Origin of the sequence: Microlunatus parietis, from assembly GCF_013407955.1 — a bacterium.
Classification (GTDB): domain Bacteria; phylum Actinomycetota; class Actinomycetes; order Propionibacteriales; family Propionibacteriaceae; genus Microlunatus; species Microlunatus parietis.
This window is the reverse complement of record NZ_JACCBU010000001.1, coordinates 336,085-393,755: the sequence shown is the minus strand read 5'-3', so window position 1 is coordinate 393,755 and position 57,671 is coordinate 336,085. Positions and strand designations below refer to the sequence as shown.

Below are 57,671 nucleotides of genomic sequence, written 5' to 3'. Positions count from 1 at the left end.
GCCGGCGGCAGTCGGGAGAAGTCCAGGGTCAGGTTGGCGCCGCCGCCCGGCACCTGGATGCCGTGGCTGGCCAGGCCCGCGGTGACGTCGTCCTTCACCTGCGCGGCGAGTACGGCACCCAGAACCGACACGCCGATCGCGCCGCCGAGGGTCCGGAAGAAGGCGAGCGTGGCCGAGGCGGCCCCGATGTCGCGGACGTCGATGGTGTTCTGCACCGCGAGCACGATGTTCTGCATCATCGCGCCCATGCCGAGCCCCATCAGCGCCATGTAGACCCAGGTCTGCCAGTCCGGCGTCGTGTGGGTGATCGTGCCGAAGCCGGCCAGGCCGGCGACCAGCAGGACGCCGCCGCCGATCAGGAGACCCTTCCAGCGTCCGGTCCGGGTGATGATCTGGCCGGAGATCGTCGAGGAGATCAGCATCGCCACCATCAGCGGGATGATCATCAACCCGGCGTGCGTCGGCGTGTAGCCCTTGGCCAGCTGGAAATACTGGCCGAGGAAGGTGGCGCCGCCGAACATCCCGATACCGACCGCAGCACTGGCGATGATCATCAACGCAGCGGTCCGGTTGCTGAGCACCCGCAGCGGCACCAGCGGCTCCTTGACCCGCAGCTCGACGATGATCGCGACGGTGATCAGGATCGCGGTCCCGCCGAGGAAGGCCAGCGTCTCCCAGGACCACCAGGCGTACTCGGTGCCGGCGAACGTCACCCAGAGCAGCGGCAGGCTGGCCCCGACGGAGATCAACAGTGCGCCGGCGTAGTCGATCTTGACCGGCCGCCGCAGCGTCGGCACCCGCAGCGTCCGCTGCAGCACGATCAGGGAGATGATCGCCAGCGGTACGCAGACGAAGAAGCACCAGCGCCAGCCGAGCGCGCTGTCCACGATGAAGCCGCCGAGCAGCGGGCCGGAGACGGTGCTGACCGCCATCACGGCACCCATGTAGCCGGCGTAGCGACCGCGTTCCCGCGGCGCGATGATCGAGGCCATGATCGCCTGCACCAGCGCGGTCAGGCCGCCCATGCCGAGGCCCTGCAGGATCCGGAACCCGATCAGCCACGGCACCGTCGTCGCGAAGCCGGCGGCCACCGAGCCGATCACGAAGATCCCGATCGACAGCTGGATCAGCAGCTTCTTGTTGAACAGGTCGGACAGCTTGCCCCAGATCGGCGTACTCACCGTGGTCGCCAGCAGCGACGCGGTGATCACCCAGGTGTACTGGCGTTGGGTGCCGTTGAGATCACCGATGATCACCGGCAGTGCGGTCGCGACGATGTTGGAGGAGATCATCGCGGTGAACAGTGCGGCCAGCATCCCGGTCAGCGATTCCAGGATCCGGCGGTGGCTCATCGCCTGCGGCTGCGGCGTCCGTTGCTCGGCAACGGCGGTGGAGGACATGGGTGGAGAAGTTCCGTTCTGGTGAGGAGTTCGTCGGCCGGACGATCAGGCCGGCACGGTCTGGGCAGTGACGGGCGTCGGTGGCGCCGGGGCCGGGGGCGGCGGCTCGGCGCGTTCGGCCGGCGGTTGCAGGAGTTCGTCGGCGTGGGCCTGGATGGTGGCCTCGAGCCTTCGCATCAGCGTGGTCATGGTGGCGATGTCCTCCGCGGGCCAGTCCTCGAGCAGCCGCTCGATCCTGGCCTGGATCAGCTCGCGGCGGCGGGCCAGTCGGGCCCGGCCGGCCTCGGTCAGCGCCAGCCGGAACGAGCGGGCGTCGGCCGGGTCGAGGCGGCGCTCGATCTGGCCGTCGCGCTCCAGCGGCACCAGGGCCCGGGACACCACCGACGGCGCGATCTGAAGTTCCGCGGCCAGGTCGCCCGGCCGCCGATCACCGTCGGCGAGCAGCTTGATGATGCCGAACGGGGTGCCGCTGAAGCCCATCTCCTCGGTCTGCCGGTGGTTCAGCGCCCGCGCGGTGCGGATCAGTTGGCCGAGCGTCTCGAGCAGTTCGACGATCGGGGTCCGGTCCGGGACGGCCCGCTCCGGCGCTCCGGAGTCGGGCACGTCCGCCTCGGGGCGGGAAGGAGAACTGGACACGATGGCGGCTCCCGACAGGATCGTTACTTAGCGTATGAAACTATATCCAGATTGTTTTCATAGGGCAACTATCACTTCCGGATACGGGCTCGTGCGTGACGCAGGACACTGGTGTGCCACTGATACGCTGCTACGGATCTCGCCAACCTTTAAGACCTGTCCCGTGAGGCAGGAAAGGACGGTCATGCCCGAATCGCCTTCGCGCGCGCCCGCAGACCCACAGTCCGGAGCCGACACTCCGGCCCTCCTCGTGCTCGAGGACGGCACCACCTTCCGCGGCCGGGCCTTCGGTGCGGTGGGGGAGACCTTCGGCGAGGCGGTGTTCTCGACCGGGATGTCCGGCTACCAGGAGACACTGACCGACCCGAGCTACCACCGTCAGGTTGTGATCGCGACCGCGCCGCACATCGGCAACACCGGCTGGAACGACGAGGACGACGAATCCGGCAAGATCTGGGTCGCCGGGTACGTGGTCCGCGACCCGGCCCGGGTGCCCTCGAACTGGCGCTCCCGGCGCAGCCTCACCGACGAACTCCGGGCCCAGGGCGTCGTCGGCGTCAGCGGCATCGACACCCGCGCGCTGACCCGTCACCTGCGCGAGCGCGGAGCCATGCGGGTCGGCATCTCGAGCACCGGTACCACGCCGGACGAGCTGCTGGAACGGGTCAAGGCGTCGCCATCGATGCACGGCGCGCACCTGGCCGACGAGGTGACCGCGACCGAGCCGTACCTGGTCAAGGCCAAGGGCGAGGCCCGGTTCCGGGTCGCCGCCGTCGATCTTGGCATCAAGGCGATGACGCCGCAGCGGATGGCCGAACGCGGCATCGACGTGCACGTGGTCCCGTCCACGATCACGTACGACGAACTGCTGGCGCTCCAGCCCGACGGCGTCTTCTTCTCCAACGGTCCCGGCGACCCCTCCGCGGCGACCGGGCCGATCGCACTGCTGCGCCGGGCGCTGGCCGACAAGCTGCCGTACTTCGGCATCTGCTTCGGCCACCAGGTGTTCGGCCGGGCGCTGGGCTACGGCACCTACAAGCTCGGGTACGGGCACCGCGGGATCAACCAGCCGGTGATGGACCTGACCACCCGGCGGGTCGAGATCACCGCGCACAACCACGGGTTCGCCGTCGAGGCGGACCCGGACGAGGTCCGCGAGACTCCGTACGGCATGGCGTCGGTGAGCCACCTCTGCCTGAACGACCAGGTCGTCGAGGGCGTCCAGCTGACCGACGCGGACGGCAACCTGATCGCCTTCTCGGTGCAGTACCACCCGGAGGCGGCGGCCGGCCCGCACGACGCCGACTACCTGTTCGACCGGTTCATCGAAGTGATGGAACGCAAGGCTGGAGGTGATCACTGATGCCGCGGCGGAACGACATCTCGTCGATCCTGGTGATCGGCTCCGGCCCGATCGTGATCGGCCAGGCCTGCGAGTTCGACTACTCCGGCACCCAGGCCTGCCGGGTGCTCCAGGCCGAGGGCTTCCGGGTGATCTTGGTCAACTCGAACCCGGCGACGATCATGACCGACCCGGAGTTCGCCGACGCGACCTACGTCGAGCCGATCACGCCCGAGTACGTGGAGCAGGTGATCGCCAAGGAGCGGCCGGACGCACTGCTGGCCACGCTGGGCGGCCAGACCGCGCTGAACACGGCGATCGCCCTGCACGAGCGCGGGGTGCTCAAGCAGTACGGCGTCGAGCTGATCGGCGCCTCGGTCGAGGCGATCCAGCGCGGCGAGAACCGGGAGACGTTCAAGACGATCGTCGAGGGCCTGACCGGGATCGCCGGCGGGCCGGGCGAGGTGGCCCGCAGCATCATCTGCCACTCGATGGACGACGTGCTGGCGGCCGCGGATGATCTTGGTTACCCGCTGGTGGTGCGGCCCAGCTTCACCATGGGCGGCGTCGGCTCCGGCTTCGCCCACGACGAGCATGATCTTCGCCGGATCGCCGGCGCCGGCCTGTCCGCCAGCCCGACCACCGAGGTGCTGATCGAGGAATCGATCCTGGGTTGGAAGGAGTACGAGCTGGAGGTGATGCGGGACTCCAGCGACAACGTGGTGATCGTCTGCTCGATCGAGAACCTCGACCCGATGGGCGTGCACACCGGCGATTCGATCACCGTCGCGCCGGCGATGACGCTGACCGACCGCGAGTACCAGCGGATGCGCGACGTCGCGATCGGGATCATCCGCGACGTCGGCGTCGACACCGGCGGCTGCAACATCCAGTTCGCGATCAACCCGGAGGACGGCCGGATGATCGTGATCGAGATGAACCCGCGGGTGTCGAGGTCCAGTGCGCTGGCGTCCAAGGCGACCGGGTTCCCGATCGCCAAGATCGCCGCCAAGCTGGCCATCGGCTACACGCTGGACGAGATCCCCAACGACATCACCCAGGAGACGCCTGCCTCGTTCGAGCCGACCCTGGACTACGTCGTGGTCAAGATCCCGCGGTTCGCGTTCGAGAAGTTCCCGTCCGCCGACTCCACCCTGACCACGCACATGAAGAGCGTCGGCGAGGCGATGGCGATCGGCCGGAACTTCACCGAGGCGCTCGGCAAGGCGCTGCGCAGCCTGGAAGACACCCGGGCGCCGTTCGACTTCGCCAACCCGGTGACCGAGCCGGTCGATGACCTGCTGGAGCGCGCCGCCCGGCCGCACGACGGCCGGCTCGGCCTGGTGATCAAGGCCCTTCGGGCCGGCGCGACGCTGGAACAGGTGCACGAGTCGACCAAGATCGATCCCTGGTTCATCGACCAGTTGATCTTGCTCACCGAGCTCGCCGAGACGATCAAGAACGCGCCCGAGCTGACGCCGGAGTTGATCCTGCTGGCCAAGCGACACGGCTTCTCCGACGCCCAGCTGGCGGCGCTGCGCCGGCTCAGCGAGGACGTGGTCCGCGGGGTCCGCTGGGCGCTCGGGGTCCGGCCGGTCTACAAGACCGTCGACACCTGTGCCGCCGAGTTCGCCGCCCGGACGCCGTACCACTACAGCTCGTACGACTTCGAGAACGAGGTCGCACCGCGGACCAAGCCGGCGGTGTTGATCTTGGGCAGCGGGCCGAACCGGATCGGGCAGGGGATCGAGTTCGACTACTCCTGCGTGCACGCGTCGATGGCGCTGTCCGAGGCCGGCTACGAGACGATCATGGTCAACTGCAACCCGGAGACCGTGTCGACCGACTACGACACCTCGGACCGGCTCTACTTCGAGCCGCTCACCTGCGAGGACGTCCTCGAGGTCGTCCACGCCGAGGCGCTGGCCGGCCCGATCGCCGGCGTGATCGTCCAGCTCGGCGGCCAGACCCCGCTCCGGCTGGCCCAGGCGCTCAAGGACGCCGGGGTGCCGATCGTCGGGACCAGCCCGGAGGCGATCCACCTGGCCGAGGAACGCGGCGCGTTCGGCGAGGTGCTCGCAGCGGCCGACCTGCCGGCGCCGAAGCACGGCCTGGCCCGTTCCTTCACCGAGGCGAAACGGGTCGCCGACGAGATCGGCTACCCGGTGCTGGTGCGTCCCTCGTACGTGCTCGGCGGCCGGGGCATGGAGATCGTCTACGACGAGGCCTCGCTCGGCTCCTACATCGCCCGGGCGACCGAGGTGTCGCCGGCCCACCCGGTGCTGGTCGACCGGTTCCTCGACGACGCGGTGGAGATCGACGTCGACGCCCTCTACGACGGCACTGATCTCTATCTGGGCGGCGTGATGGAGCACATCGAGGAGGCCGGCGTGCACTCCGGCGACTCGGCCTGCGCGCTGCCGCCGATCACCCTCGGCGCGGCCGTGATGGAACGGATCCGGACCTCGACCGAGGCGATCGCCCGCGGCGTCGGGGTGCGTGGCCTGATCAACATCCAGTACGCCCTCGCCGGCGACACGCTCTACGTCCTGGAGGCGAACCCGCGGGCGTCCCGGACGGTCCCGTTCGTGTCCAAGGCGACCGGCACCCAGCTGGCCAAGGCGGCGGCCCGGATCATGCTCGGCGCCACCGTCGCCGACCTGCGCGGTGAGGGCCTGCTCCGGCGCGAGGGTGACGGCAGCGTGGACCGGCCGGGCGGGGCGATCGCGGTCAAGGAAGCGGTGATGCCGTTCAACCGCTTCCGTACCGTCGAAGGGATCTCAGTCGACACCATCCTCGGCCCGGAGATGAAGTCCACCGGCGAGGTGATGGGCCTCGACCACGACTTCGGCACCGCGTTCGCGAAGAGCCAGGTGGCCGCGTTCGGGCCGCTGCCGACCAAGGGCACCGTGTTCGTCTCGGTGGCCAACCGGGACAAACGGCACGTGATCTTCCCGGTGAAGCGGCTGGCCGACCTGGGCTTTCACATTCTGGCCACGACCGGCACCGCGTCCATGCTGAGCCGGCACGGCGTCGCCGTCACCTCGGTCCGCAAGCACACCCAGGGCCCCGGTCCGAACGGCGAGAAGACGATCGTCCAGGCGATCCTGGACGGCGAGGTCGACCTGATCTTCAACACGCCGCACGGGCTGAGCGAGGACGGCCGGCCGCGCTACGACGGGTACGAGATCCGCACCGCGGCCGTGCTCCGCAACATCCCGTGCGTGACCACGGTGCAGGGCCTGGCCGCGGCGGTGCAGGGGATCGAGTCGGTCCGCACCGGCATCCTCTCGGTGCGCTCGCTGCAGTCCTGGTCGGCCGAGCTGGATCGGTGAGCATGCTCTACCGGCGGCTGGTGCGGCCGGTGCTGTTCTCGATGGCGGGCGGCGACGCCGAGGCTGTGCACGAGCGCACCCTGGCCATGATCGAACGCGTCGGCGCCTCACCGGTGCTGCGCCGCCTGGTCCGGCTGGCGCTGGACCGCCGCGGCGAGCCGGTCCGGGTCGCCGGGATCGACTTCCCGGGCCGGGTCGGGCTCGCCGCCGGGATGGACAAGGACGGCCGGGCCGTGCTGGCCTGGTCGGCCCTCGGCTTCTCGCACGCCGAACTCGGCACGGTCACCGCCGGCGCCCAGCCGGGCAACGACCGGCCCCGGCTGTTCCGGCTGCCGGCGAGCGAAGCGATCATCAACCGGATGGGCTTCAACAACGCCGGTGCCGAGGTGCTCGCCCGGCGGCTGGTGACGGCGGGCGTCTGGCGGGGCAACGGCGTGGCCGGGATGCCGATCGGGATCTCGCTCGGCAAGACCAAGATCACGCCGCTGGAGCGGGCGACCGAGGACTACCTGATCTCCTACCGGCTGCTGGCGCCGCACGCCGACTACGTCGCGATCAACGTGTCCAGCCCGAACACACCGGGCCTGCGCACGCTGCAGGAGGCCGGCGCACTGCGGGACCTGCTCAGCGCGATCCGGTCCGCCGGTCATTTCCGCCCGGTGCCCGTGTTCGTCAAGGTCGCGCCCGACCTCACCGAGGACGCGCTGGAGGAACTGCTCGGCGTCTGCACCGAATGCGGCGTCAGCGGCCTGATCGCGACCAACACGACGCTGGCCCGGGACGGGATCCGCTACGCCGACCTCGGGCTGGCCGCCGAGACGGGCGGGCTGTCCGGCGCTCCGCTGACCCGCCGGGCGCGCGCGGTCGTCGCGTTCCTGACCGAACGCACGACGCTGCCCGTGATCGGCGTCGGCGGCATCATGACCGCGGACGACGCGCGGGCGATGTTCGACGCCGGGGCCGCGCTGGTGCAGCTCTACACCGGCTTCATCTATGCCGGCCCGGGGCTGATCCGGGCGATCGACAAGCGGCGCAGCGGGACCCTGGTGGGGCGCGGCCGGCGCACCATCGCGACCGGCTCTCGGAGAGAGGAATCGTCATGACGGCACCGTACGGGGAGCGACTGACAGCCGCGGTCGGCGAACGGGGCGCGCTGTGCGTCGGCGTCGATCCGCACCCCGGCCTGCTGGACCGCTGGGACCTGCCGCGCGACGCCGCCGGCCTGGAGCGGTTCGCCCGCGGCGTGGTCGAGGCGCTCGGCGAGACGGTGGCGGTGTTCAAGCCGCAGTCGGCCTTCTTCGAGGCGTACGGCTCCGCCGGGATCGCCGTCCTGGAACTGGTGCTGGCCGACATCGCCCAGGCCGGCGCGATCTCGCTGCTGGACGTGAAGCGCGGCGACATCGGCTCCACCATGGACGCCTACGCCGCCGCCTACCTGGCCGACGGCTCGCCCCTGGCGGCGGACGCCATCACCGTCAGCCCGTACCTCGGCGTGGAGACGTTCGCGGCGACCGCCGACCTGGCCGACCAGCACGGCCGCGGCCTCTACGTGCTGGCGTTGACCAGCAACCCGGAGGCCCCGGCCCAGCAGCGGGCCCGGACCGCCGCCGGGTTCAGCGTCGCCGAGACGGTGCTCGACTGGGCCGCCGCGCGCAACGCCGGCGCCACCCCGCTCGGCTCGGTCGGCCTCGTCGTCGGCGCCACCATCGAGCCGCCGGGCCTCGACTTCACCCGGCTGAACGGATCGATCCTGGCGCCCGGCGTCGGTGCCCAGGGCGGCGAGCCGGAACACCTGCCGGCGATCTTCGGCGCCGCGACTCCATTGGTGCTGCCCTCGGCCAGCCGCGAGGTCCTCTCCGCCGGCCCCGACCCGGACGCCCTGCGCCGCGTCGCCACGTCCCTCGCCAACCGCTCCACCGCAGCCCTGACCCCCTAACAACCCCGCCGACCGGTCACAAAAGCAGGCGTTTTTGCGGCGTGTCGCTGCAGAAGTGACCAGTCGATCACCGGGTCGGGACCGCAGGGGCGACCTTCTCCTCCGGTTGTCGATCATGAGGTCCGGGCCAGTCGCGGTCGAGTTCGATGGGTGACTTCTGGCCGCACGGCCGGCCGGCGATGGGGGTGCCTGCCCGCCGGTTGGTGAGCCTGTCGCGGAGTGGAGCCCCGAGGGCGGTGGCGGTTCCGGGATCGTGACCGGACCGATCCGGCGGGCGATCCGCAGGGCAGGGGCAGACCGCAAGTCCTGGCGCCGTCCGTGATCCAGCCGCAAGAGCCGCGCCGCGGTCTCATCGGCTGCCGGCCCGGACCGCAGTGATCATCGGTGTGAACCCCGCCGCCCGAGATTCCGGACCCGATCGGGCCGGGCTGGTCAACCCGGGATTGCGCTACCCGGCTGGCCGACACTGCCTGCACAAGCGAGCGGATGCATTGACCTCGATGTCGCGGCGGTTTGCCGGTCAACGCGTCCGTTCGGCGACATGATCAACGGGCGCTCGGGGTCGGCGCCGGCCGAGCGCGAACGACGGTCGGGGAGCGGCGGTTTCCGGCCGCCGCGAGAGGTTCGTCGCGGCCCCGTTCCGGCCCGGTCAGGAGCGATGACACAAGGGTGTTACAGGTCTGGTGGGTCGGGTGAACTCGGCGGGCGGCTTGCTATAGGTTTCCCCCTGACCCACCGCAGTGCCCGCCGCACCGATCTTGATCACGCCGCAGCGATGTTGATCATGCCGGGACGGGCCCGTTGCGACGGCGCTGCCGTACCGACGAACGAACCTGGAGACGAGGGGGATTGTGACCATTCCGCCGCTGAGTGACGCCCAGCGCGAGCAGGCCAGGCACGCCGCCACCGAAGCACGGCGCCGCCGGGCCGAGGTGAAACGCGCCCTGCGGGCCGGCGAGCAGACCCTGGCCGAGGTGTTGAGCCTGGCCGAGAGCGATGACGTGATCGCACAGATCAAGGTGGTCGACATCGTGAAATGTGTGCCGCGGGTGGGCGACGTCCGCGCCGCGCAAGTCATGGATCGACTGGAGATCGCGCCGAACCGCCGGTTACGCGGGCTCGGCCGACATCAGGCGACCGGACTGCTGGCCGAGTTCGAGGCTCGGACCAGCCGCTCCAGCCGCAACGGATCGTGACCGGGTCAGCTGCGGGACCCGGGAACGACGGCCGGCGGCCGCGTCTCACCGTGCTGTCCGGACCGACCGCGGTCGGCAAGGGCACCGTGGTGGGCCGGCTGCGCGAGACCCGGCCGGAGGTCTTCGTGTCGGTGTCGGCGACCACCCGGCCGGCTCGGCCGGGTGAGGTCGACGGGGTCCACTATCTCTTCGTCGATGACGCCGAGTTCGACCGGCTGATCGCCGACGGCGCCTTGCTGGAGTGGGCCGTCGTGCACAACTCCTATCGGTACGGCACGCCGCGGGAGCCGGTCCGGGCCGCGCTCGCGGCGGGCCGGCCGGCCATCCTGGAGATCGACCTTCAGGGCGCCCGCCAGGTGAAGCAGGCCTGCGGCCGAACGGCCGGGGGGATCGAGCCCGCCGACGTCCAGTACGTGTTCCTGATGCCGCCGTCCTGGGACGAGATGGTGCGCCGGCTGGTCGGCCGGGGCACCGAGTCCGCTGCGGAACGGGAGCGGCGGCTGACCACGGCCCGGGCCGAGATGCTGGCCGTGGACGAGTTCGACCACGTCGTCGTCAACACCGAAATCGACCAGGCCGTGGCCGAGTTGGTAGTGTTGTTGGGTCTGTCCGCGCAGGCGGACCGATAACTCCCGTCCGAAGACCAATCGAGGGACCACCTTGTCCAACACCGCCACGCCCGAAGGCATCACCAACCCGCCGATCGACGAGCTGCTCGAGCACACCGACTCGAAGTACAAGCTGGTGCTCTACGCCGCCAAGCGGGCCCGCCAGATCAACGCCTACTACTCGCAGCTGGGCGAGGGTCTGCTGGACAACGTCGGACCGCTGGTGGAGACCTCGGTCCAGGAGAAGCCGCTGTCCATCGCGCTGCGCGAGGTCAACGCCGGCGTACTGACCTGCACCGACATCGACGGCGAGGGCGACGCGCCGGTCGAGGTGACCGACGAGCCGTTCGGCGACGGCCCCGCCTCCGCCTGATCCGACGACACCCAGAGGTGCCGAGATGAGCCGGATCCTTTTGGGTGTGGCCGGCGGCATCGCCGCCTACAAGGCGTGCGAACTGTTGCGCCGGCTCAAGGCCGACGGGCACGAGGTGACGGTCGTGCCCACCGAGTCGGCGCTGCGGTTCGTCGGTGAGGCCACCTGGGCCGCCCTGTCCGGGCGGCCGGTCAGCACCGAGGTCTGGCAGGACGCGCACCGGGTGCCGCACGTGGCGCTCGGTCAGCAGGCCGACCTGGTCCTGATCGCTCCGGCCACCGCCGACCTGCTGGCGCGGGCCGCGACCGGCCGGGCCGATGATCTGCTCACCAACATCATGCTCACCGCCCGCTGCCCGGTCGTCTTCGCGCCGGCGATGCACACGGAGATGTGGCTGCACCCGGCGACCCAGCACAACGTGGCGACGCTGCGCGAGCGCGGCTCGGTGGTCGTCGACCCGGACAGCGGCCGGCTCACCGGCGCCGACTCCGGGCCCGGCCGACTGCCCGATCCCGAAGAACTGGCCTCGATCGCGTTCGGCATCCTGGCCGATCCCGACCTCGCCGTACGGGCAGCGCGGCGCGATCTGGCCGGCCTGCGGGTCGCGGTCAGCGCCGGCGGCACCCGGGAACACCTGGACCCGGTCCGCTTCCTCGGCAACGCCTCGTCCGGCCGGATGGGCTGGTCGCTGGCCCGGGCCGCGGTGCTCCGCGGCGCTGAGGTCCGGCTGGTCGCGGCCAACGTGGACCTGCCGCCGCCGCCCGGCATCGACCTGGACCGGATCGGCTCGACCGGCGACCTGGCCCAGGCGATGACCCGGGCCGCCAAGGACGCCGACATCGTGATCATGGCCGCCGCGCCGGCCGACTTCCGGCCCGCCGAGGCGAGCCAGACCAAGATCAAGAAGTCCGGCGACGACGGCCTCCGACTCGAGTTGCGGCAGACCACCGACGTGCTGGCCGGGCTGGTCCGGGACCGGACCGACCCGGACCAGGTGATCATCGGGTTCGCCGCCGAGACGCCGACCGAGACCGCCACGCTGGCCGAGCTCGGCGCCGCGAAGCTGGCCCGCAAGGGCTGCGACGCGCTGGTGATCAACGACGTCAGCGGCGGGAAGGTGTTCGGGAGTTCGACGAGCGAGATCTCGGTGTTCACCTCGGACCAGTACGGTGGCGGCCGGCACGGCCCCTGGGCCGGGACCAAGGACACGTTGGCGCACCGAGTTCTGGACATCGCCGTGGAGCTTCGTACACGACGATAGGGTGCGGGGCGAACCCACCGATACGAGACACACGCTAGGGAGATGACATGGCTGGACGGCTCTTCACATCGGAGTCGGTGACCGAAGGGCATCCGGACAAGATCGCCGACCAGATCAGCGACTCGGTGCTGGACGCGATGCTCGCCGAGGACCCGCACAGCCGGGTCGCGGTGGAGACCCTGGTGACCACCGGGCTGGTCGTGGTGGCCGGCGAGGTCACCACGGAGGCCTACGTCGAGATCCCCAAGATCGTCCGCGACCGGGTGCTCAGCATCGGCTACGACTCCTCGGCCAAGGGCTTCGACGGCGCCTCCTGCGGCGTTCAGATCGCGATCGGTCAGCAGTCCCCGGACATCGCGCAGGGCGTCGACACGGCGTTCGAGAAGCGGACCGGCAGCTCCGTCGACGAGCTCGACCTGCAGGGCGCCGGCGACCAGGGCCTGATGTTCGGGTACGCCTGCGACGAGACCCCGAGCCTGATGCCGCTGCCGATCGACCTGGCCCACCGGCTGGCCGAGCGGCTGTCCGCCGTCCGCAAGGAGGGCACGATGCCGTACCTGCGGCCGGACGGGAAGACCCAGGTCACCATCGAGTACGACGGCGACCGCCCGACCCGGCTGGAGACCGTCGTCGTGTCCAGCCAGCACGCCGCCGACATCGACCTGGACCGGCTGCTCACCCCGGACGTCCGCAAGCACGTCGTCGAGGCCGTCCTGGACGACTACGCGATCGACTCGAGCGACTTCCGGCTGCTGGTCAACCCGACCGGCCGGTTCGAGATCGGCGGCCCGATGGGCGACGCCGGCCTGACCGGCCGCAAGATCATCGTCGACACCTACGGCGGCATGGCCCGGCACGGTGGCGGCGCGTTCTCCGGCAAGGACCCGTCGAAGGTGGACCGGTCCGCCGCGTACGCGATGCGCTGGGTGGCCAAGAACGTCGTGGCCGCCGGCCTCGCGAAGCGGTGCGAGGTGCAGGTCGCGTACGCGATCGGCAAGGCGCAGCCGGTCGGCTTCTATGTGGAGACCTTCGGCACCGAGGCGGTCCCGACGGAGCAGATCCAGCAGGCCGTGCTGGCCACGTTCGACCTGCGCCCGGCCGCGATCATCCGCGATCTGGAGTTGAAGAACCCGGTCTACGCCCAGGTCGCCGCGTACGGCCACTTCGGTCGCGACCTGCCCGGCGTCACCTGGGAGCGCACCGACCGCGCCGAGGCGCTGGCCAAGGCCGTCAAGGGCTGAGCCCGCCTCAGTTCCCTGAACCGGTCGAAGGGCCGAGCCAGATCCGGCCTGCCCTTCGACAAGCTCAGGGAGCGTTCTGGCCTTCTGTCAGCGGTCGCCCCCTATCATCCGGGTGTGTCCGACGCCCAGCAACCGGCCCTCGATGTGGCCGCCCCCGCCCCGGCGAAGCCGGCCCGCGGCGGCGCGACGGGTGAACGGCCGGCCCAGGCGGCGGAGCGGCCGGTCGCGCGGGTCGCGGTCGACGTCTCGCTGAGCCATCTCGATCGGCCGTTCGACTACCGGGTGCTGCCGGCCCAGCACGAGGACGCGGTGCCGGGGGCGCGGGTCCGGGTCCGGTTCGCGGGGAAGCTGCGGGACGGCTTCATCCTGGAGCGGCTGGACGCGTCCGAGCACGACGGCACCCTGGCGCCGCTGCACAAGATCATCTCCGCCGAGCCGGTGCTGACGCCGGCGGTGGCCCGGCTGATCCGCCGGGTGGCCGACCACTATGCCGGCTGCTTCGCCGATGTGCTGCGGCTCGCCGTACCGCCGAGGCATGCGGCGACCGAGGCCGAACCGCGCCGCTCAGCGGCCACCGAGCCTGTCGAGGGGCAGACCGGGGCACCCCAGCCCGATCCGATCTGGGCCACGTTCCCGGACGGGCCCGGGCTGCTGGCCGCGCTCCGCGACGGCCGGAACCCGCGCGCGGTGTGGCGGCCGACGCCGAGCACCGATCCGAGCGGGGACTGGGCGACCGGGTTCGCCGAGGCGGCCGCGGCCACGGTGGCCGGCGGTCGCGGCGCCATCCTGATCGTGCCGGACCGGCGCGACCTGGATCGGCTGGCCGCCGCTTGCGCCGAGCGGCTCGGCGAGCGGTCGTTCGTCCAGTTGACCGCGGAACTCGGCCCGTCGGCGCGCTACCGCTCCTTCCTGGCCGCGCTGCGCGGCGACGTCCCGGTGGTGATCGGCACTCGCGCCGCCGCCTTCGCTCCGGTACGGGACCTCGGCCTGGTCGGGGTCTGGGACGACGGCGACGACCTGCTGTCCGAGCAGCGCGCGCCGTACCCGCACACCCGAGATGTGCTCGCCCTGCGGGCCGTGACGGAGCCGTGTGCCGTCCTGGTCGCCTCGTACGGGCGCAGCGTCGAGGTGCAGTCCTGGCTGGAGTCCGGCTGGGCGCACGAGGTGGCGTTGGAGCGTACGTCGCTGCGCCGGCTGGCGCCGCGGGTCAAGGTCACCGCGGACAGCGACTCCCGGCTGGAACGCGACCCGCTGGCCCGGGCTCTGCGGCTGCCGCGGGAGGCGTTCGAGGTGATCCGGACCGGGCTCACCCAGGGACCGGTGCTGGTCCAGGTGCCGCGGGCCGGCTATCTGCTGGCCCTGATCTGCCAGACCTGCCGGGAACCGGTCCGGTGCCAGTTCTGCGGTGGGCCGACCCGGCAGGGGCCGGGCGATCAGCCGGCGTCCTGCACCTGGTGCGGCCGTCTGCAGGCCGACTGGGCCTGCCCGATCTGCGGCGGTCGGCGGCTCCGGGCCCCGGTCGTCGGCGCTGAACGTACCGCCGAGGAATTGGGCCGGGCGTTCAGCCAGACCCCGGTCCGGCGGTCCGCCGGCGGGTCCGTGCTGAGCGAGGTCGGGCCGGACTCGGCGATCGTCGTCACCACTCCGGGCGCGGAGCCGTACGCCAGCGACGGGTACGCGGCGGCCCTGCTGCTGGACACCTCGATCCTGCTGCTGCGGCCGGACCTGCGCGCGGCGGAGGAGGCGCTGCGCCGCTGGTTCAACGCGACCGCGCTGGTCCGGCCCGGCGGTGACGGCGGCACCGTGCTCGCCGTGGGGGAGAGCTCCGGCCGGGCGCTGCAGGCGCTGGTCCGGCTGGACGCGGCCGGGTTCGCCGCCCGCGAGCTGGCCGAACGCGGCGAGGCGCACTTCCCGCCCGCGGTGAAGTTGATCACCGCCGAGGGACGGCGGGAGGCGCTGGACGAGTTCGTCGCGCTGGCCCAGCTGCCGGACGGCACCGAGCTGCTCGGCCCGGTCGAGCTGCCTGAGCAGTCCCGGCTGGCCGACGCCGACGAACCGGTCTGGCGGCTCACCCTGCGCGGCCCGCGCGCGTTCGGCGACCGGCTGGCCCGAGCCGCGAAGGAGGTCGCCGCGATCAGGAGTGCCCGCAAGAGCGAGGGTGGGCTCCGGCTTCGGGTCGACCCTCAGATCATCGACTGACCCCTCGGCCCGAGGCGGGGAGCAGGTCCGCGAAGTCTGCCGGCGTCGAGGCCATCAGCCCGGCCGCGCCGCGGCCCAGGGCGACCTCGCCCTGCTGCCGGGAGGCGACGATGTGGCCGATCACCGGCCGGCCGAGGGCGGTGATCGCCCGCCAGGCCGGTTCCGGCGCGTCCCACTCCAACCCGAGCAGATCGAACCGCTTGGCGTCCCGGATGTGCTGGTCCAGGGTCGCCGAGTAGTGGATGCCCCAGGACGGGTAGCCGCGCTCGGCGGCCCGCCGCCGGGACTCCTCGGCGGGGGCGAACACCTTCCAGACGACTCGCTCGGCCAGGCCTGGGATGCTGTCGAGGAAGTCGAGCAGTCTTTGCTCGCGGCCCACCGCCTCCTGGTCGGTCTCTCCGCGCCCGCCCGAGGTCTCCTTGTGATCGAGGAACAGGAGCTGGTTCGGCGGACAGGCCTCGATCAGGTCGGTCAGCAACAGCAGCGGCGTCGGGTCCTGGCCCGGATCGGAGGTGTGGTCGGCCCGGCTGCGCAGGCGCCGCAGCTCGGCCCACGGCGTGGTCGGGATGTCGAGGTCGACCCCGGTGGCGCGCACCGTCGACCGATCGTGGGAGCACACCCATTCGCCGGTGGCGGCGGTGTAGACGCTGACCTCGAGGGCCCGGACGCCGAGGTCGACGGACCCGCGGACGCCCCGTACCGAGAACTCGGGCCAACGGCCGCCGCCGCACCGGTGGGCGACGACGAACGGCTGCCGCGCGATGAACTCGCTGATGTCAGTCATGGCAAGCGGGCAGCTTATACACTCTCCGCTTGTGCGTCTCGTCTTCGCCGGAACCCCGGAAGTGGCCCTCCCCGCCCTGAACGCCCTGGTCGAATCCGATCACGAGGTGGTGGCGGTGATCACCCGGCCGGATGCGCCGAGCGGTCGGGGCCGGACGCTGCACCCGAGCCCGGTCGCCGCCCGCGCCGCTGAGCTCGGGCTGGAGACGCTGAAGCCGGAGCGGGCGAAGGACCCGGCGCTGGTGCAGCGGCTGACAGAGCTGGCGCCGGACTGCTGCCCGGTCGTCGCGTACGGGGCGCTGCTGCCGCAACGGCTGCTCGACATCCCGCCGCACGGCTGGGTCAACCTGCACTTCTCGCTGCTGCCGGCGTGGCGCGGCGCCGCCCCGGTGCAGCATGCGGTGCTGGCCGGCGACCAGGAGACCGGGGCGTGCACGTTCCGGATCGTCAAGGAGCTCGACGCCGGGCCGGTGTTCGACGCGATCACCGAACCGATCGGGCCGACCGACACCGCCGGCGACCTGCTCGGGCGGCTGGCCGAGCGCGGCGCCGGGCTGCTCGTCGCCACCATGGATGCGCTCGCCGCCGGCACCGCCGTCGCGACGCCGCAGCCGGAGACCGGCGAGAGCTACGCCGCCAAGCTCACCGTCGAGGACGGGCAGCTGGACTGGCAGCGGACCGCCGTCGAACTGGACCGGCAGGTGCGCGGCTGCCAGCCCGCGCCGGGGGCCTGGACCACGTTCCGCGGGGACCGGTTCAAGATCAACTCCGCGACCCCGGTGGACGAGGACAGGCTGGCCCCGGGCGAGTTGCGGGTGACCAAGAAGGCGGTCGTCGTCGGCACCGGCGCCGGTGCGCTCGACCTCGGCCAGGTGCAGGCGCAGGGCAAGAAGCCGATGCGGGCCGCCGACTGGGCCCGCGGTGTCACGTTCGCCGCCGACGACAAGCTCGGCTGATCATGGCCGGCGGCCGGCCCAGCAAGCCGCCGCGCGATCCGGCGCGCCGGGCCGCGTTCGACGCGCTGCTGGCCGTGGAGACCGAGGGCGCGTACGCGAACTTGATCATGAACCGGCTGTTCGCCGAACGTGCGCTGGACCAGCGCGACGCGGCGTTCGCCACCGAGCTGGTCGCGGGCACCAGCCGGCTCGCCGGCACCTACGACCTGATCCTCGCGTCCGCGTCCGGTCGTGATCTTGACCGGCTGGACCGGCCGGTGCTGGTGCTGCTCCGGCTGGGAGCCCACCAGCTCCTGTCCATGCGGGTGCCCAGGCACGCCGCCGTCGGTACCACGGTCGAACTGGCCCGGGAGGTGGCCGGGCCCAAGATCACCGGACTGGTCAACGCCGTGCTGCGCAAGGTCGCCGTGGATACCTATGCCGGCTGGACCAACTGGCTCGGCCGGGACCTGTCGCCGCGGGAGGCGCTGGCGGTCCGCACCGCCCACCCGCCGTGGATCGTCGACGCGTATGCCGAGGTTCTGGACGAGGACGAGCTGGAGCCGGCCCTGTTGGCGAACAACGATCCGGCGGCCGTGACCCTCGCCGTACGGCCGGGGCTGGCGGACCTGTCGGAGCTGCTCGACGCCGGCGCCGGACCGGGCCGTTGGTCGCCTTTTGCCGCGACCTGGCACGGCTCGCCATCCGACCTCGCTGCCGTACGACAGGGGAGGGCGGGCGTCCAGGACGAAGGCTCGCAACTCGTCGCGGCGGCCCTGGGCCAGTGGAGCCCAACGCGCACTGAGCTTGTCGAAACGCGCCCTGAGCCTGTCGAAGGGCCAGGCCCGATCCTGCCTCGCCCTTCGACAGGCTCAGAGGACGTGTCGGGTCCCTGGCTCGACCTGTGCGCCGGGCCGGGCGGGAAGTCGGCCCTGCTGGCCGGGCTGGCCAAGGCCGTGGGCGCCCGGCTGCTCGCGGTCGAACTGAGCCGGCACCGGGCCGACCTGGTCCGCTCGGCGGTCCGGGCCTTCGACTCGGTCGACGTGATCGTCGCCGACGGCACCACGCCACCTTGGCCCAACGGGCGGTTCGAGCGGGTGCTCGCCGACGTCCCGTGCACCGGCCTCGGCTCCCTGCGCCGCCGGCCCGAATCGCGCTGGCGGCGGGACCCGGCGGCGCTGGACCAGCTGGTGCCGCTGCAGCGCGCCCTGCTCGGCTCGGCCCTGGATGCGGCCCGGCCGGGCGGCCTGGTCGGCTACGTGACCTGCTCGCCGCACCGGCGCGAGACCGTCGAGGTGGTCGAGGCCGTACTTGCGCAACGGCGCGGGGTGACGGTCGTCGACGCGGCGACGGTCCTGTCCGGCGCCGGGCTGCCGGTGCTGCCGGACTCCGCCGTCGGTCCGTACCTCCAACTCTGGCCGCACCGGCACCAGACGGATGCGATGTTCGCGGCCTATCTGCGGGTCGGCTGACCGAAATCCAGCGCACTCGGCGAGAAATCGGCCCGAACCGGGCCTGGGCCGGAAAGTCCGCTGGATTTCGGTCAGTAGAGTGCGGGCCGTGGGAATCAAGATCATGCCGAGCCTGCTGTCGGCCGACTTCGCTAACCTGCAGTCCGAGATCGCGGCGGTGGGCAGCGCGGACGGCATCCATGTCGACGTGATGGACTACCGGTTCGTACCGAATCTCACGCTCGGGCTGCCGGTGGTCGAGTCGCTGCGCAAGGCGACCGACAAGCTGCTCGACATCCATCTGATGATCGAGGAACCGGACCGCTGGGCACCGTCCTACGCCGAGGCCGGAGCGGAGTCGGTCACGTTCCACGTCGAGGCATCCTCGGCCCCGGTCCGCTTGGCCCGCGAACTGCGCGCCCGTGGCGCCCGGGCCGGGATGGCACTGCGGCCGGCCACCCCGATCGAGCCGTACGCCGACCTGCTCGGCGAACTGGACCTGATCTTGATCATGACCGTCGAGCCCGGCTTCGGCGGCCAGAAGTTCCTCGACGTGATGCTGCCGAAGCTGCGCCGGACCCGCGAACTCCTGGACGCCACCGGCGCCGACATCTGGCTCGAGGTCGACGGCGGCATCTCGGCGGACACGATCGCCCGCTGCGCCGAGGCCGGCGCCGACACCTTCGTCGCGGGCTCCGCCGTCTTCGGCGCCGACGACCCGGACGCGATGGTCAACACGCTGCGCAGCGAGGCTTCCGCTCACGCCGCGCACTCCCGGTGATCATCACCCTGCCGGTTTTCACGTAACGTGAAAAACTGGCAGCCCCCTGTGACGCCTGTGACTCGCACGACTGCGTACGGGCCGGGCCTACGACTCGCGGCGGCGGAGGTAGCGCTCGAACTCGGCGGCGATCGCCTCGCCGGAGGCTTCGGGCAGTTCGGTTTCGTCGCGCTGCTGCTCCAGCGTCTGGACGTATTCGGCGATCTCGTCGTCGGACTCGGCGAGTTGGTCGACGCCTCGTTCCCAGGCCCGGGACAGCTCGGGCAGGTCGCCATGATCAAGTGGTACGTCGAGCGTCGACTCCAGCTTCGACAGCAGCGCCAGCGTCGCCTTGGGGCAGGGCGTCCGGGACACGTAGTGCGGCACCGCCGCCCACAGCGTGACCACCTCGGTGCCGGCCCGGGTCAGCGCGTCGCCGAGCACGCCGACGATGCCGGTCGGACCCTCGTACGTCGACATCTCCAGGCCTAGCCGCTCCGCCGTCGCCGGGTCGTTCGCGGTCTGCCCCACCGGGATGGGCCGGGTGTGCGGCGTGTCGGCGAGCAGCGCGCCGAGCAGGAAGACGCGGCGCACGCCGGCCGATTCCAGGGCCGACGTGATCAGCGTGCAGAACTGACGCCAGCGCATGTTCGGCTCGTAGCCGTCGATCAGCACCACGTCCCGCCCGTCGGACAGCCGGCCCGCCTTGACCTGGGTGACCGGCCAGGTCAGCCGGCGGACACCGTCGTCGTCGAGGTGCACCTCCGGCCGGTTCACCTGGAAGTCGTAGAAGTCCTCGCCGTCGATCTCGTACCCGAGCTTGGCGTCGGTGATCTCGGCGAGCCGCTGCACGGTGTCCGAGGCGGCGTTGCCCGCGTCGTTCCAGCCCTGGAACGCGATCACCGCGAAGGGCTCGTTCAGCCCGCGCAGGTCGACGGTCGCGGCGGCTGATTCGGGGGAGGGATCCGGCACAGGGACAACCCTACGTCTCTCGACTGGTGACCGGGTCCCCCGACTGTTCATCGGTCGTCGCTATCCTCGGTCGGTGAGTTCGTACAGCGCAGCCAACCCGGACCTTCGAACCGCGCTCGCCGAGCGGGTCGTGATCGCCGACGGCGCGATGGGCACGATGTTGCAGGCGTACGACCTGTCGCTCGACGATTTCGACCAGCTCGAGGGCTGCAACGAGATCCTCAACGTGACCCGGCCGGACGTCGTCGAGGCGATCCACGCGGCCTACTTCGAGGTCGGCGTGGACGCGGTCGAGACGAACACGTTCGGCACCAACCTCTCCGCCCTCGGCGAGTACGACATCCCGGAGCGGATCGAGGAGCTGGCCGAGGCCGGCGCCCGGATCGCCCGCCGCGCCGCCGACCGGTACGCCACCCCCGACCGCCCCCGGTACGTCCTCGGCAGCGTCGGCCCCGGCACCAAGCTGCCGACCCTCGGCCACGTCACGTACGCGAAGCTGCGGGACGCCTACCAGCGGCAGGTCGAGGCGATGCTGGCCGGCGGGATCGACGGCGTGCTGATCGAGACGTCGCAGGACCTGCTGCAGACCAAGGCCGCGACCGTCGCGGCGAAGCGGGCCCGGGAGGTGGCCGGGCGGGACGTTCCGATCATCGTCAACGTCACCGTCGAGACCACCGGGACGATGCTGCTCGGGACCGAGATCGGTGCCGCCCTGACCTCGCTGGAGCCGCTCGGGATCGACCTGATCGGGCTCAACTGCGCGACCGGCCCGGCCGAGATGAGCGAGCACCTGCGGCACCTGTCCCGGCACGCCCGGATCGGCGTGGCCTGCATGCCCAACGCCGGCCTGCCGGAGCTGACCGCCGACGGTGCCCGCTACCCGCTGACGCCGGTCGAGCTGGCCGACGCGCTGGAACAGTTCGCCGGCGAGTTCGGTTTGGGGCTGATCGGCGGCTGTTGCGGCACGACGCCGGAGCACCTGCGGCACGTCGTGGATCGGCTCCATTCCAGGCCGGTCCAGGAGCGGACCCCGCAGCCGGTCGCCGCGTCCGCGTCGTTGTACGCCGAGGTGCCGTTCCGGCAGGACACCAGTTATCTGTCGATCGGCGAGCGGACCAACGCCAACGGCTCGAAGGCGTTCCGCGAGGCCCTGCTCGAGGAGCGCTGGGACGACTGCGTCGAGATCGCCCGGTCCCAGATCCGCGACGGCGCGCACCTGCTGGACCTCAACGTCGACTACGTCGGCCGGGACGGCGCCGCCGACATGCGCGAGCTCGCGTTCCGGGTGGCCACCGCCTCGACCCTGCCGATCGTGATCGACTCCACCGAGCCGGCGGTGCTGCAGGCCGGGCTGGAGTGCCTGGCCGGCCGCGCGGTGATCAACTCGGTGAACTACGAGGACGGCGACGGGCCGGACTCCCGGTTCACCAAGATCATGGAACTCGTGGTCGAGCACGGCGCCGCGGTGATGGCGCTGACCATCGACGAGGAGGGCCAGGCTCGGACCCGGGAGTGGAAGGTACGGGTCGCGAAGCGGCTGATCGAGGACCTGACCGGCAACTGGGGCCTGAAGACCTCCGACATCGTGATCGACTGCCTGACCTTCCCGATCGCCACCGGCCAGGAGGAGACCCGGCGGGACGGGATCGAGACGATTGAGGCGATCCGGGAGGTGAAGCGGCTCTACCCGGAGGTGCAGACCACGCTCGGCCTGTCCAACATCTCGTTCGGGCTCAGCCCGGCCGCCCGGGTGGTGCTCAACTCCGTCTTCCTGCACGAGTGCGTCGAGGCCGGTCTGGACTCGGCGATCGTGCATGCGGCCAAGATCATGCCGATGGCCCGGATCCCTGACGAACAACGGGAAGTCGCTCTTGATCTTGTGTACGACCGGCGCCGGGAGGACTACGATCCGCTGCAGCGCTACCTGGAGATCTTCTCCGGCGTGAAGATGGCCGACACCCGGGCCGAGCGGGCGGCCGAGCTGGCCAAGCTGCCGGTCACCGAGCGGCTGAAGCGGCGGATCATCGACGGCGAGGGCAAGGGCCTGGCCGATGATCTTGATCTTGCCCTGGCCGAGAAGCCCGGCCTGGCGATCATCAACGACGACCTGCTGGCCGGCATGAAGGTGGTCGGCGAACTGTTCGGCTCCGGCGAGATGCAGCTGCCGTTCGTCCTGCAGTCGGCCGAGGTGATGAAGACCGCCGTGGCCTACCTGGAGCCGCACCTGGACAAGACCGACGACGCCGGCAAGGGCACCATCGTGCTGGCCACGGTCAAGGGCGACGTGCACGACATCGGCAAGAACCTGGTCGACATCATCCTCACCAACAACGGCTACACCGTGGTCAACCTCGGCATCAAGCAACCGATCACCACGATCATCGAGGCTGCCGAGCAGCACAAGGCGGACGCGATCGGCATGTCCGGGCTGCTGGTGAAGTCGACTGTGATCATGAAGGAGAACCTCGAGGAGCTGAACAACCGCGGCATGGCGAAGGACTTCCCGGTGCTGCTGGGCGGTGCGGCGCTGACCCGGTCCTACGTCGAGGAGGACCTGCGGCAGGTGTTCGACGGCGAGGTCCGCTACGCCCGGGACGCGTTCGAGGGGCTGCGGCTGATGGACGCCGTGATGGCGGTGAAGCGGGGCGAGGAGGGCGCCGCACTGCCGGCCCCGAGGGAGCGACGGGTCAAGGCCAAGGCCGCGTCCGCGGTCGCGGTGGAGGAGCGGGTCGAGCTGCCCGCCCGCTCCGATGTGGCCCGCGACGTGGACGTACCCACGCCGCCGTTCTGGGGCGAGCGGATCGTCAAGGGGATCGCGCTGGCCGAGGTGGCCGGCTACCTGGACGAGCGGGCGACGTTCATGGGCCAGTGGGGCCTGAAGGGCTCCCGCGACGGCGAGTCGTACGAGGAGCTGGTGGAGCGCGAGGGCCGGCCGCGGCTGCGGATGTGGCTGGACCGCATCCAGACCGACTCGATCGCCGAGTTCGCGGTGACGTACGGCTACTGGCCCTGCTACAGCGACGGCGACGAGCTGATCGTGCTCCGCCCCGGCGGCGAGGTCACCGACCCGGGCGCCGAGCTGCACCGCTTCACGTTCCCGCGGCAACGGCGCGGCCGGTACCTCTGCCTGGCCGACTTCTTCCGCGACCGCGACCTGGCTGTGGCCAAGGGGCCGGACGTGATCGCGTTCCACCTGGTCACGATGGGTTCGGCGGTGTCCCGCGCGACCGCGGAACTGTTCGAGAAGAACGCCTACCGGGACTACCTCGAGCTGCACGGCCTGAGCGTCCAGCTGACCGAGGCGCTGGCCGAACTGTGGCACGCCCGGATCCGGTCCGACCTCGGCCTGGCCGGCGACGACGGCGCGATGGACGACATGATCCGAGACCAGGCCTACCGCGGCTCCCGCTACTCCTTCGGCTACCCGGCCTGCCCGGACCTGGAGGACCGCGCCAAGCTGGTCGACCTGCTCGAGCCGGAACGGATCGGCGTCGAGCTGTCCGAGGAGTTGCAGTTGCACCCCGAGCAGTCCACCGACGCCCTCGTCGTCCACCACCCCGAAGCCAAGTACTTCAACGCCCGCTAAACCCGCCGACCAGTCACAAAAGCAGGCGTTTTGTCGGCGTGTCGCTGCGGAAGTGACCGGTGGGTGGGGTTGGTGACGGTTGAGTGAGCCCGGGCTGATCGAGTCTGGCGGGGCTGGTCGAGCCGGGTTGGGTGGGCCGCGGGCTGGTCGATTCGACCGAGTTGGTAGCGCGGGCTGCCCGAGTCGAGCGGGCTGCCAGAGTCGAGTGGGCTGCCCAAGTCGAGTGGGCTGATTGAGTCGCGCTGGGGGTGGTCGAGTCGGGCTGGGTGGGTCGAGCGCTGGTCAAGTCGGGCTGGGTGGTGCCGGCCGAGGGGCTGGTCGATTCGACTGAGTTGGTCGAGCGGGTTGCCTGAGTCGAGCGGGCTGCCTGAGTCATGAACGGGCTGACTGAGTCGGGGGGTCGAGTCGGGCCGGGCTGGTCGAGCGGGCTGCCTGAGTCGAGCGGCTGCCGGAGGCGAGCGGTCCGCCTGAGCCGACCGGGCTGACTGAGTCGGGCTGGGTGGGGCGAGCGGGCTGCCGAGTCGAGCGGGCTGATTGAGTCGATCTGGGGGTCGAGCCGGGCCGGGCTGGTCGAGCCGGCTGCCTGAGTTGAGCGGGCGGCCTGAGTGATGAACCGGGCTGATTGAGTCGGGCTGGGTTGGTCGAGCGGGCTGGGTGGGCCGAGCGGATTGGTCGAGTGGGCTGGGTGGGGCGAGCGGGCTGGTCGAGTTGGGCTGGGTGGCGAGTGGGCCGGCCGTCGAAGCTGACTGGGTCGGGTGGCTGACCCGGTGGACTCAGCGGAGCAATGACAGAGCCGACCCGGGCTGACCGGTCACGATGGCACTGAGCGGACCCTTTGGCCCGATTTCGGCCAGGTTCTGCCGGTCAAGGCGTCCGCTCGGTGACCCCGGCGACCCATGCTGCCCCTGCGCCGCGGACGCCGGGCCAGCCCGCGGAAGCTGGAGGCCGCCGCCGGGACGTTGGTCGGCTCGGTTGGCGGGTCGTGGTCGGCGCCCCGCCGGTTCGTCCCATTCGGCATGACCTCAAGTAGGGCCAGTCGTGCCGATCGGGCCGGTTGTCGAGTCCGTGGCGCTCGAGTGGTCCCGCTCGTTCGCTCTGTTGCCGCTTGGTCCTCACTCTGCCCGCGCGTGCGTCCGGGACCGTTCGTCTCTGCGTCGGCTCGGCGTGGGCGCTCGCATGGCATGTTCCCATCCAGCTCGGCTCGGCTGGCTCGCGTTGCTCCGCTCGCACTGGCCGCCCCTACGGCCCGCGAGTGCGTCCGGGCTCCGCTCGGCTCTGCGCACCAGCTTGGCTTGGAGCCAGTTGACCTGGTCGGCTCGGTTGATCCGCTTGGCTGTGGGCGCCGAGCGTCCGCTCGACCGGGTCGTCTGGCTCGGCGCGGTCGGCTCCGGTCGGCCCGCTCAGTTCTGTCGCCGTACTGCCGCCCGGTCCGGTCACCGGCCTCCTCGTTGCCTGCTCTCCCTGTCGGCCACGGGTCCGGTCGCCGCTCCGGCTTGTGCCGGTCGCCTCGATCTGTTCACCCCGATGACGCCGTCGTCCAGCCCTTGTCCCTCAAGATTCCCCGCGACCGAGTGGTTGACGTTGGCAACCTCCCGAGTAAGGTTGACAGTGTCAACCTACGTGAGTGTGGAGGTGTTGGGATGCGTGTTGTCGTCACCGGTGCGACGGGCGGGATCGGGGAGCGGATCAGTCTGCGGCTGGCGGAGGCCGGTCACTCGGTGGTCCTGGTCGGCCGGGCCTGGGAGCGGATCGACGGGGCCCGGAGGCGGATCGCCGGAGCCGTGCCGGGCGCGGATCTGGGCGGTGAGGTCGCCGACCTGTCACTGGCGGCGGAGGTACGGGCGCTGGCGGAGCGGCTGGAGCCGCTGCCGGACGTCGTGATCAACAACGCCGCGGTGATCGCGCCGCTGGACGCGTCCACGAGCGAGGGCCGGCAGTTGATGCTGGCCACGAACCACCTGGCTCCGTACGTCCTGCTCCGGATCCTGGCCGAGCGGCTCGGCGACCGGCCGGCCCGGTTCGTGATCGTCGGCGCACATCCGGGCGGGCTGCGGCGGACGCCGGTCGACCTGGACGACCTGGAGTGCCGCAATCATCGGGCCCTCGGGCCGGTGCCCAGCTTCCGGCCGTTCGTCGGGTACGGGCGGACCAAGAACATGAACGCGATGTTCGGGTACGCCCTCGCGGCCCGGCTCGCCAAGACCAAGATCACCGTCAACGGCGGCCATCCGGGGATCGTCGACCAGACCGGCCTCGGCCGGAGCTCCACCGGCCTGCTTCGTCTCTTCACGGTCATGATCAACCCGTTCACGCAGAGCCTGGACGAGGGAGCCGACAACCCGTACTGGCTGGCCACCGCGCCCGAGGTCGCCGGCGTCACGGGGAAGTACTACCTGCGCCGGCGCGCGGTGCCGACCGCCGACCATACGACGGATCCCGCGCGGGTCGAGCGGCTCTGGGACGAGAGCGCGAGGCTGGTCGGGCTGCCGGCCGACGTGTCGTGAGCCTGTCGAAGGACCAGGTCGGGCTTGCCCTTCGACTGGCTCACGGAACGCGTCGGGTCCCGGGCCCGATAGGTTCGGGCCGTGACCACGACCCGGGACCGGTTGATCGACGCCGCGGCCGGCCTGTTGGACGAGGGCGGGCCGGCGGCAGTCACCCTGCGCGAGGTGGGCCGGCGGGCCGGCGTCTCACATAACGCCCCGTACAAGCACTTCCAGGACAAGCGCGATCTGCTCGCGGCCCTCGCGGCCGGTGAGCTGCGGGTGCTGGCGGGCCGGCTGGCCGACGCGACGGCGGGGGAGACCGGGGCCGCTCGGATCGGCGCGTCGCTGCGGGCTTACGTCGGCTGGGCGATTGCCGCCCCGGAGCGGTTCCGGCTGGTGTTCGGCGCCTGGACCGGCCCGCACGCCGAGCTCGAGAGCGCCGCGCAGGAGGCGGTCGCCACGATCACCGAGGCCGTAGCCTCGGCCCAGGCCGAGGATGACGCACTGCCGCGCGACACCGAGCGGTTGGTCGCCCTGCTCCGGTCGACCGCGCACGGCCTGGTCGACCTCGAACTATCCGGTCATCTCCGCAAGCGGCCCGGCGCGCCGGGACCGGACGATCTCATCGACGAGTTGATCACTCTCGTCCGCGGCGGCGGACCGGCCTAGGATCGATACCGTGACCGACTCTGCTCGATCGACGGCCGCGGACGGGCCCCGGGTGGAACTTCGTGGCGCCGAGGCGACCATGCTCGCCACGCTGTACGGACGCGCCCTGGACGCGCGCTCACCGGACCCGATCCTCGGTGACATGCTGTCGGCGGAGACCCTGGACAAGATCAACTTCGACCCGACCCGGACCGGCCTGCGGCCCGGTGATCATTACTCGGTCGCGATGCGGGCGGAGTTCCTGGACGGCTGGACCCGGGAATTCCTGGCCCGGCACCGGACCGCGACCGTGCTGCATCTCGGCTGCGGCCTGGACACCCGGGTCTGGCGGGTCAACCCAGGCCCCGGTGTCTCCTGGTACGACATCGACCTGCCGGACGTGATCGAACTGCGGCGGACCCTGTTCGGCGATCGCGCCGGCAGCACCATGATCGCCTCGTCGGTGACCGACCCCGCCTGGCTGGCCGAGGTGCCGCGGGACCGGCCGACGCTGGTGGTCGCCGAGGGCCTGGTCTACTACCTGACCGAGACCGACGGCCGGGCCCTGCTGCGCCGGCTCGTCGAAACGTTCTCCTCCGGCCAGTTGATCTTCGACGGGTTCAGCCAGCTCGGCATCAGGATGCAGCGGCTGAACGGCGCCGTGCACAAGGCCCAGGCCACGCTGCACTGGGGGATCGACTGGCCGACCGAGCTGGAGACGATCCATTGGCGACTGCGCTGCACCGACGCGGTCGGCGTCTTCGCCGCCAGCGACTTCTCCGTGCTGTCAGCGCGCTACCGGGTCCTCGCCACGCTCGGCAAGAACCTGCCGGCGCTGGCCAACATGGCGCGCTACTACCGCCTCGAGTTCTAGGAAACCCGCAGCAGGGCCGACAGCCCGTCCTGCCCGTGGCCCGCGCCGATCAGCTGCCGGATCCGCTCCGCGGCCTGGCCAAGACCGCCGTCGGCGAGCCGATTGCCGGTACGGAGCTCACCGAGCTGGTCGAGCACCGGCAGATGCTCGGCCAAGGTGGCCGGACCGCGCGGATAGTCGCGGGTCGCCACCTCGGCCGCAGTGGTCGGCGCACCGTCGACCACGTGGCGGAGCTGGGCGGCGGCCGTCTCGGTGAACTCGGTCAGCTCGATTCCGTACGCCCTCGCGGTGTCCAAGGCCCGCAGCAGGCCGAGCTGGGCGTCGTACCAGACACCGAACAGAGCCAGGTCCCAGACCGCCGCGGCGTCCGGGGATGGCCCGACATAGCGCGGGGTGCTCAGGCGTGCCAGGGTGGCCCGATGCCGGGCGAACGCGTCCTCGAGCCCGGAGTACAGGATCGTCGCGGCGGCGGTGCCGAGGTCCTCCGGACTGGTCTGCAACCCGGCATCGAGGTAGTCCGCGCCGAGATTCGCGACCCGGTCGGCGGTCCGGCGCGCGTCCTCCGGTGACCCCGTGGTCAGCGTGATCACGGTCCGCCCCGGCAGTTCGCCGGTGGCCTGGTCGAGGACCGCAGCCACGGCTCGGTGATCGGTCAAGGTCAGCAGGCTGAGCGGCGCGGCCGCGAGCGCCGCGGCGGCGGAGTCCGCGACCCCGGCGCCCGCCGCGGCCAGTTCAGCGGTGCGCTGCCGGGTCCGGTTCCACACCACGACGGGCTGCCCGGCACGCAGCAGGATGCGGGCCGCGGCGGTACCGATGGCACCGGTGCCGAGGATCGAGACCGGGCTGGGATCCGTGAAGTTCTCCATGGCTCCCAGGGTTCAACTTCAAGTGAGCTTCAGGTCAAGCCGGGCGCTCGGAAACCGTTCCGGGTAACGAGAAAGCCCCTCCCCGAGCGGCTGGCGCGCGCCGGGGAGGGGCCTCGTCGAGATCAGCCCCGGAGGGTGTCGATCGCCTCGTTCAGCACCGGCGACGGCCGCATCACGGCCGAGGTCTTCGCGGCGTCGGGCCGGTAGTAGCCGCCGATGTCGGCCGGTGACCCCTGCACCGCCAGCAGCTCCGCCGCGATCGCGGACTCCTGCTCGGTGAGCCGCTGGGCGACCGGTGTGAAGGTCGCGGCCAGTTCGGCGTCCTCGGTCTGGGCGGCGAGCCGCTGCGCCCAGTAGAGCGCCAGGTAGAAGTGGCTGCCCCGGTTGTCGATCGAGCCGAGCTTGCGGGACGGTGACTTGTTCTCGTTGAGCAGCGTCTCCGTCGCCCCGTCCAGCGCGTCGGCCAGCACCTGGGCGCGCGCGTTGTCGGTGGACTCGGCGAGGTGGCGCAGGCTCTCGGCCAGCGCCAGGAACTCGCCCAGGCTGTCCCAGCGCAGGTAGTTCTCCTTGACCAGTTGCTGGACGTGCTTCGGCGCCGAACCGCCGGCGCCGGTCTCGAACAGGCCGCCGCCGTTCATCAGCGGCACCACCGACAGCATCTTGGCGCTGGTGCCCAGTTCCAAGATCGGGAACAGGTCGGTCAGGTAGTCCCGGAGCACGTTGCCGGTCACCGAGATCGTGTCCTCGCCCTTGCGGATCCGGTCGATCGAGACCTTGATCGCGTCCACCGGGGCGAGGATCTGCAGGTCCAGGCCGTCGGTGTCATGATCACCAAGGTACGTCTTCACCTTCTCGATCAGGTTCCGATCATGGGCCCGCGTCTCGTCCAGCCAGAAGATCGCCGGCGAGCCGGTGGCCCGGGCCCGGGTCACGGCGAGCTTGACCCAGTCCTGGATCGGGGCGTCCTTGGTCTGGCAGGCCCGCCAGATGTCGCCGGCCTCGACCTCGTGGCTGATCAAGGTCTCGCCGGCGGAGTTGATCACCGCGACGGTGCCGGCGGCCGCGATCTCGAACGTCTTGTCGTGGCTGCCGTACTCCTCGGCCTTCTGCGCCATCAGCCCGACGTTCGGCACCGAGCCCATGGTGGCCGGGTCGAACGCGCCGTTGGCCCGGCAGTCGTCGAGCACCACCTGGTAGATCCCCGCGTACGAGCTGTCCGGCAGCACCGCCAGGGTGTCGGCCTCGTTCCCGTCCGGCCCCCACATGTGCCCAGAGGTCCTGATCATGGCCGGCATCGAAGCATCGACGATCACGTCGCTCGGCACGTGCAGGTTGCTGATGCCCTTGTCGGAGTTGACCATCGCCAACGCCGGCCCGTCGGCCAGGCCCTGCTCGATCGCGGCCTTGATCTCGGCGCCGTTCGGCAGTTCGGCGAGCCCGGCCAGGATCGAGCCGAGGCCGTCGTTGGGGCTCAGGCCGGCCTCGGCCAGCTCGGTCCCGTACGCCTCGAAGACCTTCGGCAGGAACGCCCGTACGGCGTGCCCGAAGATGATCGGGTCGGACACCTTCATCATGGTGGCCTTGAGGTGCAGCGAGAACAGCACGCCGTCGGCCTTGGCCCGGGCGATCTGCTCGGTCAGGAACGCGTCCAGCGCCTTGGCGCTCATGAAGGTGGCGTCGACGACCTCCCCGGCCTGCACCTTCAGGCCGTCCTTCAAGATCGTTTCGGTGCCGTCGGTCGCGGTGTGCTTGATCGTCAGCACGTCCTCGGCGGGCAGCACCACCGACTGTTCGTTGCTGCGGAAGTCACCGGCGTCGAGATGGGCCACGTTGGTCTTGGAGTCGGCGGTCCAGGCGCCCATCGAGTGCGGGTGCGAGCGCGCGTAGTTCTTCACCGAGGCGGGTGCCCGGCGGTCCGAGTTGCCCTCGCGGAGCACCGGATTGACCGCGGAGCCCTTGACCTTGTCGTAGCGGGCCCGGACCTCGGCGTCCTCGTCGGACTCGACCTCGTCGGGGTAGTCGGGCAGCGCGAAGCCCTGTGATTGCAGCTCGGCGACGGCCGCCTTCAGCTGCGGTACGGAGGCCGAGATGTTGGGCAGCTTGATGATGTTGGCCTCGGGCGTGGTGGCCAGTTCGCCGAGCTCGGCCAGCGAGTCCGGGACCTGCTGGTCGGCCGGCAGCCGATCGGCGAACGCCGCCAGGATGCGCGCCGCGACCGAGATGTCCCGGGTCTCCACCTGGACCCCGGCGCCCTTCGTGAAGGCCTCGATGATCGGGAGGAACGAGTACGTCGCGAGTAGCGGCGCCTCGTCGGTCAGGGTGTAGATGATCTTGGACAAGACGGTCTCTCCTTAACGGTCCTTCTCGCTGTCTTGATGTCAAGATATCCCACGGGCCCGAACGCTCCGAAGGGGCCCGCGGGAGCCTGGTGCGAGTCTGCCAGGTTCGGGCGCCTCCGAGAAGCGGAGGTCATACCTCCGGTTAGTGCTAGGCTGGCCGGGTGCCGAAGCAACCCGAGGCCGGCGGTCGCCCGCTCCGCCGAGACGCCGAACGCAACCGCCAGTTGATCATCGCCAGCGCCAAGGCCGCGTTCGCCGAGCGCGGGCTGCAGGTCACGCTGGACGACGTCGCGGCGCGGGCGGGGCTCGGAGTCGGCACGGTCTATCGCAAGTTCCCGAACCGGGCCGCCCTGGTCGGCGCGTTGTTCGAGGACCGGATCGCCGAGGTCGAGGCATTGGCCGACCGGACCGCCGGCAGCGACGGGCCGTCCGGGGACGGGCTCGCGGAGTTGATCACCGGACTGGCCGTGCTGCATGCCGAGGACCGTGGCCTGCGCGAGGTGCTGCTGGCCGACGAACGGGCCGGCGACCAGTTCGCGACCACCCTGCGGCGGCTGCGGCCGAAGCTTCGGCAGGTCCTGGACCGGGCCCGGGCGGACGGCAGCCTGCGGGCCGACATCGGGGTCGACGACCTGCCGGTGCTGATGGCGATGATCGGCGCCGCCGCGGACCGGTCCGGCACCGGCTGGCGCCGCTACCTGGAATTGATCATGGACGGACTACGTACCGGAGGAGAACGACGATGACGATGCCCCCCGCCCTCAAGGCCCTCGGCCCAGTGATCAACCCGGTGCTGGTGCCGCTGGCCCGGCGCATGCCGACGCTCGCCGTGCTGCACCACGTGGGGCGGCGCAGCGGACGGCGCTACCGGACGCCGGTGCAGGCGTACCGGACCGAGCAGGGCTTCCTGATCGGTCTGGTGTACGACAGCGCCGCCGACTGGGCCCGGAACCTCGAGGCCAACGGATCGGGTGAACTGACTCGGTCGGGCCGAACCTACCGGGTGTCGGCGCCGACCCGGCTCGCGGCCGCCGACGCGCTGCCGCTGCTGCCCGGACCGGCCGCCTGGATGATGCGGCTGGTCCGGGTCGAGGAGTTCGTTGCGCTCGCCGTACCGGCGGATGCCCGGCCGGAGAAGTTGATCAAGCAGACACGTCGGTGATGCCGGGCACTCCGTCGAGGACTACGAACGTCGCCGCGGTCCGTACCTGCGATTCGGGCCTGGTCACCGTGTCGACCAGCCGCAGCTTCGTGGTCAGCTGCTTCCGGTCGGCTTCCATGATCAGATAGCCGCGCTGGTTGTCGATGTAGCGCCAGTGCGGGCTGTCGGCCATGATCGGGTCGTAGGTCCGGTGGAAGGCCACCGGGTCGGAGTCGCCGCCGGAGGTGATCGAAGTCCCGGTGAACTCGGCGCCGACCACCTCCGCGCCCTCGTGGTCGAAGTCGGTCTTCAGGTCGCAGGCCCAGGTGCAGTGCCGGTCGCCGGTCATGATCACCGGGTTCCGTACCTGCCGGAACTCGTTCAGCAGCCGGCGCCGCTGCCAGCGGTAGCCGTCGAAATTGTCGAAGTCGAAGGATTCCGCGGGGCCGGCGGTCCGGTCGTTCTGGGCCCACATGACCTGGTTCGCGAGCACGTTCCAACGGGCCGGCGAGGAGGTCAGCCGGTCCAGCAGCCACGTCTCCTGCTGCTCGCCGGTGATCGTCCGGCCGGGCGCCTCGGCCTCGGCCAGCGTGCGAACCTGGTCCGACCGGTACTGCCGGGTGTCCAGCACCGGGACGTCGAGCAGCCGGCCGAACCGGAAGGCCCGGTAGATCTGCATGTCCGGGCCGTCCGGGCGCGAGCTCCGGCGGAACGGCATGTGCTCCCAGTACGCCTGCAGCGCCGCGATCCGGCGGGCCCGGAACGCCTCCGGCGTCTGCTGGTCCGGGTCCTGCGGGATGTCGTCGGCCCAGTTGTTGTCGATCTCATGATCATCGGGCGTGCAGATGAACGGGTGCGCGGCGTGTGCGGCCTGAAGATCAAGATCGGTGCGGTACTGCGCGTGCCGGTTCCGGTAGTCGGTCAGCGAGTACGGCTCGTCGGTGCCCTCGTGCGTCCGCAGCGCGTTCGGGTTCGGCCGGCCCTCGTAGATGTAGTCGCCGAGGAACGCCACGAAGTCGAGGTCCTCCGCGGCCAGGTGCCGGTGCGCGTTGTAATAGCCGGCCTCCCAGTTCTGGCAGGAGGTGACGGCCCAGCGCAGCCTGGCCGGGTCGGACTTGGCGGCCGGTGCGGTGCGGGTGCGGCCGGCCGGGCTGAGGTGATCGCCCTGGCGGAACCGGTACCAGTACGTGTGGCCCGGCTCGAGGCCGCGGACGTCGACGTGCACGCTGTGTCCTTGATCGGGCGTGGCCGGCGCGATGCCGGAGCGGACCACCCGGCGGAAGTTCTCGTCGGTGGCGACCTGCCATTCCACCCGGTAGGTGCGGGCCGGCATGCCGCCGGCCTCGAGCGGCTTCGGCGCCAGCCGGGTCCAGATCACTACGGCGTCGGGCAGCGGGTCGCCGCTGGCGACGCCGAGCGTGAACGGGTCGTCCAGCCGGGGCGGCGGGGCCGCGGCGGCAGTGATCGGGAGGGCGGAGCCGACTGCGGCGGTGCCGGCGGCCAGAGTCAGGAAGGAGCGGCGCGGGAGGCTCATGATCAACAGCGTCGGAAGCCGGCGTGACCACCGGGTCGGCCGCCGGATGACCACCCGGCGAACCTTGGCCGACCGCTGCCGCAGGTTGGCCGCCCAGTCGACCCTGGAATTCCACCGGCAGTCGTGACCCGTTGGCCGAATCGTCGCGTGTCATCGATCAACTGGCGGACTGGCGGCGCGATTCCAGGGCCGTGATCACCGCCAACACCACCGCGCCGGGTTGCTCCGTGATCATCGACCAGGTGAAGCGAAGCACCAGCCACCCGGCGAGCACGAGATCGTTCTGCCGGCTCCGGTCCCGCTCGAACGAACCAGCGGTGACGTGGATCAGCCCGTCCACTTCCAGCGCCACCCGGTGCTCGTCGAACGCGACGTCCAGGTAGTACGTCCGCCCGTGCACAGCAACGCGGCGGTTGGCGACCCAACCGTTGATGCCGGCCGCCCGAAGCAGTCGGTGGAACCGCCGCTCGGCCTCCGACCACGGCTCGGAGCGGGAGTCGATCAGGAGGCGCCGGCGTTCGAGGTTGCCGGGCCGCTCAGGCGTGAGCCGCAGGGCGTCCCACAGCTGGGTCAGCGTTGCTGCCCTGGTCCGCAGCACCGTGTCGATCGCGTCGCCGCCGTGCGTCCGGCAGAGGTCCAGCGCGGTCAGGGCGGGCACCGTGCAGCGGAGACCATGACGTTCCATGATCAACTGCGATGGGATGCGCCGGCGCTGCATCAGGAATCCCCGCGCACGGCACCGGCGCTTCGAGGTGAACCCGACCTCCGGCACTGGCAGGTTGGGCAGATAGGTCAGTCGGGCCGCGGCCGCTCCCGTGATCACCGCGTCCGGGTCCCACGCCACAACGGCCTGGATCCGGACCTCGGGTACTGCGGCGTCCGCGGCCGCCACATAGATCGACGGCAGGATCCGAACCAGACGGCCGGTCCGGGCCAGCCAGTCGATCTGAGCAGCGAGTTCGGGGCGGCGGCGACGGTCGACCAGCCCGTGCCGGCGGAGCAGCGTCACCACGTCGGAATGCTTCATGGTCGGGAATCTGCGCAGGAATCCTCCCTATCGTTCAGGCCGGCGGAGATCTGTGGACGACGCGCGTCGGCCAGTGCGGACTGTGGAAACCTGGAGTTCGACCACCAGTGGATCCAGCACGCGCGACACGCCGAGCAAGCCGGAGGATGGCGCCGAGTGGTGGCCGGATTCCAGGGTGGCGCTGTCTGCGAGAATGGCCGCGCCATGAATGCTTCTCGCGGATTCCGCCGCTTCCCGACCGCCTGCTCCCGTCGCTCCGGCCTGGTGCGCCCGAACGTCGCAGGAGAGACCCGATGACGAACTCGCTGCCCAGCCTCGCCGCCGCCCTGTGGGACTTCGACGGCACCCTGGCCGACACCGAGCCGCTCTGGGTCGCCGCCGAGTACGAACTCGTCGGCAGCCTCGGTCACGAGTGGTCGGACGATCATGCCGAGCAGCTGGTCGGCAACTCGCTGCTCGACTCGGGGGCGTACATCCTGAACACGATCGGCCGGACCGACCTGGACCCGGCCTGGGTGGTCGACGAACTGCTGACCCGCGTGGTGGCGCAGTTCAAGAGCGGCGAGGTGCCGTGGCGGCCGGGCGCGCTCGAGCTGCTCGCCTCCCTGAACGAGGCCGGCGTGCCGTGCGCGCTGGTCTCGGCTTCCTACCGGGTGCTGCTGGACGCGGCGATCGAGCGCCTCCCGCCGGGCACGTTCCAGACGTCGGTCGCCGGCGACGAGGTGACCAACGGCAAGCCCCATCCGGAACCGTACGAGACCGCGTGCCGCAAGCTCGGGGTCGCCGCGCACGACTGCGTGGTGTTCGAGGATTCCGGCACCGGGGCCCGGTCCGGCAACACGGCCGGGGCCGTCGTGGTCGCGGTGGAGAACCTGGTGCACATCCCGTCGGCGCCGCGCCGGGTCCACGTCCGGTCGATGACCGAGCTGGACGCGAAGGCGGTGGCCCGGCTGCTCGAGGAGATCAATGCCGAGTCGTAGCACCGGCCGGATCGCCGCACTGGTCGCGGCGGCCGGTCTGCTGCTGGGCGGGTGTTACGTGCCGAACGACACGCCGCCGGTGCCGACGCCGAGCCCGAAGCGGCCGTTCACCGTGATGTCGACCGACCCGATCCGGGTGGTCGACCCGGCCGGCGTCGTCGACCAGGGTTCGGCGATCCTGGCCCAGAACGTCTACCAGCGCCTGATGACGGCGGATCCGGGCAGCAGCACGCCCAAGCCGGACGCCGCGTCGCGGGACTGCATGTACACCTCGGCCACGGTCTACACCTGCACGCTGAGCACGGACCTGAAGTTCCACAACGGGCACGACCTCACCTCGAGCGACGTGAAGTTCAGCATCGAGCGGCTGATCCGGCTCGACGTGCCGAACTCGTCGGCGATCCTGTTCACCTCGCTGCGCCGGATCCAGACCCCGGACCCGCTGACGGTCGAGTTCGTGCTCAGCCGGCCGGACAGCCAGTTCCGCTGGGCGCTGGCCTCGATCGGCGCCTCGATCGTCGACGAGGAGACGTACGACGCCGACGAGCTCCGGCCGGCCGACCAGCCGATCGTCGGCTCGGGTCCGTACCAGGTCAGCCGGTTCGCCGAGAACGAGCTGCAGCTGGCGATCTTCACCGGCTACAAGGGCCGGACGCCGGGCCGGCTGCAGGGACTGGTCTATCGCACCGAGCCGGACTCCGGGGTCATCGAGGAGGCGATCGCGGACGCCGAGGTCGACGTGGTCTGGCGCGGCCTCAACGCGGCGGCGGTGACCCGGCTGCGGCAGCAGGCGACGGCGGCGCCCAACTCGCCGGAGGGCTTCACCAGCCGCGAGCTGCCCGGGGCTCGGGTGCAGCAGCTGATCTGGAACCCGGAGTCGCGGGCCGGCCAGAATGCCGCGGTACGCAAGGCGATCGCGCTCGCCCTGCAGTCGGACCGGACGCTGGACTCGATCGTCCCGCCCACGGTGGCCGGCTACGTGTCGAGCTTCCCGGTCGGCGGCGTGGCGGAGCCGAGTGTGACCTGGGCGAAGCGGATCCAGCTCACACTCTCCTACGACCCGACCAGCCCGGACGAGCGGGACCTGGCCAACCAGATCCGCAGCCGGCTGGAGGACACCGGCGGCCTGAGCGTACGGATCCGTCCGCTGGCCACCGAGGCCGATCTGACCCTGGCGGACCGGAAGGCCTGGTCGGCGACCCCGGTGGCCTGGCTGCAGCCATACCTGTCCGCGCCGCCGGAGTCGAGCAGGACCGCGGTCCAGACGCTGGAGGCGCAGTACCGGGCCACCTCGGACAACGCGGAGGCGCAGACCGTGATCGCGCAGCTGCAGACGAAGGCGGCGGCCGATCTGACCGTGCTGCCGATCAGTCAGAGCGACGAATATCTGTTCATCCGGGTCGGGGTCGACGTCGACCCGCTCTCCTTCGGTCCCGGCTGGCAACTCGGATTCTGGGGGATGAGCGGTGGCTGAACCGACGCAGGACTACTCCGGCGTCCGCCGCGGCGACCTGCGCGCCGGCGAGCGCGTCACGCTGACCGACCCGAAGGGCCGGCGGCACTCGATCGTGCTGGCCGAGGGCGCCAAGTTCCACACCGCCAAGGGTGTCGTCGATCATGACGAACTGATCGGCAGGCCGGAGGGCCGGGTGGTCCGGTCTCTGGGCGGGACCCAGTTCCTGGTGCTGCGGCCGCTGCTCGGCGAGTTCACCACGACGATGCCGCGCGGCGCCGCTGTGGTCTACCCCAAGGACGCCGCCCAGATCGTCACCGGTGCGGACATCTTCCCTGGTGCGCGGGTGATCGAGGCCGGCGCCGGGTCCGGCGCGCTGACCCTCAGCCTGCTCCGTGCGATCGGCCCGACCGGCCGACTGATCTCGTACGAACGCCGGCAGGACTTCGCCGAGGTCGCCGCCCGCAACGTGCGGAACTTCCTCGGCGCCGAGCACCCGGCCTGGACCTTGATCACCGGCGACCTGGTGGAGCGGCTGGCGGCCGAGGATCCGGGCCAGGTGGACCGGGTGGTGCTGGACATGCTGGCGCCGTGGGACTGCGTCGAGGCGGCCGGCCGGGTGCTGGTCCCGGGCGGCGTGTTCTGCTGCTACGTGGCAACGGTCACCCAGCTGGGCCGGGTGGTCGAGACGCTCCGGGTGCACGGCGGTTACACCGAGCCGGAGGCGACCGAGTCGATCATCCGCGGCTGGCAGGCCGAGGGGCTGGCGATCCGGCCGCAGCACACGATGGTCGGCCACACCGGGTTCTTGATCACCAGCCGGCGGCTGGCCCCCGGCGAGACCGCTCCGGTACGCAAGCGCCGCCCGGCCCCGGGAGCGTACGGCGCCGACTACGACGGCCCCCGGGCCGCGGGTCAGAACGGGCCGACGGCCCCGGACGACGCTGCGTCCCAGGACGGTGATCAATTACCGGGTGGGAGTTCCGCTGCCGGGTAAGGTCTTCGGAGGAGGTGAGGGGGAGTGACCACACCGAACGAAGGCCGGGACGTCCTGGTAGCCCAGATCGCATCCCTGAGAGCCGAATTGGATCGCCTCCGCGAGCGCATCGCGGCCCATCCACACGACATCGCCGTCCTCGAACGCCGACTGGCGGAAGCCCGCCAGGACGCCCGGAACACGGCGGCCAACAATGATCGACTGGCCTCGACCCTGCGCGAGGCGCGGGACCAGATCGTCGCCCTGAAGGCCGAGGTGGACCGGCTGGCGCAGCCGCCGGCGAGCTTCGGCGTGTTCCTCGGGGCGCCCGAGGACGGCTCCGAGGGTACGGCCGACATCTTCACGGCCGGCCGGAAGATGCGGGTCAGCGTCAGCCCGGACGTTTCGGCGGACCTGCTCGAGCCGGGCCGCGAGGTCATGGTCAACGAGGCGCTGAACGTGGTGGGCGTGCTCGGCTACGACCGGGTCGGCGAGGTGGTGCTGCTCAAGGAGGTGCTGGACGACGGGCTGCGCGCGCTCGTGGTCGGGCACGGCGACGAGGAGAGCATCGTCTGGCTCGGCCTGGCCCTGCGCTCCACCCAGCTGCGGTCCGGCGACTCGCTGCTGATCGACCGGCGGGTGCACTTCGCCTACGAGCGGATCCCGAAGCTCGACGTCGAGGAACTGGTGCTGGAGGACGTACCGGACATCGACTACGACGATCTCGGCGGCCTGGGCGGCCAGATCGAGTCGATCCGCGACGCGGTCGAGCTGCCGTACCTGCACAAGGAACTGTTCGCCGAGCACCAGCTGAAGGCGCCCAAGGGCGTCCTGCTGTACGGCCCGCCGGGCTGTGGCAAGACCATGATCGCCAAGGCGGTCGCGAACTCGCTGGCCAAGAAGGTGACCGAGCGGACCGGCCAGGAGGGGCGCAGCTTCTTCCTCAACATCAAGGGCCCGGAGCTGCTGAACAAGTACGTCGGCGAGACCGAGCGGCACATCCGGCTGGTCTTCCAGCGGGCCCGCGACAAGGCGTCAGACGGCATGCCGGTGATCGTCTTCTTCGACGAGATGGACTCGCTGTTCCGGACCCGCGGCTCGGGCGTCTCGTCCGATGTCGAGAACACGATCGTGCCGCAGTTGCTCAGCGAGATCGACGGCGTCGAGGGCCTGGACAACGTGATCATCATCGGTGCCTCGAACCGCGAGGACATGATCGATCCGGCGATCCTGCGCCCGGGCCGGCTGGACGTCAAGATCAAGATCGAACGACCGGATGCCGAGGCGGCCCGGGAGATCTTCAGCAAGTACCTGACGCCCAGCCTGCCGCTGCACGCCGATGATCTTGCCGAGTTCGAGGGCGACCCGGTGGCCACCACGGCGGCCATGATCGACCGCGTGGTGACCCGGATGTACGCCGAGTCGGAGGACAACCAGTTCCTCGAGGTGACGTACGCCGGCGGCGACAAGGAGGTCCTGTACTTCAAGGACTTCAACTCCGGCGCCATGATCCAGAACGTCGTCGACCGGGCCAAGAAGATGGCGATCAAGGACCTGCTCGACACCGGGGTCCGGGGCTTGCGGATCGAGCATCTGCTGCAGGCCTGCCGGGACGAGTTCGCCGAGAACGAGGACCTACCGAACACGACCAACCCGGACGACTGGGCCAAGATCTCGGGCAAGAAGGGGGAGCGGATCGTCTTCATCCGCACCCTGATCTCGTCCTCCAAGGGCACCCAGCCGGGCCGGTCCATCGACACCGTGTCCAACACCGGCCAATATCTCTAAGGACGACAGCGAGGAAGGCCCCGGGTTCGCAGGAACCCGGGGCCTTCGTCGTCGGTACTCCTCAGCGGAGGCGACCGGAGTACCACGCCGTGCCGTCGTCGCGGTCCGGGTCCTGCACCGTCCAGCCGACGGTCCGCCCGGCCAGTTGTACGGCGGCCCGCTCCGGGAGATCGGTCAGCTGGTGCAGCCGGCAGCCGCCCCGGAGATCGAGCAGCAGACCGAGCCGGATCGTGTTCTCGCGGGTGCGGACCGTGTCCCGCGTGACGATCGCGAGCACGTCGTCGCCGGCGACGACCGAGGCAGGCGTCTGGCCCTTGCCCGGAAGGATCCGCGCGATCAGGGTGGAGCCGCGGTAGACGACCACCTCGGCGTCATCGATCCAGGCGGTCAGGTCGCCGAAGGCGGTCAGACCGCCACCGCCGGCGCCCTGGTGGACCGGCTCGGTCTTCCCGCCGGTCAGCGACGTGCGGCGGAAGCCGCGATCCTCCCCGGAATAGGGCCGGTAGTAGAGCCAACCCTCGGTGATCACCGGGCTGATGGCGTTCTCGGCGACCAGCCGGACCGGCTCGCGGCTCGCGAGTCGGCGGCCGTAGATGTTGGTGCCCGGATTCGGGTCGGCCTCGCCACGCAGCTCGGCCCAATAGGCCGAGCCGTTCCAAAGCCGTACCTCGTGCGGAGCGGGATCGAAGTCGGTCGGATCGCTGGTCGACCGGGCCACGCGGCTGATCTTCTTCGTGGAGCGGTCGAACGCGTAGATCTCCCAACCGGTCGTCTGGTCGCCCTGTTCGATCCAGGCCACGAAGCTCTCGTCGAACGCTGCGGACAAAGTGGCGCGGCGCGGGTGCAGGTCGTCGGTGCCGCGGATCTCGGTGCGCTGCCCGGTGTCCGGGTCCTCGACGTACAAGCGGCCGGGTTGCGGATGCTTCGTCGGCTCATTCGGGTCGACGTTCGCGGCGCCGGGCTGGTAGCCGACCTCCAGCAGAACCTCACCGTTCGGCGCGACCGCGAGCACCCGGACCCGCTGGCCGTCCTCCTCGGCCGGGCGGAGCTTCGGATCGGCGACGGGCCGCTGGGCCGGGTCGGTGACGGCATCGGCGATCGAGATCATGCCCGGGGTGCAGGCACGGACCCGTGCAGCCGACGTCGGCGCCGTCGAAGGTACGGCCGAAGGCGGCACGGCCGGGTCGAAGCTGGGGCGGCCGGCCTGCGACGTGACGACGGGTACGGCGATCGCGAGGATCGCGACCACGATTCCGACGGCGCCTCCGACCAGCCTCCGCTGGCGGCGCAGTCGGCGCTGACCGCGGGCCAGATCCTCGGCGGGCGAGACGGGTTCGGGTTGACCGGCGAAGCAGTCCTCGAAGTCGTCCCGGTTGAGCTGGAGATCGTCCGACATCAGGATTCTCCGATCATTTCCGTCTTGGGCTTCGACGAGTCGGGTGGCGCGGCGAGGAGGACCTTGAGTCGTTCCAGCGCGCGGGCGGTCTGGCTCTTCACCGTCCCCTCGGTGATCCGCAGATCCCGGGCGACCTCGGCCACCGAACAGCCCCACCAGTGCCGCAGGACCACGACCTGGCGTTGTCGCGCCGGCAGCAGGCGAAGGGATTCCAGCAGCGCGTGCCGCTCCTCGTACGCCATGCCTTCCGGAGCGGCCGAAGAGGTGTCGATCACGTCGCCGCCCGGCAGCACCGAACGGCGGTTCGACCGCCACTGGTCGATCGCGGTCCGCGCGATCATCCGGCGCAGGTAGCCGTCGGCCTGCTCCTTGCGGATCCGCGGCCAGGCCAGATAGGCCTTGACCAGGACGATCTGGACCACGTCCTCGGCCAGTCCCCAGTCACCACAGAGCAGGTACGCGGCACGGAGCAGGGTCGTTCGTTGCTTCGCCACGTACTCGGTGAATTCCGCATCGCGCCGTGCCATCGATCCTCCCGAGTCGGGACCCCGTCGAACCCTCGTGCCATCTATACGGTGCGGCGGCCGATTCGGTTGTCAAGGCCACGAAATCGCACTCCGACGAGCGAGGATCACGACCGAAGGTCAGGACCCCGGCGCCAGGGGAGAGCACCGGGGTCCTGCGGGAGGAGGTCAGCGCAGCCGGCCGATGTAATCCGCACGGTGGTCCGGCTGGTCCGGATCGGGCACGGACCAGGCGATGGTTCGGCCGGCGATCCGGACCGAAGCCATTCCCTCGGCCTTGGCCAGGTGGTGCAGCCGGCAGCCGTTGCGAAGATCGAGCAGCATGTCGTCGTTGGCTCCGTTGTCGCCGGTCACGAACCCGATCATGTTGTCGCCGACCGACAGGTCTCCCGGTCGGACACCCTTGCCGTCGACCCGAGCGATCCTCGTGGTTCCCCGATAGACCAGCACATCCTCGCCCTCCACCCAGGCGACGAGGTCCCCCGCTGCGGCCAGCCCCGCGCCTGATTTGTCCGTCTCGCGGTGGAAGATCTCCGACTTCCCGTCGGCCAGAGACATCCGGTAGATGGTGTAGCCGGCTTCGGGGTCGGTGGTGTAGGCCTGGTAGTAGAGCCAACCGTCCCCGGCAACAGGATCGTGGACGTTTTCGACGAGCAACCGGGTCGGCTCCCCGCTGTCGAGCTTGCGACTGTAGATGTTGAACTGGACGGGCTGGTTACCCGATGTGTCCCGGACCTCGTACCAGTAGACCGTCCCGTTCCACAGCGTTGCCCGGTGGGGGGCGAGGTCTTCGTCGGGTGCCGTGTCCGACCCGGCAACCTTGCTGATCTTGCCCGTCACGCGGTCGAAGGCGTACATGTTCCAGGCCGAGGAATTGACGGTCGTGTCGGGGGTGTCGATCCAGATCACGAATCTCTCATCGAACGCTGCGAAGAACGTCTGGGTCTTCGGGATGAGGTCGTCGTCGCCACGTACCGGGGTGCGCTGCCCGGTCACCGGATCCTCGATGTAGAGCCGGCCGGGCGACAGTTCGACGACATCGTTCTTGCTGGTCGCATCCCGGCCGACCTCGAGCAGCATCTCGCCCGTGGCGGCTACGGCGAGGACCATCACCTGCTCACCGTTCTCCTCGGACGGCTGGAGCTCGATCTGCTCGATCGGTCGTTGGTCCGGGGCGTTGATGGCGTTCTTGACCGAGATCGTCTCGGGCGTACAGGCCGAGGGCATGATCGTGGCCGTCGGCACGGCGGTGGGGGTTTCGGCCGGATCGAAACGACCCGGTCCGAAGGTCTGCGACGTCAGCAGCGGTACGGCGAGCACGACGACGGCCACGATCCCGGCGACCACACCGCCGGCCGTCCGGCGGCGCCGGCGGAGCAGGTGTCGGCCGCGGACCACGTCACCGGCGGCGGAGGGTGACGGGGGTTCGCCGGTGAAGCAGTCGTCGAAGTCCTCGCGGCGCAGTTGCGGGTCGTTCATCAGGATTCTCCGATCAGCTCGGCGTGCGGCGGGGAAGGCGGGGAGGGTTGGCCGGCTGGCGGCCCGAGGATCGATTTCAGCCGGACCAGGGCCCGGGCGGTCTGGCTCTTGACGGTGCCCTGGGTGATCATCAGGTCCCGGGCGACCTCGGCGACCGAGCAGCCCCACCAGTGCCGCAGCACGACGATCTGGCGTTGCCGCCCGGGCAGCTGTCGGAGCGCGGCGAGCAGCACCGAACGCTCCTCGTAGCCGACCCCGGCGGGTGCGGCCGGGACCAGGTCGATCAGGGCGTCACCGGGCAGTACGGCCCGCCGGCTGGGCCGGCGCCACTCGTCCACCGCCGTCCGCGCGATCATCCGCCGTACGTAGGCGTCGGCCCGGTCCCGGTGCACCCGGGGCCACGCGACGTAGAGCTTCATCAGGACGACCTGGACGACGTCCTCGGCCTGCGTCCAATCCCCGCAGAGCAGGTACGCGGCCCGCCGGAGCGTCGGTCTGCGTTCGTCGACGTACTCCGTGAACTCGGCATCGCGTCGTGCCATTGATCCTCCCGTAGTAGGGACCGGTCGAGCTTGAGTGCCCCCTATACGGCCGGACCTCCGAATCGGTTGTCAACGATTCGCAGATTCCTCCCGGATCCGGCGCAGCCGGTCGAACGCGGCCGGCCGCGGCGGGTCGTCGAGCACCGGCAGGATCCGGTCCACCACCTGCTCGACGGAGGTTTGCGAGGTGTCGACGGTGAGGTCGTAGCAGCCGTGGTCGTGCAGCGCGTGCAGTTCCGGCTGGTCGAGATCCATCGGGCCCTTCCGCCGATCCGTCCCGTGGTCGGCCAGCCAGTGCCGGTCCAGATAGCCGCGCCGGAACTCGTCCAGGCCGAGGTAGAAGTGCGGCTCGGCGAGCCGCTGCTGCAACGCCCGGGCGGTCGAGGACTTGCCGACGCTCGGCGTACCGTTCAGGAAGACGATCCGCGCAGCCATGCGGGGCCGGTCAGCCGGCGGCGGCGTGCCGGGCCTGGCGGATCAGTCGGTAACCGAGGCGCCAGCCGATCAGCAGCACGGCGAGGCTGATCGCGGCGACGACGATGAACGGGGTCTCAGCGGTGTCGCCGGAGGCGAGCCGGAGGGCGATGCCGCCGACGACCGTGCAGGCCCAGACGACGATCCCAGCGGTCAGTCCGGCCGTCCCGGCGGACCTCAGCGACGGCCGGAGCCGCTGCCAGAGCAGGGCGAGCGCGGTGCCGAGCGCGGTGCCGACGAGGAACGGCCAGGCGGTCAGCGTGACGCCGACCAGGTCGACCGATTCGGCGTGGCTGTTGCGGCCGACGATGGCGAAGCCGAGGACCGCGATCAGGTCGATGGTGAATGCCAGCGGGAGCTTCACGGCAGCACTCTAGTACCGCGGCGCGGTTCCGGGTCCCGAACCGGGCGCCGACGAGGCCGTGCCCCCGGAACGTAGGCTGATGCCCGTGGACGGTGTGATGGGGATCGAGACCGAGTACGGGATCAGCGCGATCGGAGTGCCGGCCGAAGAGGAACTTCATCCGATGCAGCTGTCCAACCACGTCGTGAAGGCGTACGGCTGGTCGTCGGCGGGCGGGGCCTCCGGCTGGGACTACGAGACCGAGACGCCGCTGCGGGACCTGCGCGGCTACGAACTCACCCGCGGCCAGGCGCACCCGGACCAGCTGACCGACACCGACCTGGGCATGGCCAACCTGATCCTGACCAACGGCGCCCGGCTGTACGTCGACCACGCGCACCCGGAGTTCTCCGGCCCGGAGGTCACCTCGGCCCTGGACGCGGTCCGCTACGACAAGGCGGGCGACGCGATCATGGCGATCGCGGCGCAGCGGGCCAGCGAGTCGATCGGCCGGCAGATTCGGCTGTACAAGAACAACACCGACGGCAAGGGCGCCTCGTACGGCACCCACGAGAACTACCTGCTGTCCCGGACCACCCCGTTCGACCGGATCGTCACCCAGTTCTCCGGCCACCTGGTCACCCGGCAGGTGATCATCGGCGCGGGCCGCGTCGGGCTGGGCCAGGCCAGCGAACAGGCCGGGTTCCAGATCAGCCAGCGGGCCGACTTCTTCGAGGCCGAGGTCGGGCTGGAGACGACACTGAACCGGCCGATCATCAACACCCGCGACGAGCCGCACGCCGACGCCACCAAGCACCGCCGGCTGCACGTGATCACCGGCGACGCGACGATGTCGGAGATCTCCACCTACCTCAAGCTCGGTTGCGCCGCCTGGGTGCTGCGGGCGATCGAGTACGGCTCCGTCGGTCCGCAGGTCCGGCTGGCGGCGCCGGTGGCGGCGATGCGGGCGATCAGCCACGACCCGTCCTGCACGACGACGGTCGGGCTCGCCGACGGCCGGACGATCACCGCGATCGGCCTGCAGGAGATGTATCTGGACGCCTGCCGGGCCACCTACGACGCGGTCGCCGAGGATCTCTCCGAGGCGGCCCGGATCGAGGCGAAGGACCTGTTCGCCCGCTGGCAGAGCTGCCTGGACGCGTTGCGTCGCGACCCGTTCGAGCTGGCCGACCAGTTGGACTGGGTGGCCAAGCTGCGCCTGATGAAGTCGTACCGGGAACGCGACGGGCTCGGCTGGGACTCCGCCAAGGTCGCCCTGATCGACCTGCAGTACTGCGACGTCGACCCGCGCCGCAGCCTCTACCAGGCGCTGGTCGGCAAGGGCCGGATGCAGCGCCTGGTCAGCGACGCCGAGATCGAGCAGGCCCGGACCGAGCCGCCGGCCGACACCCGGGCCTACTTCCGGGGCAAGGTGATGGCCAAGTTCTCCGAGGCCGTCGTCGCCGCCTCCTGGGATTCGGTGATCTTCGACGTCCCCGGGCGCGCCGCCCTGCAACGGATCCCGCTGCTGGACCCGCTCCGCGGCACCCGGGCCCAGGTCGGCCGGATCATCGAGGAGAGCCAGACCGTCACCGAACTGGTCGAGGCCCTGGGCCGCTGAGCTCGTACCGCGCGGCTTGACCTCGGTCACAAACCGGCGTTCCGGGCTGCGAGTTGACTCTGCCGACACATAGGTTGGTCGGGCTTCTGTCGGGTGCGCGGCCGGCTCGTCGTACCGGCACCGCGGGAAACGAGTGGTCGAAGGGGAAGAGTTGTGGCGAGTAGCAGTGATCCGAGTACCTGGGGCGGGCTTCCCGATGTCAAGATCAACGAGGAGGCGGCGAATTCGCTGATCACCTGGTGCACCGACACGGCGTCCAAGCTCCGCAGTCTGGGCACCACTCGCCGGTCCGGCACCAGCACCGCGCTGCAGGACTTCAAGGGCCGGTTCTCACAGATCTTCGAGCGCAATCAGGGCATCGCCAACGAGGACGGCGGCAACATCGCCACCGCGCTGGACGACGTCGCACGCCAGGTGCAATACCTCCTCGATCTGGTGCCTGGCGAGAACCGACGCCGCCACGAAGCCCGGGAGTGGAAGAAGCGGCACGACGAGGACAAGGCGCACATCACGCTCTCCGACCTCGGTGGTGACGAGGACCCGCCGGAGGGACCCAAGCCGCCGCCGCCACCGAAGCAGTTCTCGGCCGACGCCACGGATCGGGAGAACCCGATGCCCGGTGGGGGCGGGAGCAGCGGCGGTGGCAGTGGCACGTCGTCGGCGCGACCGACGGCACTGCGTACGTTCGCGAGCAGCCTGACCGAATCGCTGCAGGGCCTGCAGGGGAAGCCCGACAAGCTGAAGGGCTTCGAGACCGAGTTCAACAACGGCTTCGACTGGGGGGTCGACGGAACGACCGGGATCGACGGCTCCGCGGTTTACAACGCGCTGAGGTTGTACAACCAGCTCAACGACCAGGACAAGACCTGGGTGGAGACGGTCGCGGCGGCCTTCGACCGGGCCGGCGGCTCCGGCGACATGGTGACGCTCTCCGACAGCGCGTTGGAGGCCAGCCTCCAGTCCGCCGGCGTGCCGGTGAATCGCCACGACATCCCGCCCACGTCGCCCGCGCGCCTCGGTGTGGCGCCCACCACCGGCTACTCCGACGACCCGGTGAACGCCTCCACCGGCAACTTCGTCGAGCCGGAGACGGACCTGTCGTTCGCCGGCGGCAGCGCCTCGCTGGTACTGAGCCGGATGTACAACTCGTTCAACCGGGCTCGCGGTGCCTTCGGGCCGGGTTGGACGAGCTGGACCGAGGTCCGGCTCACCTTCACCGACGAGGCCGCGCTGCTGACCCAGCCGGACGGCCGGGTGATCGAATTCCCCCGGCTGAGCACCGGCTGGGACCGCGGCCGCGGGGTGGCGCTGTGGCTCGACCGCGACGAGGCGGCCGACGAACTGCGGGTGACCGACAACGACGGCGGGACCTGGCGCTTCAGCACGGCCGGCCTGCCGCTCTCGTACGACCGCGGAGTTGGCACCATGATCAGCTTCCGCCACGCCGAGGGCCGGCTGGTCCGGCTGGAGCACGAACGCGGCCGCTGGCTGAGCCTGGAATGGAGCGGCGACTCGGTCACCGCGGTGGTGGCCTCCGACGGCCGCCGGATCGACTACGGCTACGACGCCGCCGGTCGGCTGACCTCGGTGGCCGGCGACGGCGGGACCCGCAGCTACCGCTGGAACGACGCCGGCCTGATCGAGGAGGTCGTTGACGCCGACGGGGTGGTCGAGGTGCACAACACCTACGACGACCAGAGCCGGGTGACCACCCAGCGCTCTCCGCACGGCCGGGTCAGCCGCTACAGCTATCTGCCGGGCAACGTCACCGAGGTCGCCGATCTCGACGGGACCAGGGCGAACACCTGGATCCACGACGGGCGCGGCCGGCTGATCGGCATCATCGACAGCTTCGACCAGCGACAGTCCACCAGCTACGACGCCCAGGGCAATCCGGTCCTCGTGGTGGGCCGCGACGGCGGGGCCACGGTCCGCGAGTTCGACGACCGCGGTCACGTGGTGCGCGAGGTCAGCCCGTCCGGCGCCGAGATGCAGTTCGCCTATGACGAGCACGACCGGATCGTCACCGTGATCACCGGTGAAGGCGCGGTGACGACGTACAGCTACGACGGCACCGGTCGCAACCCGGCAACGCTGACCGACCCGGAGGGCGGGGTCACCCGGTTCGAGTGGCGCGACGGACTGCTGACCCGGCTGGTCGACCCGGTCGGGGTCGTCCTGCGGTTCGACTACGACGAGTACGGCGATCTCACGGCCACCACCAACGCGGCCGGCGATTGCGCGCGGTTGAGCTACGACGCGTCCGGCCGGGTCGTCGCGGCGACCACGCCGAGCGGCCGCCGTACCGTGTTCGTCCACGGGCCGCACGGGATCACCGAGCGGCACGACCCGGACGGCGCGATCTGGACGTTCGAGTACACCGCCGGGGGACGGCTGGCGGCCACGATCGACCCGACCGGGGCGCGGACCGAGATCGAGTACGGCACCGACGGCGAGGAGTCCCGGACCATCGATCCGCTCGGCCGGGCCGTCGAGCGACGGCTGGACGATCTGGGCCATCTGGCCGCGGTCGAGCTTCCGGACGGCAGCACTTGGCGGTTCGAGCACGACTCGCTGTCCCGGCTGAGCCGGACCACGACGCCGGACGGACATTCCTGGAGCTGGCGTTACGGCGCCGGCGGCGCGGCCGACTCCGTGATCGACCCGCTCGGCCACGAGCTCTCGGTCACCGCCGACCCCACCGGCGGGGTCGTGTCGCGGGACGCGACGGGGGCCCTGACTCACCGGTTCGACGAGCTGGGCCGGCCGGTCGCGGTCGGGCAGGTCGACGGGTCGGCGGCGATCACCACCTACGACCGGTGTGGCCGGCCGGTGGAGCTGCTCGACGCCGAGGGCGCACTGACCAGGATCGAGCGGGACGCCGCCGGCCGTGTGGTCGCGGTCACCTCGCCGGTCGGCGACGTGACCCGGTTCGAATACGACGCCTGTGGCCGGCGGAGCGCGACGATCGACGCGCTCGGCAACCGCACCACGATCAGCTATGACGCGGACAGCCGCCCGGTGCAGCTGCGGCTGCCGACCGGCGAGCTCGGCTGGCTGAGTTACGACCGCGGCGGACGACTTGCCGCGAGCTTCATCCCCGGGGTCGGCCGCACCCGCTATGAGTACGACCTCGCCGGCCGGGTGGTCGCGATCACCGACCCGAGCAGCGGCCGGCGCCGGTTCCGCTACGACGCGGCCGGGCAGCTGATCGCCGCCATCAACGGCAACGGCGGAGTGACGCGGTACGACTACGACGCGGCCGGACGCAATACGACGATCACCGATCCGCTGGGCCACGTCACCCGGCGCGAGTTCGACGCCCAGAACCGGTGTGTCGCGGAGACCGACCCGCTGGGCCGGACCACCCGCGCGGGCTACGACCCGCTCGGTCGCCAGACGTGGCAGGAGGATCCCGGCGGCCGGCGGACCGAGTGGACCTACGACGCCGCCGGCCGGGTCGCCTCGATCGCCGTCGACGGGCGGACGGTCAGCACCATCAGTCGCGACCTGCGCAACCGGCGGGTCACGGTCACCGACCGGTCTCGCCGGGACCGGGTCAGCGTCAGCGAGCTGGAGTGGAACCGCCGGCACCAGTTGATCCGGCGGACCCGCGACGGCCAGTCCGTCAGCTGGACCTACGACGCGGCCGGACGCCGGACGGGGATGACGACCCCGGACGGCGCGACGACGACGTACGGCTATGACGCGGCGAGCCGGCTCACCGAGATCGACCATCCGCTGCTCGGCCGGACCCGGCTCACCCTCGATCGATCCGGCCGGCTGGTCGAGGCCGCGGCGGCCGGGGTGTCGCAGTCGTGGAGCTACGCCGACGGTTTCGTCACCGGTCACGTACTCACCGAGGCCGGCGGGTCGGCGCGGACCGCCATCGACCGGGACGTCGACGGCCGGATCGTTGCCATCGAGAAGACGGCCGCGGACGGCTCCCGCGAAGCCGCCCGGTTCGACTACGACGCGGCGTACCAACTGGTCGGCCAGGCCGTCGGCGACGTGATCTCCCGCTGGCAGTACGACCTGGCCGGCCGCCTGGTCGCCGAGAGCCACGGTGCCCAGTCGTGCGACTACGGCTACGACGCCGCCGGGCAACTGACGTCGGTGACCGATGCCGAGGGCACCACCCGGCACCAGTACGACGGTGCCGGCCGGCGGCTGCGGACGTCCTTCGCCGACGGCCGGGTGCGGAACTACTCCTGGTCGCCGACCGGCTATCTGGCCGAGGTCGCGGACCGCTCCGGCGATCAGGTCCGGCGGACCCGAATGCATGTGGACGCGACCGGCGAACTCGCCTCCGTCACCTCCGGGGACACGGAGCTGCCGACGTTCTGGGACAGCGCCGATCCGTACGCGCCCGGACTGGTGCAGGTGGGCGCGACGTCAGTTCTCGGCGCGGCCGGGATGACCGGCGTCGGTGACCAATGGGCGGCGTCGGGGTGGCGCTCCACCCGGGCCACGGGCGCCGACCCGTGGAGCGTCGAGCCCGGGCGTGCGGTCGGTCTGCCCGGTGCGACGGGCGGGGTCAGCGTCGGCGCGGCCGGCGAACTGCGGATCGCCGGTCTGGAGTGGCTGCACGCGCGGGCCTACGATCCGGCCACGCGTGGTTTCCTGTCGGTGGACCCGCTGGATCCGGTGCCGGGGGCCGGTTGGGCCGGGAACCCGTACTCCTACGCCGGCAACGATCCGTTGCATGCGGCCGACCCGACCGGGCTGAAGCCGGTGTCGCAGGCCGATCTGGAGAACGCCCGCAAGCCGTGGTACGAGAAGGCCTGGGACGCGACCACGGAGTGGGTCGGGAACAACTGGGAATACCTGGCCGGCGGGGCGATGGTGATCGCCGGCGGCGTGCTGATGGCGACCGGTGTCGGCGGGCCGGCGGGCATGATGCTCATCTCGGCGGGCGCCGACACGATCATTCAGAAGGCGACGACCGGCGAGGTCAACTGGGGCCAGGTCGCCGTCTCCGGCGCGCTCGGCGGTATCGGCGGGCTGGGACTCGCCACCCGGGTCGGTGCGACCGGCTGGAAGGCCGCCGCGATCAACGGGGCGGTCGCGGGCGGCGCGGGTGGTGCCGGGATGGGCGGCTATCGCTACGCCACGGGTCCCGGCCCGCACAGCGTGAGCGGCTTCCTCACCGCGACGACGACGGGTGCCGTGCAGGGCGCGGTCCTCGGCGGTGCCGGCGGAGCCGGCGGGCACGGGCTGGTCACCGGGGTCCGGAACCTGCGGGGCGTGAGGCCGACCCCAAGCGGCACGGCAGCGACGACTCCGTCGGACCGGTTGGCCTATTCGCATAACTATTCGTACCATCCGCGTATTCGCGCGCGCGGATTGGAAGACCCCAGAGCGCACAATTTTCCCTATTCGTTTGACGATACCGTCCTGAGTGCGACGCCCATAACGCAGGCTGACAACTCTCTTCTCTATCGTCAGCCGGGGTCGATCAATGGGTCTGACGGGGTGTTCGAGATTGCCGTTAATCCAGAAACCGAGCTAATCTTCCACAGGACATTTAGGAAGCTATGAAATATCTGACCTTGGCCGCCGACTATCTGGAGCCTTCAATCCGGGACGACGGGAGTGGCGAGCAGATTTCTCCTGGAGAATCGGGTATTCCTGCGGACCTCGCGCAAGAGATCCGGTCCTGGAATGACCGGTATCAGCAGGTTATCCCGGCCTCCACTCAGCAGCGAGAGACGATGAAGACCGAAATCTCGGAGCTCGATCAACTAGGGTTGGACCTGGCTGGCAGGATCGCCGCCGCACTGGGCGACGCAAAGGTTCGCTACTACAGCGAAGGCCTCCTGCGGCACCTGGATCCGTCCTGAGTTCAGGCGATGTCGCGATTCGCAGCTCGCCCACTGATTCCGGCAGAACGCCGAGTGCCTGGTGAGCGGTGATGGATTCGAGCACGGCCTTTGTGCAGTCGCGGTCTTTCGTGGCCGCGTTGGGCGGTGACCAGCCGATCCTGGTCACGCCGGACGGCAGCGCGGCAACCGTTGCACTCGAAGACATTCCGCTCAAGGCAGGCGACGCGATCCATCCTGGCGCCTGACCAGGAAACTCGTGCGAGAATCCGTCGGGTCAGGAGGATGAGATGTCGCTAGCTCGGCTCGGTTTCTACCGGGAGCTTCCGTACGGAGATCAGGACGGAGAGTCGATCCATCGCACCGTGGAGCTCGCAGAAGCGCAGAAGGCGAGAGTGCTCACCTATCTGCGGAATGCTCCGGTGCTGGCTGCGTCAGGAATCCTGGGTTCGGATTGCTTCGCTGGTGGCCAACTCGGTCCGTTCCTTTCCATACGGACGGGACATGGGTGTGGTACAGCGATCTTGGTCACTATGTCGAACATCACGACAGTTGGCTACCCGCGGACTTCGTGGCCGTCGCCACCGAGTCGGATCCCCCGGAACTTACGGTCGAACAATTGACTGCGATCGACGAAATGCTGCTAGGGGAGTGAGAAACGAGTTCCGGCAGGACGTCGAGTGCACGCGGTCGCGGCAGGCTGGGCCGTTATCAATACCCACACCCACCGACCGTCCGTGTGGGAACAGAACGGACCGAGGCCGCCGCCGGTGAAAGAGCCTGTACTCAGCGACAAGCTCCGGAGATCTTGCTGGCCGGCCGCTGGTCACTTGCACCGGCCCCCATCGAGCGGACAGTTTGACCTCGCTTCCGGACACCTCGCTTCCGGCGCGGTATCGGGTCAGATCGTCCACTCGGCGAGAGCGGTGGCGGCGAGGACCGTAAGATCTTCTGGCGGCCCGGGTTTGCATCCGTTTCGAAAGCATGGGCGCCGGCGGCGGGCGAGCCGGACGGCACTCCGTGGCTTGGTCTGAGCGGCCTGCGCGAGGTCCGCCGCAACCGGGACGCCGCCACGCGAAGCGGCACCCGGCCCAGGCAGGCCATCCTCGACGAGCGCGAGTCCTTGGCCGACTCGTTGGCACTCAGGACCCGATCCGACAACTCTTCGGCCGGAGGGTGGTATCTCCGGAGCCCTGTCGTACGTGGACACTAGGCTTGATCTGACAACCAGGACACGGGTCACCCACCGGAGGCCCCGACGCTGGAGGAGGAGAACGTCATGGCTGAGACCGAGCACACCCGGCGACGGGCCCGTACTTCCCACGAGGAACAGGAGGTCGACGAGATCGCCCCGGCTGACACCGCGCACAAGGCGGAGCTGGATTCCGACGTCGATTCGCTGTTGGACGAGATCGATGATGTGCTCGAGGTCAACGCCGAGGAGTTCGTCCGGAGCTTCGTTCAGAAGGGTGGGCAGTGAGCGGTCTGTCGTCGATAGGTCTGTCACCGGAATACATGAAGGTCGGTACGTCGTCGTTCTACGAGTTCGCCTCCGCGGTCGCACCTCACGTGTTGCCGACCAGCCGGGCGGGGGAGCTCGGTAGCGGCGACGCCGGCGCGCTGTCGCCCCACGGCACGACGATCGCCGCGGCGACGTTCGCGGGCGGGGTCGTGCTGGCCGGGGACCGGCGCGCGACGGCGGGCAGCATGATCGCCCAGCGCGACATCGAGAAGGTCTATCCGGCCGACGAGTTCTCGGTGATCGGCATTGCCGGGTCGGCCGGGGTCGGGATCGATCTGATCCGGTTGTTCCAGCTCGAGCTCGAGCACTACGAGAAGCTGGAGGGGTCGTCGCTTTCCCTGGTGGGTAAGGCGAACCGGCTCGCCACGATGGTCCGCGGCAACCTGCCGCTGGCGATGCAGGGGTTGATCGCGGTGCCGCTGTTCGCGGGCTGGGACGAGCCCGCGGGCCGGGGCCGGATCTTCTCCTACGACCCGACCGGCGGCCGCTACGAGGAGCACGAGTTCCACTCCATCGGTTCGGGGTCGGTGTTCGCCCGGGGATCGCTGAAGAAGCTGTACCGGCCCGACCTGGACGCGGCCGGGGCGGCGACGGCGGTGATCCAGGCGTTGTACGACGCGGCCGATGACGACTCGGCGACCGGCGGACCGGACGTCGCCCGCAAGATCTACCCGGTGATCATGGTCGCCGGACCGGACGGGGTCGAGCGAGTCGCCGAGCCGCGGGTGGCCGAGCTCGTCGACCAGATGCTGACCGGCCGACTGCGGCGCCCCGACGGACCAGGAGCCCCGCTTTCATGAGCATGCCGTTCTACGTCGCGCCCGAACAACTGATGAAGGACCGGGCCGACTATGCCCGGAAGGGGATCGCCCGCGGCCGTTCGGTCGTCGTGCTGCATTTCGCCGACGGCATCCTGTTCGTCGCCGAGAACCGGTCCCAGGCGCTGCACAAGGTGAGCGAGATCTACGACCGGATCGGTTTCGCCGCGGTCGGCCGCTACAACGAGTTCGAGAACCTGCGCACGGCCGGCATCCGCTACGCCGACCTGCGCGGCTACAGCTACGACCGGACCGACGTGACCGGGCGCGGCCTCGCGAACGCGTACGCGCAGCTGCTCGGGACGATCTTCTCGTCCGGCGGTGAGAAGCCGTACGAGGTCGAGATCGTGGTCGCCGAGCTCGGCACCGAGCACGCCTCGGACCAGATCTACCGGCTCACCTACGACGGCTCGGTCAACGACGAGGACGACTTCGCCGTGATGGGCGGCTCCGCCGAGGCCATCGCCGAGACGGTCCGGGAGGGCTATCGTCCCGGCCTCGGGCTGACCGAGGCGATCCGGCTCGCGGTGCGGGCCCTCGGCTCGGACCAGGGCTCCGGCGCCCCGGCGCGTGAACTGGGCGTGGAATCGCTGGAGGTCGCCGTCCTGGACCGCACCCGCGCGCTGCCCCGCAAGTTCCGCCGGATCCGCGGCGACCGGCTCGCCGAACAACTCAACGCCCCGGCGTCCGCTGAGCCTGTCCAGGCCGCAACGACCCCGGAGCCTGTCGCGGGGCAGACCCCGCCCGCGGATACCGAGGATCAGTGACCGCATCCCGGCCCGTCACCGCTGAGCCCGTGGGCCCGACGGTGATCATCGGCGCCGGCCTGGTCGGTGCCTCGGTCGGCTGTGCGCTGACCGCGGCCGGCTGGCTGGTGCACCTGGTCGACGCCAAGGCCAGCCATGCCCGGGTCGCCGCCGAACTCGGCGCCGGTACGGTGACCCCGGCGGTCCCGGAGGAGGTCCGGCTGGTGGTGGCCGCGGTGCCGCCGCGGGTCTTGCCCGGAGTGATCAGCGACGCACTGCGGACGTATCCGAACGCGACCGTGACCGACGTCGGCTCGGTCAAGGCAGGCGTGCTGCATTCCTTGTGGGACAGCGAACCGGAGCTCGGCCGCTATGTCGGGTCGCACCCGATGGCGGGCTCCCAGCATTCCGGGCCGATGACCGCCCGGGCCGACCTGTTCGTCGACCGGACCTGGGTGATCACGCCGCACCGGCGGTCCGCGGCGGCGGCGGTCGACACGGTGCGCGCGGTGGTCGCCGCCTGCCGCGCCCGGCCGGTGATCATGGACGTCGATGATCATGACGCCGCGGTGGCGCGGGTCTCGCACCTGCCGCACCTGATGTCGGTGCTGACCGCCGGCCGGCTGAACGACATCCCCGCGGACGACTTGCTGCTGGCCGGCCAGGGCCTGCGCGACGTGACCCGGATCGCCGGCTCCGACCCCGGCCTGTGGGAACAGATCCTGGGCAGCAACTCCGGTGCCGTGCTGTCCGAGCTGCGCCAGGTCCATGATCAACTCCAGGTGCTGATCAAGGCCCTGGAACAGCCCGAGACCCACGAGCTGCGGGCCGTGCTGTCCCACGGCGTGACCGGCACCCGCCGGATCCCCGGCAAGCACGGCCGGGCCGCCGTCGCGTACAGCAGGGTCGTCGTGCAGATCCCCGACGAGCCCGGCGCGCTGGGCCGCCTGTTCGCCCTGGTCGGCGAGTCCGGCGTCAACGTCGAGGACATCGCGATCGAGCACGACCAGGTCCGCGAGGTCGGCTACCTCTCCCTGTCCGTCGACCCCGCCACGGAGGCCGCCCTGGTCCGCGCGATCACCGACCGCGGCTGGACCGTCGAACCCTGACCTTCGCGGGTGCCTGCCCTTTGCCGAGGGCCTGCCAGTTTTTCACGTTACGTGAAAAACTGTCGCTTTACCCGAGAAGCTTCTCTGGTATTGCGCCAGGAAACCTGGTGAGGTGGTACGGGAGTGACGTCAGCCGGCGGGAGCGGGGGAGAGTTCGCCCCAGACGGTGTCGAGGGTCTGCCGGAACACCTCGACCGGCTGGCCGCCCGAGACCGCGTACTTTCCGTTGAAGACGAAGAACGGGACGCCCTGGATGCCGAGCTCCCGGGCCAGCGTGAGGTCGTCCTGGACGTCGTCGAGGTGGGCTCCGCTCTCCAGTGCCTTGCGCACCGTGACCGGGTCGAGCCCGACCTGTTCGGCGAGCTCGGTGAGCGTGTCGTAGTCGGCGACGTTGCGGCCCTCGGTGAAGTAGGCGAGGAAGAGGCGCTGCATCATGGCCCGCTGCAGCCCGGCGTCGAGCGCGACGTGGCTGAGCCGGTGCGCGGACGTGGAGTTGATCGCGATCGCCTTGTCGAACCGGTAGTCCAGGCCGAGCGCGCGGCCCCGCTCCTCGAGCATGGCGTGGCCGGCGTCGACCTCCTCCCGCGAGACGCCGCGGCCGCTGCTGATCAACTCGTACAGGTCGGTCGGCCGGTCGGACGGCAGGTCGGGCCGGAGCAGGAAGCTGTGGTACCGGATGTCGACCCGGTCCGCGTACGGGAAATCGCGCAGGGCGTGGTCGAGGGCCGCGTCGCCGAGGTAGCACCAGGGGCACATGATGTCGCTCCAGATGTCGATCCGCAGCCGGCCGGCTTCGAGGACGAACGGGTCGGCGGACATCAGTCGCACACCTCGCCCGGGGCGCAGACGCCGGCATCGGCGCCTTCGACGGTGATCAGATTCAGTCCGGGTACGGTCTGGAACGCCCCGGGAACGCCGTCGTCCGGTGCATCGGCGACCGGTTCCGGGGGCAGATGTGGTGTCGTCACGTCCGGCACAACGGCAGCGGACCGCAGCACATTCCAGTTGTCGTGTACGCACTATTTGGTGAGTAGGATCGCGTCATGACCGGACCCGCTCCCGCCGACCTCCGGCTCGCCCTCGCCGCCGACTGCCCGGCCCGCCTGGTGCTCACCCATGTGACCAGCAAGTGGGGCGTCCCGACCGTGC

At 70.6% G+C, this 57,671-nt stretch carries 47 protein-coding genes and 1 pseudogene (2 of these 48 only partly in view); 32 read left to right on the top strand and 16 right to left on the bottom strand.

Going from position 1 to position 57,671, the window contains the following annotated elements; all coding sequences use genetic code 11:
- Together BKA15_RS01930 and BKA15_RS01925 are read right to left on the bottom strand one after the other, a co-directional pair.
- Positions 1–1,400, bottom strand: the 5' portion of a protein-coding gene (locus tag BKA15_RS01930; RefSeq protein WP_246322241.1) for an MDR family MFS transporter. It extends 805 nt beyond the left edge of the window; only the first 1,400 of its 2,205 coding nucleotides appear in the window; it begins with the start codon at positions 1,398–1,400; the stop codon falls past the left edge of the window.
- Positions 1,401–1,445: 45 nt separating this feature from the next.
- Entirely contained in the window at positions 1,446–2,036 is a 591-nt protein-coding gene (locus BKA15_RS01925; protein ID WP_179747846.1) for a MarR family winged helix-turn-helix transcriptional regulator, read from the bottom strand.
- Between the two features lie 184 nt (positions 2,037–2,220).
- Between BKA15_RS01925 and carA the strand changes: the two genes are divergently transcribed.
- From carA to BKA15_RS01880, 10 genes are all read left to right on the top strand, one after another.
- Positions 2,221–3,399: a glutamine-hydrolyzing carbamoyl-phosphate synthase small subunit gene (carA, locus tag BKA15_RS01920; RefSeq protein WP_179747845.1), complete on the top strand. Its 1,179-nt coding sequence runs from the start codon at positions 2,221–2,223 to the stop codon at positions 3,397–3,399.
- Positions 3,399–6,713, top strand: a complete 3,315-nt coding sequence (gene carB / locus BKA15_RS01915; RefSeq protein WP_179747844.1) for a carbamoyl-phosphate synthase large subunit — start codon at positions 3,399–3,401, stop codon at positions 6,711–6,713. Before carA ends, carB begins: the two co-directional genes overlap by 1 nt.
- 2 nt (positions 6,714–6,715) lie before the next feature.
- Positions 6,716–7,816, top strand: coding sequence for a quinone-dependent dihydroorotate dehydrogenase (locus BKA15_RS01910; protein ID WP_179758171.1), 1,101 nt, complete (start codon positions 6,716–6,718; stop codon positions 7,814–7,816).
- The gene (pyrF, locus tag BKA15_RS01905) at positions 7,813–8,649 is read left to right on the top strand and encodes an orotidine-5'-phosphate decarboxylase (protein WP_179747843.1); all 837 of its coding nucleotides are present in this window, start codon (positions 7,813–7,815) and stop codon (positions 8,647–8,649) included. The genes BKA15_RS01910 and pyrF overlap by 4 nt, the downstream gene beginning before the upstream one ends.
- Positions 8,650–9,500: 851 nt before the next feature.
- Positions 9,501–9,845, top strand: coding sequence for an integration host factor, actinobacterial type (gene mihF / locus BKA15_RS34725; RefSeq protein WP_312878793.1), 345 nt, complete (start codon positions 9,501–9,503; stop codon positions 9,843–9,845).
- Complete coding sequence (gmk, locus tag BKA15_RS01900; RefSeq protein ID WP_312878792.1) at positions 9,842–10,474, top strand: guanylate kinase; 633 nt, start codon at positions 9,842–9,844, stop codon at positions 10,472–10,474. The genes mihF and gmk overlap by 4 nt, the downstream gene beginning before the upstream one ends.
- 31 nt (positions 10,475–10,505) lie before the next feature.
- Positions 10,506–10,826, top strand: coding sequence for a DNA-directed RNA polymerase subunit omega (gene rpoZ, locus BKA15_RS01895; RefSeq protein WP_179747841.1), 321 nt, complete (start codon positions 10,506–10,508; stop codon positions 10,824–10,826).
- 25 nt (positions 10,827–10,851) lie between these two features.
- Complete coding sequence (gene coaBC, locus BKA15_RS01890; RefSeq protein ID WP_179747840.1) at positions 10,852–12,087, top strand: bifunctional phosphopantothenoylcysteine decarboxylase/phosphopantothenate--cysteine ligase CoaBC; 1,236 nt, start codon at positions 10,852–10,854, stop codon at positions 12,085–12,087.
- A 47-nt stretch (positions 12,088–12,134) separates the two neighbouring features.
- Entirely contained in the window at positions 12,135–13,328 is a 1,194-nt protein-coding gene (gene metK, locus BKA15_RS01885) for a methionine adenosyltransferase (protein ID WP_179747839.1), read from the top strand.
- Between the two features lie 114 nt (positions 13,329–13,442).
- Positions 13,443–15,527, top strand: coding sequence for a primosomal protein N' (locus BKA15_RS01880; RefSeq protein WP_312878791.1), 2,085 nt, complete (start codon positions 13,443–13,445; stop codon positions 15,525–15,527).
- On the opposite strand, the gene BKA15_RS01875 is transcribed toward BKA15_RS01880, so the two are convergent.
- Positions 15,517–16,311, bottom strand: coding sequence for a glycerophosphodiester phosphodiesterase (locus BKA15_RS01875; protein WP_179747838.1), 795 nt, complete (start codon positions 16,309–16,311; stop codon positions 15,517–15,519). The genes BKA15_RS01880 and BKA15_RS01875 overlap by 11 nt on opposite strands.
- 31 nt (positions 16,312–16,342) lie before the next feature.
- On the opposite strand from BKA15_RS01875, the gene fmt reads away from it, so the two are divergent.
- The 3 genes from fmt (at position 16,343) to rpe (ending at position 19,477) form a co-directional block, all read left to right on the top strand.
- Positions 16,343–17,266 (top strand): methionyl-tRNA formyltransferase, encoded by a 924-nt coding sequence (gene fmt / locus BKA15_RS01870; protein ID WP_179747837.1) that lies wholly within the window; start codon positions 16,343–16,345, stop codon positions 17,264–17,266.
- 2 nt (positions 17,267–17,268) lie between these two features.
- Positions 17,269–18,717 carry an RsmB/NOP family class I SAM-dependent RNA methyltransferase gene (locus BKA15_RS01865; RefSeq protein ID WP_179747836.1) on the top strand — a complete coding sequence of 483 codons (1,449 nt, stop codon included), beginning with the start codon at positions 17,269–17,271 and terminating at the stop codon, positions 18,715–18,717.
- An 88-nt stretch (positions 18,718–18,805) separates the two neighbouring features.
- The gene (gene rpe / locus BKA15_RS01860) at positions 18,806–19,477 is read left to right on the top strand and encodes a ribulose-phosphate 3-epimerase (RefSeq protein ID WP_179747835.1); all 672 of its coding nucleotides are present in this window, start codon (positions 18,806–18,808) and stop codon (positions 19,475–19,477) included.
- An 87-nt stretch (positions 19,478–19,564) separates the two neighbouring features.
- Here the strand turns inward: rpe and BKA15_RS01855 are convergent, their stop codons facing one another.
- A complete protein-coding gene (locus BKA15_RS01855) occupies positions 19,565–20,428 on the bottom strand; it encodes a PAC2 family protein (protein ID WP_312878790.1) in 864 nt (287 codons plus the stop codon).
- A 73-nt stretch (positions 20,429–20,501) separates the two neighbouring features.
- Between BKA15_RS01855 and metH the strand changes: the two genes are divergently transcribed.
- The 4 genes from metH (at position 20,502) to BKA15_RS01835 (ending at position 28,022) form a co-directional block, all read left to right on the top strand.
- Entirely contained in the window at positions 20,502–24,014 is a 3,513-nt protein-coding gene (gene metH, locus BKA15_RS01850) for a methionine synthase (RefSeq protein ID WP_312878789.1), read from the top strand.
- A gap of 1,640 nt (positions 24,015–25,654) precedes the next feature.
- A complete protein-coding gene (locus tag BKA15_RS01845) occupies positions 25,655–26,518 on the top strand; it encodes an SDR family NAD(P)-dependent oxidoreductase (protein ID WP_179747833.1) in 864 nt (287 codons plus the stop codon).
- A gap of 81 nt (positions 26,519–26,599) precedes the next feature.
- A complete protein-coding gene (locus BKA15_RS01840; RefSeq protein ID WP_179747832.1) occupies positions 26,600–27,169 on the top strand; it encodes a TetR/AcrR family transcriptional regulator in 570 nt (189 codons plus the stop codon).
- 10 nt (positions 27,170–27,179) lie between these two features.
- Complete coding sequence (locus tag BKA15_RS01835; RefSeq protein ID WP_218871019.1) at positions 27,180–28,022, top strand: class I SAM-dependent methyltransferase; 843 nt, start codon at positions 27,180–27,182, stop codon at positions 28,020–28,022.
- Here BKA15_RS01835 and BKA15_RS01830 read toward each other — a convergent pair.
- Positions 28,019–28,888 (bottom strand): NAD(P)-binding domain-containing protein, encoded by an 870-nt coding sequence (locus BKA15_RS01830; RefSeq protein ID WP_179747831.1) that lies wholly within the window; start codon positions 28,886–28,888, stop codon positions 28,019–28,021. The two genes, BKA15_RS01835 and BKA15_RS01830, sit on opposite strands and share 4 nt — an antisense overlap.
- Positions 28,889–29,010: 122 nt before the next feature.
- Positions 29,011–31,227, bottom strand: coding sequence for an NADP-dependent isocitrate dehydrogenase (locus BKA15_RS01825; protein ID WP_179747830.1), 2,217 nt, complete (start codon positions 31,225–31,227; stop codon positions 29,011–29,013).
- A 161-nt stretch (positions 31,228–31,388) separates the two neighbouring features.
- Here BKA15_RS01825 and BKA15_RS01820 point away from each other — a divergent pair, with 161 nt between their 5' ends.
- Together BKA15_RS01820 and BKA15_RS34720 are read left to right on the top strand one after the other, a co-directional pair.
- Positions 31,389–31,973, top strand: a complete 585-nt coding sequence (locus tag BKA15_RS01820; RefSeq protein WP_179747829.1) for a TetR/AcrR family transcriptional regulator — start codon at positions 31,389–31,391, stop codon at positions 31,971–31,973.
- A complete protein-coding gene (locus BKA15_RS34720) occupies positions 31,970–32,389 on the top strand; it encodes a nitroreductase family deazaflavin-dependent oxidoreductase (RefSeq protein WP_218871018.1) in 420 nt (139 codons plus the stop codon). Before BKA15_RS01820 ends, BKA15_RS34720 begins: the two co-directional genes overlap by 4 nt.
- On the opposite strand, the gene BKA15_RS01815 is transcribed toward BKA15_RS34720, so the two are convergent.
- Positions 32,370–33,956 carry an alkaline phosphatase D family protein gene (locus BKA15_RS01815; protein WP_218871017.1) on the bottom strand — a complete coding sequence of 529 codons (1,587 nt, stop codon included), beginning with the start codon at positions 33,954–33,956 and terminating at the stop codon, positions 32,370–32,372. The genes BKA15_RS34720 and BKA15_RS01815 overlap by 20 nt on opposite strands.
- A gap of 103 nt (positions 33,957–34,059) precedes the next feature.
- Positions 34,060–34,929, bottom strand: a complete 870-nt coding sequence (locus tag BKA15_RS01810) for an endonuclease domain-containing protein (protein WP_179747828.1) — start codon at positions 34,927–34,929, stop codon at positions 34,060–34,062.
- A gap of 293 nt (positions 34,930–35,222) precedes the next feature.
- Between BKA15_RS01810 and BKA15_RS01805 the strand changes: the two genes are divergently transcribed.
- The 4 genes and pseudogenes from BKA15_RS01805 to arc all read left to right on the top strand — a co-directional run bounded on the left by BKA15_RS01805 (position 35,223) and on the right by arc (position 40,126).
- Complete coding sequence (locus tag BKA15_RS01805; RefSeq protein WP_179747827.1) at positions 35,223–35,909, top strand: HAD family hydrolase; 687 nt, start codon at positions 35,223–35,225, stop codon at positions 35,907–35,909.
- The gene (locus BKA15_RS01800; protein ID WP_179747826.1) at positions 35,896–37,383 is read left to right on the top strand and encodes an ABC transporter substrate-binding protein; all 1,488 of its coding nucleotides are present in this window, start codon (positions 35,896–35,898) and stop codon (positions 37,381–37,383) included. Before BKA15_RS01805 ends, BKA15_RS01800 begins: the two co-directional genes overlap by 14 nt.
- 31 nt (positions 37,384–37,414) lie before the next feature.
- Positions 37,415–38,359, top strand: a pseudogene (locus tag BKA15_RS01795) (tRNA (adenine-N1)-methyltransferase); the annotation flags it as partial.
- A 24-nt stretch (positions 38,360–38,383) separates the two neighbouring features.
- Complete coding sequence (gene arc, locus BKA15_RS01790) at positions 38,384–40,126, top strand: proteasome ATPase (RefSeq protein WP_179747824.1); 1,743 nt, start codon at positions 38,384–38,386, stop codon at positions 40,124–40,126.
- A 61-nt stretch (positions 40,127–40,187) separates the two neighbouring features.
- Here the strand turns inward: arc and BKA15_RS01785 are convergent, their stop codons facing one another.
- The 6 genes from BKA15_RS01785 to BKA15_RS01760 all read right to left on the bottom strand — a co-directional run bounded on the left by BKA15_RS01785 (position 40,188) and on the right by BKA15_RS01760 (position 44,905).
- On the bottom strand, positions 40,188–41,522 hold the full coding sequence (locus BKA15_RS01785; protein ID WP_179747823.1) for a hypothetical protein: 1,335 nt from the start codon (positions 41,520–41,522) through the stop codon (positions 40,188–40,190).
- On the bottom strand, positions 41,522–42,049 hold the full coding sequence (locus tag BKA15_RS01780) for a SigE family RNA polymerase sigma factor (RefSeq protein WP_179747822.1): 528 nt from the start codon (positions 42,047–42,049) through the stop codon (positions 41,522–41,524). Before BKA15_RS01780 ends, BKA15_RS01785 begins: the two co-directional genes overlap by 1 nt.
- 165 nt (positions 42,050–42,214) lie before the next feature.
- Positions 42,215–43,525, bottom strand: a complete 1,311-nt coding sequence (locus BKA15_RS01775) for a hypothetical protein (protein ID WP_179747821.1) — start codon at positions 43,523–43,525, stop codon at positions 42,215–42,217.
- Entirely contained in the window at positions 43,525–44,067 is a 543-nt protein-coding gene (locus BKA15_RS01770) for a SigE family RNA polymerase sigma factor (protein WP_179747820.1), read from the bottom strand. The genes BKA15_RS01775 and BKA15_RS01770 overlap by 1 nt, the downstream gene beginning before the upstream one ends.
- Before the next feature lie 69 nt (positions 44,068–44,136).
- Complete coding sequence (locus tag BKA15_RS01765; RefSeq protein WP_179747819.1) at positions 44,137–44,502, bottom strand: phosphotransferase-like protein; 366 nt, start codon at positions 44,500–44,502, stop codon at positions 44,137–44,139.
- 10 nt (positions 44,503–44,512) lie between these two features.
- Positions 44,513–44,905, bottom strand: coding sequence for a DUF3054 domain-containing protein (locus BKA15_RS01760; protein WP_179747818.1), 393 nt, complete (start codon positions 44,903–44,905; stop codon positions 44,513–44,515).
- Positions 44,906–44,984: 79 nt separating this feature from the next.
- On the opposite strand from BKA15_RS01760, the gene dop reads away from it, so the two are divergent.
- The 8 genes from dop (at position 44,985) to BKA15_RS01720 (ending at position 56,522) form a co-directional block, all read left to right on the top strand.
- Positions 44,985–46,505 (top strand): depupylase/deamidase Dop, encoded by a 1,521-nt coding sequence (dop, locus tag BKA15_RS01755; RefSeq protein ID WP_218871016.1) that lies wholly within the window; start codon positions 44,985–44,987, stop codon positions 46,503–46,505.
- 153 nt (positions 46,506–46,658) lie between these two features.
- Entirely contained in the window at positions 46,659–52,046 is a 5,388-nt protein-coding gene (locus BKA15_RS01750) for a DUF6531 domain-containing protein (protein WP_179747816.1), read from the top strand.
- The gene (locus tag BKA15_RS01745; protein ID WP_179747815.1) at positions 52,043–52,348 is read left to right on the top strand and encodes an immunity protein CdiI family protein; all 306 of its coding nucleotides are present in this window, start codon (positions 52,043–52,045) and stop codon (positions 52,346–52,348) included. The genes BKA15_RS01750 and BKA15_RS01745 overlap by 4 nt, the downstream gene beginning before the upstream one ends.
- A 71-nt stretch (positions 52,349–52,419) precedes the next feature.
- On the top strand, positions 52,420–52,575 hold the full coding sequence (locus BKA15_RS01740) for a hypothetical protein (RefSeq protein ID WP_179747814.1): 156 nt from the start codon (positions 52,420–52,422) through the stop codon (positions 52,573–52,575).
- 1,031 nt (positions 52,576–53,606) lie between these two features.
- On the top strand, positions 53,607–53,807 hold the full coding sequence (locus BKA15_RS01735; RefSeq protein WP_179747813.1) for a ubiquitin-like protein Pup: 201 nt from the start codon (positions 53,607–53,609) through the stop codon (positions 53,805–53,807).
- Positions 53,808–53,842: 35 nt separating this feature from the next.
- On the top strand, positions 53,843–54,649 hold the full coding sequence (prcB, locus tag BKA15_RS01730) for a proteasome subunit beta (protein ID WP_179758167.1): 807 nt from the start codon (positions 53,843–53,845) through the stop codon (positions 54,647–54,649).
- Complete coding sequence (prcA, locus tag BKA15_RS01725; RefSeq protein ID WP_179747812.1) at positions 54,646–55,434, top strand: proteasome subunit alpha; 789 nt, start codon at positions 54,646–54,648, stop codon at positions 55,432–55,434. The genes prcB and prcA overlap by 4 nt, the downstream gene beginning before the upstream one ends.
- Positions 55,431–56,522 carry a prephenate dehydrogenase gene (locus BKA15_RS01720; RefSeq protein WP_179747811.1) on the top strand — a complete coding sequence of 364 codons (1,092 nt, stop codon included), beginning with the start codon at positions 55,431–55,433 and terminating at the stop codon, positions 56,520–56,522. The genes prcA and BKA15_RS01720 overlap by 4 nt, the downstream gene beginning before the upstream one ends.
- A gap of 129 nt (positions 56,523–56,651) precedes the next feature.
- On the opposite strand, the gene BKA15_RS01715 is transcribed toward BKA15_RS01720, so the two are convergent.
- Both BKA15_RS01715 and BKA15_RS01710 read right to left on the bottom strand, forming a co-directional pair.
- Positions 56,652–57,341: a DsbA family oxidoreductase gene (locus BKA15_RS01715; RefSeq protein WP_179747810.1), complete on the bottom strand. Its 690-nt coding sequence runs from the start codon at positions 57,339–57,341 to the stop codon at positions 56,652–56,654.
- Positions 57,341–57,490, bottom strand: a complete 150-nt coding sequence (locus BKA15_RS01710) for a hypothetical protein (RefSeq protein ID WP_179747809.1) — start codon at positions 57,488–57,490, stop codon at positions 57,341–57,343. Before BKA15_RS01710 ends, BKA15_RS01715 begins: the two co-directional genes overlap by 1 nt.
- 75 nt (positions 57,491–57,565) lie before the next feature.
- Between BKA15_RS01710 and BKA15_RS01705 the strand changes: the two genes are divergently transcribed.
- Positions 57,566–57,671: the 5' end (the start) of a winged helix-turn-helix transcriptional regulator gene (locus BKA15_RS01705; protein ID WP_179747808.1), read on the top strand. The gene runs 257 nt beyond the window's last position; the window shows 106 of its 363 coding nt (coding positions 1–106); its start codon is at positions 57,566–57,568; its stop codon lies off the right edge, out of view.

Coding starts and splice junctions, on each gene's coding strand:
- dop (WP_218871016.1), top strand. CDS start 44,985: ATGCCCGTGGACGGTGTGATGGGGATCGAGACCGAGTACGGGATCAGC.
- BKA15_RS01740 (WP_179747814.1), top strand. CDS start 52,420: ATGGATTCGAGCACGGCCTTTGTGCAGTCGCGGTCTTTCGTGGCCGCG.
- BKA15_RS01775 (WP_179747821.1), bottom strand. CDS start 43,525: ATGAACGACCCGCAACTGCGCCGCGAGGACTTCGACGACTGCTTCACC.
- BKA15_RS01910 (WP_179758171.1), top strand. CDS start 6,716: ATGCTCTACCGGCGGCTGGTGCGGCCGGTGCTGTTCTCGATGGCGGGC.
- BKA15_RS01765 (WP_179747819.1), bottom strand. CDS start 44,502: ATGGCTGCGCGGATCGTCTTCCTGAACGGTACGCCGAGCGTCGGCAAG.
- pyrF (WP_179747843.1), top strand. CDS start 7,813: ATGACGGCACCGTACGGGGAGCGACTGACAGCCGCGGTCGGCGAACGG.
- prcA (WP_179747812.1), top strand. CDS start 54,646: ATGAGCATGCCGTTCTACGTCGCGCCCGAACAACTGATGAAGGACCGG.
- metK (WP_179747839.1), top strand. CDS start 12,135: ATGGCTGGACGGCTCTTCACATCGGAGTCGGTGACCGAAGGGCATCCG.
- prcB (WP_179758167.1), top strand. CDS start 53,843: ATGAAGGTCGGTACGTCGTCGTTCTACGAGTTCGCCTCCGCGGTCGCA.
- carA (WP_179747845.1), top strand. CDS start 2,221: ATGCCCGAATCGCCTTCGCGCGCGCCCGCAGACCCACAGTCCGGAGCC.
- BKA15_RS01810 (WP_179747828.1), bottom strand. CDS start 34,929: ATGAAGCATTCCGACGTGGTGACGCTGCTCCGCCGGCACGGGCTGGTC.
- coaBC (WP_179747840.1), top strand. CDS start 10,852: ATGAGCCGGATCCTTTTGGGTGTGGCCGGCGGCATCGCCGCCTACAAG.
- BKA15_RS01785 (WP_179747823.1), bottom strand. CDS start 41,522: ATGTCGGACGATCTCCAGCTCAACCGGGACGACTTCGAGGACTGCTTC.
- BKA15_RS01830 (WP_179747831.1), bottom strand. CDS start 28,888: ATGGAGAACTTCACGGATCCCAGCCCGGTCTCGATCCTCGGCACCGGT.
- BKA15_RS01845 (WP_179747833.1), top strand. CDS start 25,655: ATGCGTGTTGTCGTCACCGGTGCGACGGGCGGGATCGGGGAGCGGATC.
- BKA15_RS01800 (WP_179747826.1), top strand. CDS start 35,896: ATGCCGAGTCGTAGCACCGGCCGGATCGCCGCACTGGTCGCGGCGGCC.
- BKA15_RS34720 (WP_218871018.1), top strand. CDS start 31,970: ATGACGATGCCCCCCGCCCTCAAGGCCCTCGGCCCAGTGATCAACCCG.
- BKA15_RS01735 (WP_179747813.1), top strand. CDS start 53,607: ATGGCTGAGACCGAGCACACCCGGCGACGGGCCCGTACTTCCCACGAG.
- BKA15_RS01805 (WP_179747827.1), top strand. CDS start 35,223: ATGACGAACTCGCTGCCCAGCCTCGCCGCCGCCCTGTGGGACTTCGAC.
- BKA15_RS01780 (WP_179747822.1), bottom strand. CDS start 42,049: ATGGCACGGCGCGATGCGGAATTCACCGAGTACGTGGCGAAGCAACGA.
- BKA15_RS01745 (WP_179747815.1), top strand. CDS start 52,043: ATGAAATATCTGACCTTGGCCGCCGACTATCTGGAGCCTTCAATCCGG.
- BKA15_RS01875 (WP_179747838.1), bottom strand. CDS start 16,311: ATGACTGACATCAGCGAGTTCATCGCGCGGCAGCCGTTCGTCGTCGCC.
- BKA15_RS01715 (WP_179747810.1), bottom strand. CDS start 57,341: ATGTCCGCCGACCCGTTCGTCCTCGAAGCCGGCCGGCTGCGGATCGAC.
- BKA15_RS01865 (WP_179747836.1), top strand. CDS start 17,269: ATGGCCGGCGGCCGGCCCAGCAAGCCGCCGCGCGATCCGGCGCGCCGG.
- carB (WP_179747844.1), top strand. CDS start 3,399: ATGCCGCGGCGGAACGACATCTCGTCGATCCTGGTGATCGGCTCCGGC.
- BKA15_RS01770 (WP_179747820.1), bottom strand. CDS start 44,067: ATGGCACGACGCGATGCCGAGTTCACGGAGTACGTCGACGAACGCAGA.